This window comes from Pseudomonas sp. 31-12 (genome assembly GCF_003151075.1).
Lineage (GTDB): Bacteria > Pseudomonadota > Gammaproteobacteria > Pseudomonadales > Pseudomonadaceae > Aquipseudomonas.
Genome location: NZ_CP029482.1, coordinates 6,002,915 through 6,058,955 on the forward strand (window position 1 = coordinate 6,002,915; position 56,041 = coordinate 6,058,955).

The 56,041-nt window shown below is 59.8% G+C and carries 57 protein-coding genes and 1 pseudogene (2 of these 58 cut by a window edge); 22 read left to right on the forward strand and 36 right to left on the reverse strand.

Annotated features, from left to right (window positions below; translation table 11 throughout):
• Positions 1-878, reverse strand: the 5' portion of a protein-coding gene (gene katB, locus DJ564_RS28335; protein ID WP_109635012.1) for a catalase KatB. The gene continues 664 nt to the left of window position 1, outside the view; only the first 878 of its 1,542 coding nucleotides appear in the window; it begins with the start codon at positions 876-878; its stop codon lies beyond the left edge, outside the window.
• A 285-nt stretch (positions 879-1,163) separates the two neighbouring features.
• On the opposite strand from katB, the gene mscL reads away from it, so the two are divergent.
• The gene (mscL, locus tag DJ564_RS28340; protein ID WP_010467482.1) at positions 1,164-1,577 is read left to right on the forward strand and encodes a large-conductance mechanosensitive channel protein MscL; all 414 of its coding nucleotides are present in this window, start codon (positions 1,164-1,166) and stop codon (positions 1,575-1,577) included.
• A gap of 47 nt (positions 1,578-1,624) precedes the next feature.
• On the opposite strand, the gene DJ564_RS28345 is transcribed toward mscL, so the two are convergent.
• Positions 1,625-2,401, reverse strand: a complete 777-nt coding sequence (locus DJ564_RS28345; protein WP_109635014.1) for a ferredoxin--NADP reductase — start codon at positions 2,399-2,401, stop codon at positions 1,625-1,627.
• Positions 2,402-2,738: 337 nt separating this feature from the next.
• Here DJ564_RS28345 and DJ564_RS28350 point away from each other — a divergent pair, with 337 nt between their 5' ends.
• Together DJ564_RS28350 and DJ564_RS28355 are read left to right on the forward strand one after the other, a co-directional pair.
• Complete coding sequence (locus DJ564_RS28350) at positions 2,739-3,446, forward strand: LuxR family transcriptional regulator (protein ID WP_109635016.1); 708 nt, start codon at positions 2,739-2,741, stop codon at positions 3,444-3,446.
• Between the two features lie 191 nt (positions 3,447-3,637).
• Complete coding sequence (locus tag DJ564_RS28355) at positions 3,638-4,762, forward strand: class I SAM-dependent methyltransferase (protein WP_109635017.1); 1,125 nt, start codon at positions 3,638-3,640, stop codon at positions 4,760-4,762.
• Between the two features lie 78 nt (positions 4,763-4,840).
• Here the strand turns inward: DJ564_RS28355 and DJ564_RS28360 are convergent, their stop codons facing one another.
• Genes DJ564_RS28360 through DJ564_RS28370 form a run of 3 tightly spaced genes read right to left on the reverse strand, consistent with a single transcriptional unit; the run spans position 4,841 to position 7,516 of the window.
• Positions 4,841-5,008 carry a DUF2474 domain-containing protein gene (locus DJ564_RS28360; protein WP_109636226.1) on the reverse strand — a complete coding sequence of 56 codons (168 nt, stop codon included), beginning with the start codon at positions 5,006-5,008 and terminating at the stop codon, positions 4,841-4,843.
• Positions 5,009-5,065: 57 nt separating this feature from the next.
• Positions 5,066-6,073 (reverse strand): cytochrome d ubiquinol oxidase subunit II, encoded by a 1,008-nt coding sequence (cydB, locus tag DJ564_RS28365; protein WP_109635019.1) that lies wholly within the window; start codon positions 6,071-6,073, stop codon positions 5,066-5,068.
• 3 nt (positions 6,074-6,076) lie between these two features.
• Positions 6,077-7,516 carry a cytochrome ubiquinol oxidase subunit I gene (locus DJ564_RS28370; RefSeq protein WP_109635020.1) on the reverse strand — a complete coding sequence of 480 codons (1,440 nt, stop codon included), beginning with the start codon at positions 7,514-7,516 and terminating at the stop codon, positions 6,077-6,079.
• 548 nt (positions 7,517-8,064) lie between these two features.
• Between DJ564_RS28370 and DJ564_RS28375 the strand changes: the two genes are divergently transcribed.
• Complete coding sequence (locus DJ564_RS28375) at positions 8,065-9,303, forward strand: MFS transporter (protein ID WP_109635022.1); 1,239 nt, start codon at positions 8,065-8,067, stop codon at positions 9,301-9,303.
• On the opposite strand, the gene DJ564_RS28380 is transcribed toward DJ564_RS28375, so the two are convergent.
• Genes DJ564_RS28380 through DJ564_RS28390 form a run of 3 tightly spaced genes read right to left on the reverse strand, consistent with a single transcriptional unit; the run spans position 9,300 to position 13,014 of the window.
• Positions 9,300-11,501 (reverse strand): xanthine dehydrogenase family protein molybdopterin-binding subunit, encoded by a 2,202-nt coding sequence (locus DJ564_RS28380; RefSeq protein ID WP_109635023.1) that lies wholly within the window; start codon positions 11,499-11,501, stop codon positions 9,300-9,302. The genes DJ564_RS28375 and DJ564_RS28380 overlap by 4 nt on opposite strands.
• Positions 11,498-12,487 carry a xanthine dehydrogenase family protein subunit M gene (locus DJ564_RS28385; protein WP_109635025.1) on the reverse strand — a complete coding sequence of 330 codons (990 nt, stop codon included), beginning with the start codon at positions 12,485-12,487 and terminating at the stop codon, positions 11,498-11,500. Before DJ564_RS28385 ends, DJ564_RS28380 begins: the two co-directional genes overlap by 4 nt.
• Positions 12,484-13,014 carry a (2Fe-2S)-binding protein gene (locus DJ564_RS28390; RefSeq protein WP_109635026.1) on the reverse strand — a complete coding sequence of 177 codons (531 nt, stop codon included), beginning with the start codon at positions 13,012-13,014 and terminating at the stop codon, positions 12,484-12,486. The genes DJ564_RS28385 and DJ564_RS28390 overlap by 4 nt, the downstream gene beginning before the upstream one ends.
• A gap of 96 nt (positions 13,015-13,110) precedes the next feature.
• On the opposite strand from DJ564_RS28390, the gene DJ564_RS33005 reads away from it, so the two are divergent.
• The gene (locus DJ564_RS33005; protein ID WP_371922004.1) at positions 13,111-13,350 is read left to right on the forward strand and encodes a hypothetical protein; all 240 of its coding nucleotides are present in this window, start codon (positions 13,111-13,113) and stop codon (positions 13,348-13,350) included.
• 6 nt (positions 13,351-13,356) lie between these two features.
• Here DJ564_RS33005 and DJ564_RS28400 read toward each other — a convergent pair whose 3' ends face one another.
• Together DJ564_RS28400 and DJ564_RS28405 are read right to left on the reverse strand one after the other, a co-directional pair.
• Positions 13,357-13,908 (reverse strand): DJ-1 family glyoxalase III, encoded by a 552-nt coding sequence (locus DJ564_RS28400; RefSeq protein WP_109635028.1) that lies wholly within the window; start codon positions 13,906-13,908, stop codon positions 13,357-13,359.
• 67 nt (positions 13,909-13,975) lie between these two features.
• Positions 13,976-14,434, reverse strand: a complete 459-nt coding sequence (locus DJ564_RS28405) for a DUF4879 domain-containing protein (protein ID WP_109635030.1) — start codon at positions 14,432-14,434, stop codon at positions 13,976-13,978.
• A gap of 214 nt (positions 14,435-14,648) precedes the next feature.
• On the opposite strand from DJ564_RS28405, the gene DJ564_RS28410 reads away from it, so the two are divergent.
• Positions 14,649-15,944, forward strand: a complete 1,296-nt coding sequence (locus tag DJ564_RS28410) for an NCS2 family permease (protein WP_109635031.1) — start codon at positions 14,649-14,651, stop codon at positions 15,942-15,944.
• A complete protein-coding gene (trmA, locus tag DJ564_RS28415) occupies positions 15,941-17,020 on the forward strand; it encodes a tRNA (uridine(54)-C5)-methyltransferase TrmA (protein WP_109635033.1) in 1,080 nt (359 codons plus the stop codon). Before DJ564_RS28410 ends, trmA begins: the two co-directional genes overlap by 4 nt.
• Before the next feature lie 54 nt (positions 17,021-17,074).
• On the opposite strand, the gene DJ564_RS28420 is transcribed toward trmA, so the two are convergent.
• The 3 genes from DJ564_RS28420 to DJ564_RS28430 all read right to left on the reverse strand — a co-directional run bounded on the left by DJ564_RS28420 (position 17,075) and on the right by DJ564_RS28430 (position 18,365).
• Positions 17,075-17,521, reverse strand: a complete 447-nt coding sequence (locus DJ564_RS28420) for a DUF2442 domain-containing protein (RefSeq protein WP_109635035.1) — start codon at positions 17,519-17,521, stop codon at positions 17,075-17,077.
• On the reverse strand, positions 17,518-17,946 hold the full coding sequence (locus DJ564_RS28425) for a DUF4160 domain-containing protein (protein WP_109635037.1): 429 nt from the start codon (positions 17,944-17,946) through the stop codon (positions 17,518-17,520). Before DJ564_RS28425 ends, DJ564_RS28420 begins: the two co-directional genes overlap by 4 nt.
• Positions 17,947-18,158: 212 nt before the next feature.
• Entirely contained in the window at positions 18,159-18,365 is a 207-nt protein-coding gene (locus DJ564_RS28430; protein ID WP_059402046.1) for a 4-oxalocrotonate tautomerase family protein, read from the reverse strand.
• 111 nt (positions 18,366-18,476) lie between these two features.
• Here DJ564_RS28430 and DJ564_RS28435 point away from each other — a divergent pair, with 111 nt between their 5' ends.
• The 3 genes from DJ564_RS28435 to DJ564_RS28445 all read left to right on the forward strand — a co-directional run bounded on the left by DJ564_RS28435 (position 18,477) and on the right by DJ564_RS28445 (position 20,830).
• Positions 18,477-19,388, forward strand: a complete 912-nt coding sequence (locus DJ564_RS28435) for a LysR family transcriptional regulator (RefSeq protein ID WP_109635038.1) — start codon at positions 18,477-18,479, stop codon at positions 19,386-19,388.
• 141 nt (positions 19,389-19,529) lie between these two features.
• Positions 19,530-19,970, forward strand: coding sequence for a type II 3-dehydroquinate dehydratase (gene aroQ, locus DJ564_RS28440; protein ID WP_109635040.1), 441 nt, complete (start codon positions 19,530-19,532; stop codon positions 19,968-19,970).
• A 5-nt stretch (positions 19,971-19,975) separates the two neighbouring features.
• On the forward strand, positions 19,976-20,830 hold the full coding sequence (locus DJ564_RS28445; RefSeq protein ID WP_109636227.1) for a shikimate dehydrogenase: 855 nt from the start codon (positions 19,976-19,978) through the stop codon (positions 20,828-20,830).
• Between the two features lie 57 nt (positions 20,831-20,887).
• Here DJ564_RS28445 and DJ564_RS28450 read toward each other — a convergent pair whose 3' ends face one another.
• Both DJ564_RS28450 and quiC read right to left on the reverse strand, forming a co-directional pair.
• Positions 20,888-21,565, reverse strand: a complete 678-nt coding sequence (locus DJ564_RS28450; RefSeq protein WP_109635041.1) for a TetR/AcrR family transcriptional regulator — start codon at positions 21,563-21,565, stop codon at positions 20,888-20,890.
• Positions 21,566-21,667: 102 nt separating this feature from the next.
• Positions 21,668-23,569, reverse strand: coding sequence for a 3-dehydroshikimate dehydratase QuiC (gene quiC / locus DJ564_RS28455; RefSeq protein ID WP_109635043.1), 1,902 nt, complete (start codon positions 23,567-23,569; stop codon positions 21,668-21,670).
• A gap of 307 nt (positions 23,570-23,876) precedes the next feature.
• On the opposite strand from quiC, the gene DJ564_RS28460 reads away from it, so the two are divergent.
• Positions 23,877-25,178 carry an MFS transporter gene (locus tag DJ564_RS28460; RefSeq protein WP_256597460.1) on the forward strand — a complete coding sequence of 434 codons (1,302 nt, stop codon included), beginning with the start codon at positions 23,877-23,879 and terminating at the stop codon, positions 25,176-25,178.
• Between the two features lie 198 nt (positions 25,179-25,376).
• On the opposite strand, the gene DJ564_RS28465 is transcribed toward DJ564_RS28460, so the two are convergent.
• Positions 25,377-26,255, reverse strand: coding sequence for a DMT family transporter (locus DJ564_RS28465; RefSeq protein WP_010467437.1), 879 nt, complete (start codon positions 26,253-26,255; stop codon positions 25,377-25,379).
• Positions 26,256-26,500: 245 nt separating this feature from the next.
• On the reverse strand, positions 26,501-27,277 hold the full coding sequence (locus DJ564_RS28470; RefSeq protein WP_109635047.1) for an IclR family transcriptional regulator: 777 nt from the start codon (positions 27,275-27,277) through the stop codon (positions 26,501-26,503).
• Between the two features lie 253 nt (positions 27,278-27,530).
• Here DJ564_RS28470 and DJ564_RS28475 point away from each other — a divergent pair, with 253 nt between their 5' ends.
• Both DJ564_RS28475 and DJ564_RS28480 read left to right on the forward strand, forming a co-directional pair.
• Positions 27,531-28,424, forward strand: a complete 894-nt coding sequence (locus tag DJ564_RS28475) for a neutral zinc metallopeptidase (protein WP_109635048.1) — start codon at positions 27,531-27,533, stop codon at positions 28,422-28,424.
• Entirely contained in the window at positions 28,425-29,390 is a 966-nt protein-coding gene (locus DJ564_RS28480; protein WP_109635050.1) for an alpha/beta fold hydrolase, read from the forward strand. It begins immediately after the preceding gene.
• Positions 29,391-29,510: 120 nt separating this feature from the next.
• On the opposite strand, the gene DJ564_RS28485 is transcribed toward DJ564_RS28480, so the two are convergent.
• The 3 genes from DJ564_RS28485 to DJ564_RS28495 form a co-directional block, all read right to left on the reverse strand.
• A complete protein-coding gene (locus DJ564_RS28485; protein ID WP_109635052.1) occupies positions 29,511-30,104 on the reverse strand; it encodes an HAD family hydrolase in 594 nt (197 codons plus the stop codon).
• The gene (gene tesB, locus DJ564_RS28490) at positions 30,101-30,970 is read right to left on the reverse strand and encodes an acyl-CoA thioesterase II (RefSeq protein ID WP_109635054.1); all 870 of its coding nucleotides are present in this window, start codon (positions 30,968-30,970) and stop codon (positions 30,101-30,103) included. Before tesB ends, DJ564_RS28485 begins: the two co-directional genes overlap by 4 nt.
• Before the next feature lie 103 nt (positions 30,971-31,073).
• Entirely contained in the window at positions 31,074-31,643 is a 570-nt protein-coding gene (locus DJ564_RS28495; protein WP_109635055.1) for a GNAT family N-acetyltransferase, read from the reverse strand.
• Between the two features lie 74 nt (positions 31,644-31,717).
• Here DJ564_RS28495 and DJ564_RS28500 point away from each other — a divergent pair, with 74 nt between their 5' ends.
• Entirely contained in the window at positions 31,718-32,638 is a 921-nt protein-coding gene (locus tag DJ564_RS28500; protein WP_109635057.1) for a histone deacetylase, read from the forward strand.
• A 280-nt stretch (positions 32,639-32,918) separates the two neighbouring features.
• Entirely contained in the window at positions 32,919-34,160 is a 1,242-nt protein-coding gene (locus DJ564_RS28510; protein WP_178082328.1) for a TIGR03862 family flavoprotein, read from the forward strand.
• A 225-nt stretch (positions 34,161-34,385) separates the two neighbouring features.
• On the opposite strand, the gene DJ564_RS28515 is transcribed toward DJ564_RS28510, so the two are convergent.
• On the reverse strand, positions 34,386-35,720 hold the full coding sequence (locus DJ564_RS28515; protein WP_109635060.1) for a DEAD/DEAH box helicase: 1,335 nt from the start codon (positions 35,718-35,720) through the stop codon (positions 34,386-34,388).
• Between the two features lie 78 nt (positions 35,721-35,798).
• On the reverse strand, positions 35,799-36,722 hold the full coding sequence (gene yedA, locus DJ564_RS28520; RefSeq protein WP_109635062.1) for a drug/metabolite exporter YedA: 924 nt from the start codon (positions 36,720-36,722) through the stop codon (positions 35,799-35,801).
• Positions 36,723-36,879: 157 nt separating this feature from the next.
• On the opposite strand from yedA, the gene DJ564_RS28525 reads away from it, so the two are divergent.
• Positions 36,880-37,335, forward strand: a complete 456-nt coding sequence (locus tag DJ564_RS28525) for an Lrp/AsnC family transcriptional regulator (protein WP_109635064.1) — start codon at positions 36,880-36,882, stop codon at positions 37,333-37,335.
• A 273-nt stretch (positions 37,336-37,608) separates the two neighbouring features.
• On the opposite strand, the gene DJ564_RS28535 is transcribed toward DJ564_RS28525, so the two are convergent.
• From DJ564_RS28535 to DJ564_RS28555, 4 genes are all read right to left on the reverse strand, one after another.
• Positions 37,609-38,124 (reverse strand): Bro-N domain-containing protein, encoded by a 516-nt coding sequence (locus tag DJ564_RS28535; RefSeq protein WP_109635066.1) that lies wholly within the window; start codon positions 38,122-38,124, stop codon positions 37,609-37,611.
• A 367-nt stretch (positions 38,125-38,491) separates the two neighbouring features.
• A complete protein-coding gene (locus DJ564_RS28540) occupies positions 38,492-39,103 on the reverse strand; it encodes a PolC-type DNA polymerase III (RefSeq protein ID WP_109635068.1) in 612 nt (203 codons plus the stop codon).
• Between the two features lie 22 nt (positions 39,104-39,125).
• Positions 39,126-39,605 carry an NYN domain-containing protein gene (locus tag DJ564_RS28545; protein WP_008149222.1) on the reverse strand — a complete coding sequence of 160 codons (480 nt, stop codon included), beginning with the start codon at positions 39,603-39,605 and terminating at the stop codon, positions 39,126-39,128.
• 256 nt (positions 39,606-39,861) lie between these two features.
• The gene (locus DJ564_RS28555) at positions 39,862-40,620 is read right to left on the reverse strand and encodes a DUF2076 domain-containing protein (protein ID WP_109635072.1); all 759 of its coding nucleotides are present in this window, start codon (positions 40,618-40,620) and stop codon (positions 39,862-39,864) included.
• 177 nt (positions 40,621-40,797) lie between these two features.
• On the opposite strand from DJ564_RS28555, the gene DJ564_RS28560 reads away from it, so the two are divergent.
• A complete protein-coding gene (locus DJ564_RS28560) occupies positions 40,798-41,472 on the forward strand; it encodes a YciC family protein (RefSeq protein ID WP_109636229.1) in 675 nt (224 codons plus the stop codon).
• 67 nt (positions 41,473-41,539) lie between these two features.
• The gene (locus DJ564_RS28565) at positions 41,540-42,619 is read left to right on the forward strand and encodes an endonuclease/exonuclease/phosphatase family protein (protein WP_109635073.1); all 1,080 of its coding nucleotides are present in this window, start codon (positions 41,540-41,542) and stop codon (positions 42,617-42,619) included.
• A gap of 138 nt (positions 42,620-42,757) precedes the next feature.
• Here DJ564_RS28565 and DJ564_RS28575 read toward each other — a convergent pair whose 3' ends face one another.
• The 3 genes from DJ564_RS28575 to DJ564_RS28585 are packed head-to-tail and all read right to left on the reverse strand — an operon-like array spanning position 42,758 to position 45,381.
• Positions 42,758-43,594, reverse strand: a complete 837-nt coding sequence (locus tag DJ564_RS28575) for an ABC transporter ATP-binding protein (RefSeq protein ID WP_109635075.1) — start codon at positions 43,592-43,594, stop codon at positions 42,758-42,760.
• Positions 43,582-44,385 carry an ABC transporter permease gene (locus DJ564_RS28580; RefSeq protein ID WP_109635077.1) on the reverse strand — a complete coding sequence of 268 codons (804 nt, stop codon included), beginning with the start codon at positions 44,383-44,385 and terminating at the stop codon, positions 43,582-43,584. Before DJ564_RS28580 ends, DJ564_RS28575 begins: the two co-directional genes overlap by 13 nt.
• 9 nt (positions 44,386-44,394) lie before the next feature.
• Positions 44,395-45,381, reverse strand: coding sequence for an ABC transporter substrate-binding protein (locus tag DJ564_RS28585; RefSeq protein WP_109635078.1), 987 nt, complete (start codon positions 45,379-45,381; stop codon positions 44,395-44,397).
• A gap of 96 nt (positions 45,382-45,477) precedes the next feature.
• Between DJ564_RS28585 and DJ564_RS28590 the strand changes: the two genes are divergently transcribed.
• Entirely contained in the window at positions 45,478-45,753 is a 276-nt protein-coding gene (locus DJ564_RS28590; RefSeq protein ID WP_162556249.1) for a hypothetical protein, read from the forward strand.
• A gap of 24 nt (positions 45,754-45,777) precedes the next feature.
• Here the strand turns inward: DJ564_RS28590 and DJ564_RS28595 are convergent, their stop codons facing one another.
• Together DJ564_RS28595 and DJ564_RS28600 are read right to left on the reverse strand one after the other, a co-directional pair.
• Positions 45,778-47,148, reverse strand: coding sequence for an aspartate aminotransferase family protein (locus DJ564_RS28595; RefSeq protein ID WP_109635081.1), 1,371 nt, complete (start codon positions 47,146-47,148; stop codon positions 45,778-45,780).
• Positions 47,149-47,179: 31 nt separating this feature from the next.
• Positions 47,180-48,673: an aldehyde dehydrogenase gene (locus tag DJ564_RS28600; RefSeq protein ID WP_109636231.1), complete on the reverse strand. Its 1,494-nt coding sequence runs from the start codon at positions 48,671-48,673 to the stop codon at positions 47,180-47,182.
• Between the two features lie 226 nt (positions 48,674-48,899).
• Here DJ564_RS28600 and DJ564_RS28605 point away from each other — a divergent pair, with 226 nt between their 5' ends.
• Positions 48,900-49,814: a LysR substrate-binding domain-containing protein gene (locus DJ564_RS28605; protein ID WP_109635083.1), complete on the forward strand. Its 915-nt coding sequence runs from the start codon at positions 48,900-48,902 to the stop codon at positions 49,812-49,814.
• A 187-nt stretch (positions 49,815-50,001) separates the two neighbouring features.
• Here the strand turns inward: DJ564_RS28605 and hrpB are convergent, their stop codons facing one another.
• From hrpB to DJ564_RS33010, 4 genes and pseudogenes are all read right to left on the reverse strand, one after another.
• A complete protein-coding gene (gene hrpB, locus DJ564_RS28610; protein WP_109635084.1) occupies positions 50,002-52,518 on the reverse strand; it encodes an ATP-dependent helicase HrpB in 2,517 nt (838 codons plus the stop codon).
• Positions 52,519-52,588: 70 nt separating this feature from the next.
• A complete protein-coding gene (locus DJ564_RS28615; RefSeq protein ID WP_109635086.1) occupies positions 52,589-53,023 on the reverse strand; it encodes a hypothetical protein in 435 nt (144 codons plus the stop codon).
• A gap of 84 nt (positions 53,024-53,107) precedes the next feature.
• A complete protein-coding gene (locus DJ564_RS28620; protein WP_109635088.1) occupies positions 53,108-54,109 on the reverse strand; it encodes a hypothetical protein in 1,002 nt (333 codons plus the stop codon).
• A gap of 89 nt (positions 54,110-54,198) precedes the next feature.
• Positions 54,199-54,276: pseudogene (locus DJ564_RS33010) on the reverse strand (ATP-dependent helicase); the annotation flags it as partial.
• Positions 54,277-54,386: 110 nt separating this feature from the next.
• Here DJ564_RS33010 and DJ564_RS28630 point away from each other — a divergent pair.
• Positions 54,387-54,806: a polyribonucleotide nucleotidyltransferase gene (locus tag DJ564_RS28630; protein ID WP_109635090.1), complete on the forward strand. Its 420-nt coding sequence runs from the start codon at positions 54,387-54,389 to the stop codon at positions 54,804-54,806.
• Between the two features lie 29 nt (positions 54,807-54,835).
• Positions 54,836-55,741, forward strand: a complete 906-nt coding sequence (locus DJ564_RS28635) for a cation diffusion facilitator family transporter (RefSeq protein ID WP_109635091.1) — start codon at positions 54,836-54,838, stop codon at positions 55,739-55,741.
• Here the strand turns inward: DJ564_RS28635 and DJ564_RS28640 are convergent.
• Positions 55,726-56,041, reverse strand: partial view of a DUF6515 family protein gene (locus DJ564_RS28640; RefSeq protein WP_109635093.1) — the 3' end only. 701 nt of this gene lie beyond the right edge of the window; the window shows 316 of its 1,017 coding nt (coding positions 702-1,017); the start codon falls outside the window, past its right edge — the gene reads right to left on this strand; the stop codon is at positions 55,726-55,728. The two genes, DJ564_RS28635 and DJ564_RS28640, sit on opposite strands and share 16 nt — an antisense overlap.

A 56,041-nucleotide genomic window follows, 5' to 3' on the forward strand; every position in this document is an offset into this window, starting at 1 on the left:
TCTTGAGGATTTAATACCTGGACGTACAAGTCCCATTTCGGAAACTTACCCTTGTTAATATGAGACACCAAATCATTAGTCATATGACTGTAGTCTTGACCTTGAACATTGGTAACTGCTTTTGGATCGAGGTTATTAATCCCCTGCAGACTTTTCCAGTGAAACTTCACGTAGTGAACTTCACCCTTGGCATTCACCAACTTGTAAGCATGAACACCGTTACCGTCCATTTCCCGATAACTGGCCGGTGTACCGGCATTGGAATACAACTCGGTCAGGGTGCGGGTGGCCTCTGGGACATGAGAGAAGAAATCGAAGCGGCGGGCATCATCGTCCAGGTTGGTACGCGGGTCCGGCTTGAAGGCGTGGACCATGTCCGGGAATTTGATGGCATCACGAATGAAGAAGGTCGGGAAATTGTTGCCGACCAGGTCCCAGTTGCCGTCCGCCGTGTAGAACTTGGTGGCAAAGCCACGGGGATCACGCAGGGTTTCTGGCGAATGGTTGCCATGGACGACCGCCGAGAAACGCACAAACACCGGGGTGCTTTGACCGCCAGAGAACACCTTGGCTTTGGTCAGGTCACTCAGGTCGTCCGTCACCGTGAAGGTGCCGTTGGCTCCGGTGCCGCGGGCATGCACGACGCGCTCGGGAATTCGTTCGCGGTCAAAGCGTTGGAGTTTCTGGATCAGTTGCACGTCCTGAAGCAGCACCGGGCCGTTGGCACCGGCGGTTTGCGAATTCTGGTTGTCGCCGACGGCAGCACCGTTATCGCGGGTCAGGGTCGCTGCGTGGACGGAGAAGGACAGCAGGCTGGCGGTTAACACGCCAAGGGTACGCCGATGGGGAAAAGCCCCGAGGCCAATGGTCGAAGTCATATCAGGTTCCTCTGTTTTCAAGGCGCACTCCAAGTGCGCTACCCAGAGGCTAGAGGCCCTGGCCGCAGAACATAAATAGAAAGAACGCAATGCGATGATTCAGAAAATTGTGTGGCTAATCAGCTTGTTAGCGCGTAGTTCCCGCGCGATTGGTGGCACTTTGAAAACTAAATGCCTGCAAATGTGTCGATAAACACGGGCATTGTAAGAAGGCGTTTCGAGCATGAGCGGATTTGCTGATTTACACTGCGTTCACCAACCTCATCTGTAACAAGGAAATAACCTATGGGCGTGATAAGTGAGTTCAAGGCCTTCGCGGTCAAAGGTAACGTGGTCGACATGGCCGTCGGTATCATCATTGGCGCTGCATTCGGCAAGATCGTTTCATCGTTTGTCGGCGACGTGGTAATGCCGCCAATCGGCCTGTTGATCGGTGGGGTGGACTTCAGTGACCTGGCCGTTACCCTCAAGGCAGCCAACGGCGATATCCCGGCGGTGGTGCTGGCTTACGGCAAGTTCATCCAGAGCCTGATCGACTTCATCATCGTCGCTTTTGCGATCTTCATGGGCGTCAAAGCCATCAACCGTCTGAAACGCGAAGAGGCCGTCGCGCCAACCTTGCCGCCGGTTCCAACCAAGGAAGAAGAGCTGTTGAGCGAGATCCGTGACCTGCTCAAAGCCCAGAACAATCAGCCCTGAAGGCTGGTTGCATGCAGAAAAACGGCGCCTGCAGGGCGCCGTTTTTTTTACCAGAAGTTTTCCACCGCCACCTGGCCGGGTCGTCGACTGAGGCTCAGGTGCATGTCGCGCTGTTTGAGCAGCTTGCGTGTGTCATCGATCATCTGTGGATTGCCGCAGAGCATGACCCGCGAGTGCTCGGACGTAAGCTCGACGCCTGCCACCCGCTCCAGTTCGCCATTTTCGATCAGCGTGGTGATTCGCCCGTTCAGGGCGCCGGGGTGCTGTTCACGCGTGACGGTCGCAATGAACTGCAACTTGTGCGCGTATTCCGCCAGATAGTCGCGTTGCGTCAGCCCTGCGATCAGCTCCTGATAAGCCAGCTCGCGGGCCTCACGTACGCTGTAGACGAGGATGATCCGCTCAAATTTCTCCCACACCTCGAAGTCCTGCAGGATCGACAGAAACGGCGCCACGCCAGTGCCTGTGGATAACAGCCAGAGATCACGTCCATCGACGAAACGATCCAGCGTCAGGTAACCGAAAGCCTGACGGTCGACCAGCAGCGTATCGCCGACCTCCAGTCGACTCAGTTCACTGGTGAACTCACCGCCCGGCACGACAATGGAAAAGAACTCAAGGAATTCGTCATAGGGCGAAGAGACCATTGAATAGGCGCGCCACACGGTGCTGCCGTCGGCTCTCGTCACGCCCAGCCGGGCGAATTGCCCCGCCCGAAAACGAAAGCCAGGGTCTCTGGTGGCCCGCAACGTGAACAGGTTGGGGGTCAATGGCTGAACATCGGTCAGGGTCTGGCGAGTGAATTTTTCTGCACTGGCAGTCATGAGGTGCTCCATTCAACAGATGACCCAGTGTCCCGCAAATCGAGCGCTGGAAACACCGGTGATTTGTAGTGGCTTTAGATAAAAGGCCATTATTTCGCCTGCACTCTCTGCATTTTAAAATGGCTACTAACCAGTAACTACATAACTAAATTGTAATGATTGAAGGATGAACCCCATATAACTTCGCCTTTGCGGGCTAAGAACCAGTTATGTATTTTCCGGACTTTTCAAGAGCAAAAAAATTGCAGCGTAAGTGTAGGAATGGTCCTACACTCGGAGCGTGCTGGATTTCGGATCCAATGTGCACCCCCTGAGAAACCCACATGGAGTTCAACCGATGGAAATGTGGAAGGATTCACAATTAAGGCAGATATCGAACGCACGGAATGTTGAGTCTGCATACGGGATGTCACTTAATCTCGTTCAAGATCTTGGCTTTAAATTCTGTGCCTTTTCAATAACCTCACATTCGCGAGGACCGCACTTCGAGAGGGTAAATCTCAACAATTACCCAAGCGAGTGGAACGTGAAATATGCACAAAGTCATTTCAGCGATGAAGATCCGATACTGGCTCATTGCAAACGTTCAACGCTGCCAATTCTATGGGAAGAGAAGATCTACTCGAAAGCACCAGGACTGTGGCAAGCACAAAAAAAACTGGGTTTGCAGCATGGCTGGTCACAATCGTTTCACGACGACAAAGGGCTCTGCAGCATGTTGAGCCTGGCCAGAAGCGACAGCCCCATCACGCCCTATGAGCTATATGAAAACCTGGGCTATGCGATGTTTATCAGCCAACAACTGCATGGACTTGTCGCTCAAAATCTGCCTTCGCGCATACCCCATTCGTGCCCTGTTTTGTCGACACGCGAACTCGAGATATTGAAGCTGTCAGCCGACGGAAAGACGGCATACGAAATATCCAGGATCCTGTACCTCTCTGAACGCACCGTAAATTTCCACATACACAATGCGATTCAGAAACTGGGCGTCAACAACAAGATCGCGGCGGTCATCGCGGCAGCCAGGGCCTGCATGATCTGAGCAGTACGTCCGAATAAACGAAGGGGAAAAACCCGCGAGTATTCCGAAAGAAAAAAACGTACCATTTGCGGCTCCTCCAGAGTGATGACGAGTGAAACATCACGTCGTAGTCCACTCGGACGGCCCCGCCCGCTACAACGCTTCAGGCAGCGGGACACCACACCTGTTGACTACCCAGAGCCCCCAGCCTCATGCCCCTGCTCGAAACGCCCTTCGCCCAACTCGATCTGATCCGTCAGCCAGAACAGCAGAACGAACCGCTGCAAGCTTTCGATGCAGCAGACGAATACCTGCTCAATCATCTGTCCGAGCAGCAGCCGGCCGCGGACACCCGAGTGCTGGTGCTCAACGATAGCTTCGGCGCATTGGCCGCGAGCCTGGCAGGAAAAGTATTCGTGACCAGCAGCGGCGACTCGTTCCTGGCTTTTCAGGGTCTGGAAAAAAACCTGATCCGCAACGGCCAGGCCTTCGACACCGTACCCATCGTACCGGCCAACGAAAAATTTACAGGCCCGTTCGACCGTGTGTTGATCCGCGTGCCGAAAACCCTGGCCTTGCTGGAAGAGCAACTGATTCGCCTGCAAAACCACTTGGCCCCGGGCGCCCAGGTGATTGCAGCAGCCATGGTCAAGCATCTGCCTCGCGCGGCGGGTGATCTGCTGGAGCGCTACATCGGCCCGGTACAAGCCTCATTGGCAGTGAAGAAAGCCCGGCTGCTGATCGCAACACCTGAAACCAAATCCCCGGCCGTGTCCCCCTACCCTTCACGCTATCAACTCGACACACCGGCGATCGAGCTGCTGAACCACGCCAATGTGTTCTGCCGCGAAGGGCTGGACATCGGTACGCGAGCCTTTCTCCCACATTTGCCCAACAACCTCGGCACAGCGCGAGTCGCCGACCTTGGTTGTGGAAATGGCGTACTGGCAATCGCCAGCGCTCTGCAAAACCCTGAGGCCCGGTACACGCTGGTGGACGAGTCGTTCATGGCGGTGCAATCGGCCAGCGAAAACTGGCGCGCTGCGCTGGGTGACCGTGAGGTGATCGTGCGTGCGGACGACGGCCTGGCCGGGCAAGAGCCGCAATCGCTGGACGTGGTGCTGTGCAATCCGCCGTTTCACCAGCAACAGGTCGTTGGCGACTTTCTCGCCTGGCGGATGTTCCAGCAGGCGCGCGAAGCCCTGGTGGTTGGCGGTGCGCTGTACATCGTCGGCAACCGTCACCTGGGTTACCACAGCAAGCTCGCACGGCTGTTCCGCGGTGTTGAACAAGTAGCGGCTACGCCGAAATTCGTCATTCTCAAAGCCCGCAAGTAATCGCAGGTAAAAAAACCCTCCGTGACAGGAGGGTTTGAATCCGTGCCGCAAGGCAACGGGATGGGAATGTCGAGTGTCTCAGTGCGTGGACAGACCTGCGGCGTTCATGAACATGCGCATCAGGCTGGCCACGATAAACAAGGCCCCCACGCTACCGACCCAGATCAAGGCCAACCAACCGAGCCGCTGCCAAAGCGGTTTTTTCTCTGCTTCCTTGATTTCCTCAAGGGAATGTTTGCCAGCCATCATCGTGACCTCCTCTGAAACGGCGCAGGAATCGGCCCTGCGCCGTTGTCGTGTGCGCTAGTGATAACCGTCTTCGTGGGTCACCTTGCCGCGGAACACGTAGTAGCTCCAGAAGGTATAACCCAGGATGAACGGGATGATAAACAGCGTACCGACCAGCATGAAGCCCTGGCTTTGCGGCGGTGCAGCGGCGTCCCAGATCGAGATCGACGGCGGCACGATGTTGGGCCACAGGCTGATGCCCAGACCGCTGTAGCCAAGGAAGATCAGCACAAGGGTCAGCAGGAACGGCGTGTAATTCGCATTGCGGGCCACCGCGCGAATCAGACCGTACATGGTCACCAACACCAGAATCGGCACCGGCAGGAACCAGAAAAGATTCGGCAGCGTGAACCAGCGAGCGGCGATTTCAGCGTGAGTCAGCGGGGTCCAGATACTGACGATACCGATCACCGCCAACACCACGAATGCCAATGGCCGTGCCAGATCGTGCATCTGCTCCTGCAACTTGCCTTCGGTCTTCATAATCAGCCAGGTGCAACCCAGCAGCGCATAAGCCACCACCAACGCGAGGCCGCAGAACAGGGTGAACGGTGTCAGCCAGTCCAGTGAACCACCGGCAAACTGGCGATTGACCACCGGCAGCCCATCGATGAATGCGCCCAGCGCCACCCCCTGAAAGAAGGTTGCAGCAATCGATCCACCGATAAACGCCTTGTCCCACAGGTGACGCTTGTCGTCCTTGGCCTTGAAGCGGAACTCGAAGGCCACGCCACGGAAAATCAGCCCGATCAGCATGAAAATCAGCGGCAGGTACAGCGCCGAGAGCACCACCGAATAGGCCAGCGGGAACGCGCCGAACAACGCCGCGCCGCCCAGTACCAGCCAGGTTTCGTTGCCGTCCCAGACGGGAGCGACGGTGTTCATCATCACGTCACGGTCGGTCTTGCCCGGGATGAACGGGAAGAGAATCCCGATCCCCAGGTCGAAGCCATCCATGACCACGTACATCATGATGCCGAAGATGATGATCACGGCCCAGATCAGCGGAAGATCAATACCCATGACTCAAATCTCCTTGGTCAGGCTGGGGCTGCTATCAGCGTCGGCGTCATCGTCGGCGGCGGACAGCGGACGAGCCGGCGTGCGTTTCTTGCCTGGACCACCTTCGGGCGTTTCCTTGCCTTCGTCGATCTTCGGCCCTTTGCGCACCAGGCGCATCATGTAGCCCAGACCGGCACCGAACAGCGCGAAATACACCACCACGAACAGGATCAGCGTGATGCTCATCTGCAAGAAGCTGTGATTGGAGGACGCATCTGCCGTGCGCATCAGGCCGTAGACCACCCACGGCTGACGGCCGATTTCAGTGGTGAACCAACCGGCGAGGATCGCGATCAGGCCGGATGGCCCCATCCACAACGCCAGATAGAGGAACGGTCGCGAGGTGTACAGCTTGTCGCTCTTGCGCAGCCACAGGCTCCACAGTCCGGTGAAGATCATCAGCATGCCCAGCCCCACCATGATCCGGAACGACCAGAACACGATAGTCGAATTCGGCCGGTCTTCAGGCGGGAAGTCCTTGAGCGCCGGCACTTGCTTGTCCAGGGAGTGCGTGAGGATCAGGCTGCCAAGGTACGGAATTTCCACCGCGAATTTGGTCCGTTCTTCTTTCATGTCCGGCCAACCGAACAGGATCAGCGGGGTTGGCTCATCGCCATGATTTTCCCAGTGACCTTCGATCGCGGCGATTTTTGCCGGCTGGTGCTTGAGTGTGTTGAGCCCGTGGAAGTCACCGATGACGGCCTGGATCGGCGCCACGATCAAGGCCATCCACATCGCCATCGAGAGCATGGTGCGGATCGCCGGATTGTCCTTGCCGCGCAGCAAATGCCAGGCCGCCGAGGAGCCGACGAAGAAAGCGGTGGCGACGAACGCGGCCGTGGCCATGTGCATCAGGCGGTAGGGGAATGACGGGTTGAAGATCACGGCGAACCAGTCGGTGGGAATGACCTGGCCATTGATGATTTCGAAACCTTGCGGGGTCTGCATCCAGCTGTTTGAAGCAAGAATCCAGAAGGTCGAGATCAGCGTGCCGATGGCGACCATAACCGTGGCGAAGAAGTGCAGGTTGCGCCCGACCTTGTTCCAGCCGAACAGCATGACGCCAAGGAAACCGGCCTCAAGGAAGAACGCTGTCAGTACCTCGTACGTCAGCAACGGCCCTGTCACGGAACCGGCGAAATCCGAGAAGCGGCTCCAGTTGGTGCCGAACTGATAGGCCATGACCAACCCGGACACCACGCCCATGCCGAAGTTGACGGCAAAGATCTTCGACCAGAAATGGTAAAGATCGCGGTAAGTGTCGTTGTTCGTCTTCAGCCACAGACCTTCGAGCACCGCCAGGTAACTCGCCAGGCCAATGGTGATGGCCGGGAACAGGATGTGGAATGAGATGGTGAACGCGAACTGAATTCGGGCGAGATCAAGCGCCTCCAAACCGAACATAAGTCTTCCTCTGTCAGGTAATACCGGCTGAAGGCTTGCGGCCTGCACCCACTGCCCCCACGGATATGGAGTGTGGCGAATTAGCATTCGTTCTTTTTTTACAAACATCACAACGTAGGGAGTCTGGCCATCTGGCCGCCGGATCATTTCCACAAGGGTCTTGATCTGGATCAAGCAATGGTTGAAAGAGTAGTCCGATTTTTGACGATGGACGGTGTGGTCTTTTGACGCGTGACAGGTTGCCTCATAGCTCTGCTCATGAACTGAAACACATTACCCGTGGGAGCGAACATCCTGTGGCGAGGGGGCTTGCCCCCGTTGGGCCGCGCAGCGGCCGCAAGATCGGCTGATGCGGTCTACCAGTTGCCATGAGATGCCAGAAAATGGGGCCGCTTCGCAGCCCAACGGGGGCAAGCCCCCTCGCCACAATAGGTCCGAGGCAATTTTATGAGATCGGTGTCTAGCTAACTAAATTTGCCCATCCTGCAACTTCTGGTTACAGGTTGGTGATAATCTCGACCCTCCCCTCGCTCAAGAACTGCCTTCAGATGCCCAGCCACGCGCCCTTGCTGCTACGTCATCACCGCCCTTTTATCGCGTTCTGGCTGGCTCGGGTGTTTACCGCCAGTGGTTTTCAGATGCTCACCGTGGCTATCGGCTGGAATCTGTATCAACTGACCGGCAATGTGCTGGACCTGGGCTTGGTGGGGCTGGTGGAATTTGCCCCGCGGGTGCTGTTCATGCTGCATACCGGACATGTCGCGGACCGCTATGACCGGCGCAAGGTTGCGGCGATCTGTCAGTCCCTGCAGGCGTTGATCGCTCTTTCACTGGCCATTGGCAGCGCGACCGACCATGTCACCCGGGAAATGATCTTCATCCTCGCGTTCCTGCTGGGTGCTGCGCGCTCTTTCGAGATGCCGACCACCCAAGCCTTGCTACCGAGCATCGTGCCCAGCGCGCTGTTTCCCCGCGCAGTCGCCGCCGCGCAGTCGGCCCAGCAATCGGCCACCATCGTCGCCCCGGCCCTGGGCGGTTTGCTCTATGCCTTCGGTAGTGTCTGGGTGTATGGCCCGACGGTGATCCTCTACATCATTGCCTGCCTGTTGATGCTCAATCTGCCCGCCCGACAAACGCCGCTGAACAAGGGCAAAGCGACCCTGGACTCGTTGCTCGCGGGCATCCGCTTCATTCGCAGCCGCCCGGACATTCTCGGGGCGATCTCCCTGGATCTGTTCGCGGTATTGCTCGGCGGTGCGACAGCGTTGCTGCCGGTGTTCGCCAAGGACATCCTGTTGACCGGCCCATGGGGCTTGGGCCTGTTGCGTTCCGCCCCGGCAGTCGGTGCGCTGTTGATGTCCCTGTACCTGGCGCGATTTGCCGTGGAGCGCAAAGTCGGGCGGGTGATGTTCACCGCCGTCGGTGTGTTCGGCGTCGCGACCATCGCGTTTGGCCTCTCGACTTCGTTCTGGTTTTCCCTGGCCGTGCTGGTGGTGTTGGGCGCGGCGGACATGATCAGCATGGTGATCCGCGCCTCCTTCGTGCAATTGGAAACCCCGGACGAAATGCGCGGCAGGGTCAGCGCCGTCAACGGTCTGTTTATCGGCGCGTCGAACCAGTTGGGCGAGTTTGAATCCGGCCTCACCGCCCATTGGTTCGGCACCGTGCCGGCGGTGGTCATGGGCGGTATTGGCACATTGGTGGTGACCGGGGCGTGGATCAAACTGTTCCCGACCCTGGCCAACCGCGACCGCATGCATGTACCGTTGGAAGAAGCCAAGGTCTAAAGCAGCTTGTCGAGGGTGATGGGAAAGTCCCGCACCCGCTTGCCGGTGGCGTGGTAGATGGCATTGGCCACGGCCGCCGCGACCCCGACAATGCCGATTTCGCCAACACCCTTTGAGCCGAGAGCGTTGACGATCTCGTCGTGTTCTTCGACAAAAAGCACGTCTATTTCGCCGATATCGGCATTGACCGGGATGTGGTACTCGGCCAGGCTGTGGTTCATGTGACGCCCCAGCGCATGGTCGGTTTGCGTCTCCTCATGCAATGCCATCCCAATACCCCACACCACGCCCCCGAGAATCTGGCTGCGAGCCATTTTCGGATTAACCACTCGACCCGCCGCAATCGCGCTGACGACACGGTTAACCTTCACCGTGCCCAGCGCCTCATCGACCAGCACTTCGACGAACACGGCTGAATGGGTAGCGGTGGCGTAGGCTTCGCGCTTCTTCTCCGGTTCGGCGTCGACCTGGGCCTCGATCGTTTCTTCGCCACAGTTCCGAACCAGGTCGGCCAGTTTTAGTCGTGCATCATCAAACGAAAGATGTCCGTCTTCAAAAACAGCTTGTTCCGCGGTCACGCCTGCGAACGCAGGCGAAGTCTGCCGCGCCACGGCGAGCAATTTTTCCTTTAACGCCTCACAGGCCTGCTGAACGGCAGTGCCGACTGATGACACGGTGAATGATCCGCCCTGCAACGGCGCAGTCGGCAATGAAGAATCACCGAGGACAAAAGTGACATGATCTACAGAAACGCCTGATGCCTGCGCAGCGATTTGCGTCATGACCGTGTAAGTCCCGGTACCGATGTCGGTGGTGGCGCTGCTGACGGTCAACTGGCCATTGTGATCGAGCGAAGCCTTGGCACTGGCCTTCTGTTGCATCGCCTCCCACACTCCACCGGCCATGCCCCAGCCCACCAACTGCCGCCCCTGGCGCATGCTGCGCGGTTCGGGATCGCGCCTATCCCAGCCAAAACGCCTGGCCCCCTGGGCATAACATTCGCGCAACTCTTTACTGGAGTACGGCTTGTCTTCGTTCTGATTGCGCTCGGCGTAGTTGATCAAACGCAACTGCACCGGATCGATTGCCAACGCACAGGCCAGTTCGTCCATCGCGCATTCAAGGCCAATCAGCCCCAACGCCGCGCCCGGCGCTCGCATGTCGAGCGGCGTGAACACATCCAGCGGCACCAGTTTGTAGGCCAATTGCACGTTGTCGCAGTGATAGAGCATGCCGCTCCACTCCACCACATGCTCGGTGAAATCCTCAAAACGCGAAGTCTGGCCAATGGCGGTGTGGGCGACGGCAAGCAGACGGCCATTGGCAGCGGCGCCTAATTGCAAACGCTGCAGGGTGCGGGGGCGATAGCCGAAGGTGAACATCTGCTGCCGAGTCAACGTCACCCGCACCGAGCGCTTGAGTTGCAGCGCCGCCATGACTGCCAAAGGCAGTTGATACTGCGGACGCAAGCCCGAACCGAATGCACCGCCGACATACGCGGCGAAGATTCTGACCTGCTCTTTCTCAAGCCCGAACACCTTTTGCACATACGACTGACAGTTCTGCGGGCCTTGGGTCTTGTCATGGACGTGCAAGCTGCCGTCGGCCTGATAGAGCACCGTGCTGGCGTGCGGCTCCATAGGATTGTGATGCTCGATCGGGGTACTGTAGTTCAGGTCCAGGCTCATGGCTGCGCCGGCGAACTCAGCCTGAAAGTTCCCACGCGACTTGGGCAATTCTGCGGGTGCCGGATGGGCTTCGCCTTGCAGCGATAACAGATCGGTCTGATGGTCGTCGGTTTCGTATTCAATCCTGATCAATGAACCGGCATGGCGCGCCAGCTCAAGGTTGTCCGCGACAACCAGTGCCAGCGGTTGCCCGCTGTACAGGACCTGATCGTTATACAAAGGCCGGAACGGTGAACCGTCGGCCGAGTCGGCGTCGTCATAGTCTTTGTCGTAGCTGGCGATCTTCGGGCGGTTGCTGTGATCGATCACTGCTACGACCCCGGGCAACGCCAAGGCCTTCGATGCATCAATACGAATCACCCGTCCGCAAGCGATGGTGCTGGAAACAACACTGCCGTGAAGCAGGCCGTCCTCGGGAAACTCGCCGGCGTAGCGCGCCTGTCCCGTCACTTTGAGCTGGCCGTCGACCCGGTCAAGCGGCTGCCCCATGGGTTGAGTGTAAGTGTTCATCGGGCTTGCCCTCCCTGCGCGGCATCGCTCAGTGCGCGCACGATTGCCCGGCGCGCCAGTTTCACTTTGAACGCGTTGTGTTCGAGCGGCTCGGCGTTTTGCAGCAAAGCATCGGCGGCGGCGGCGAAGGTTTCGCGGCTGACCTCTTTGCCAACCAGCCAGTCTTCCACGGCCCTGTCACGCCAGGGTTTATGCGCCACGCCGCCAAGGGCCAATCGCGCCTTGCGAATGATCGGTCCGGACAAATCGAGCGCTGCGGCGACCGAAACCAATGCAAAGGCATATGACGCGCGATCACGAATTTTCAGGTAATGGCTGTGTTCGGCAAAACCGGTGGCGGGTAATTCGATAGCGGTGATCAGTTCATCGTCGGCGAGTTGGTTGTCACGTTCGGGAGCATCGCCCGGCAGACGGTGGAAATCAGCGAACTCGATGGTTCGCGCGCCGCTGGGGCCTTGCACGTGAACCACGGCCTCCAGTGCGGCCAAGGCCACACACATGTCTGAGGGGTGGGTAGCGACGCACGATTCACTGGCGCCGAAGATCGCATGAATCCGGTTCAGCCCGTCCCGCGCCGGACAACCGCTACCGGGTTCCCGCTTGTTGCATGGCACGCCAGCGTCATAGAAGTAATAGCAGCGCGTGCGTTGCAGCAGGTTGCCGCCGGTGCTGGCCATATTGCGCAGTTGTGGTGACGCGCCGGCCAGAATCGCCTGGGACAACAGCGGGTAGCGCTGTTCGATCAACGGGTGCCACGCCAGTTCGGCATTGCTGACCAGTGCACCGATCATCAGCGTCCCTTGGGCCGTTTCAGTGACATCGCGCAAGGGCAGCCCGGTAATGTCGATCAAGTGTTCTGGACGGGTGACATTTTCCTTCATCAAATCCAGCAGGTTCGTACCGCCGGCGATGAAATGCGATGCCGGGCCGGCCAGATGCACGGCAGCCTGTACCGAATCGGGTTTGCTGTAGTGGAAAGGATTCATTGATCTTCCCCCTGCTCAGGTTGGCGGCAGGCGGGAAGCACCTCTTTGATGGCGTCGCGAATATTATTGTAGGCACCGCAACGGCAGAGGTTGCCGCTCATCAGTTCTTGAATGTCTGCCGTGGTTTGCGCCCGCCCTTCATTGACCAGGCCGACCGCCGAGCAGATCTGCCCCGGTGTGCAATAGCCACACTGAAAGGCATCGTGTTTGATGAAGGCTTGCTGCATGGGGTGCAATTCGTCGCCAGTCGCCAACCCCTCAATGGTGATCAGCTCTGCACCGTTGCACATCACCGCCAGCGTCAGGCAAGCGTTCACCCGTTTGCCGTTGAGCAACACCGTGCAGGCGCCGCACTGTCCGTGATCGCAGCCTTTTTTTGTGCCGATCAGGTCCAACTGCTCACGCAGCAGATCCAGCAACGTGGTCCACGGCAAGACGTCGAGCTGTCGCTCCTGACCGTTGAGCGTCAGGCGTAACGGATGACGGACGAAGGACGGCTGCGCTGCCTCGGGAGTGGTCGCACTCATAAACACCTCACGGTTGGTCGTACGTTCGCGGCGTTTTGGCAAACCGCCGTCATAAGGGGTACGACTTCGGGGTGGGATGAGCGTTCAAGGGAATTGATGGGCGTGGAAAAGGGTAAACAAAGGTCAATGCACACTCGCACAGAACAGGCAAAACGTCTGTCTCGCATGCTTCAGTTCATGGACCGCGCAGCGCTGCCGGATTTGGCAGCGCGTCTGGAGCGAGGAGCCGGGATTGGCAAGGCGCGGATGTGGTTAGGTGTTCAGACCGATTACGATCTCTGGCAAGCGGAGCACCGTGAGCAACCGTTTATCCAACCCATCGCCATTCACGCCTGACGTTTTTCAAACAACCAACTCCGCCGCCACGGCAGCTCGCGTGGCTTTACCGCAGAGTTGCTCCACCAGCGTCAGGGCAAACTGCAGGGCCGCACCCGATCCCTGCGCGGTGATGCAGTTGCCGTCGACCACCACGGGCTGGTCAATGAAATTACAACCCGACAGTTGATGGCTGGCCGATGGCAGGCAGGTCATGCGCCGCTGTCGCAAGACGCCGAAGGCTTGCAAGGCCAGCGCGGGGGATTCACCGATGCCGGCGAACAGACGCCCGGCGGCGGCCTGGTCCTTGATCAACTGTTGCAGGGGCTGATGCGCGGCGAGGTGCTGTGAACCCACCTCTCCTCCAGGCAATACGAGAAGGTCGAACGGCTGAGCCAGCAAATCCACCAGCATCGCATCGGCGGTCAGGCGGGTACCGCGAGAACAAGTGATCATGCGTCGCCCCTCAATGCTTGCCACCACCACTTCAACCTTGGCGCGGCGCAGTACATCGATCAGGGTGACGGTTTGCAGGTCGTCGATGCCCTCGGCGAGGGTAATCAAAGCTCTAAAGGTCATGGGCGCGGTCCACAGAATGATCTTTAAAGCGTAGTCAGCTTTCCTGCCCCTTGTTCGAGCGCTGCCGTTACTTGATGTAAAGCTGTGTCGACATCGTGTTGCGGGGCGCGTTGATGGAGGTGTTGCTGAAGGTAAAGATGCCGTCCTGCTTGCCTGCAAGATTGAAGATATACAGATTGCCGACGGTTTTTTCTCCGGGCGCGCACTCCTTCAGGTTGCCGGTTTGATAGGCACACACCGACGTCCGGTTGCCGTCCACTTCAAAACCATCCAGCGCAACGTGCGGACTAAGGCTACCGTAGCCAATCTCCAGAACGTAGACCTTGATGCTTGGACCACTGTGGTCGCAGCTCGTCTGCTCCTGTTTCTCGACAATATTTTCAAGACCACAGCCCTGCGATTCGACCTTGATCACTTTCACCTGAGTCAACGCAGACGCCATCGCCGCCGAGGCCGTTTGCGCCCCGAGCCACAACGCCATCGCGACGCCAATCACCGCAACCCCACACTTTTTAATGCAATACATATCGCCCCCCAGAACCAGCGCGCAGTATGGCGCACTTCGCTTTAGCGCAAAACATCGGCGACGATCGCAGCCATAAGCAGCCACAGCCCCACGCTGCTGGTATGATGCGCGGCTTTTTCCGACCCGCAGAAAATTACCAGGCGCCTTCAACGGTCTGTGCTTTGCTGTTGAGGTCGATACATTCACGGCGCCGGGCGCGCCACGGGGAGCAGACATGCTGGAAAGGCTGTTTCAACTCAAGGCACACAACACCAACGTGCGGACCGAGATTCTGGCGGGCGTCACGACCTTCTTGGCCATGGCCTACATCCTGTTCGTCAACCCGAGCATCCTCGGCGAGACCGGCATGGACAAGGGCGCGGTGTTTGTCGCGACCTGTCTGGCAGCCGCCATCGGCTCGACGACCATGGGCCTGATCGCCAACTACCCGATCGCGCTTGCGCCGGGCATGGGCCTGAACGCCTTCTTCACCTACACCGTGGTCCTGCACATGGGCCACACCTGGCAAGTGGCGCTGGGGGCGGTGTTCATCTCGGCGGTGCTGTTTTTCCTGCTGTCGATCTTCCGCATCCGCGAATGGATCATCAACAGCATCCCGCTGCCGCTGCGCTCGGCCATCGCGGCCGGTATCGGCCTGTTCCTGGCACTGATCGCCCTGCATAACGCTGGCATCGTGGTCAGCAACCCGGCGACCATGGTCGGCCTCGGTGACCTCAAGCAGCCGGCACCGATTCTCGCGACCCTCGGTTTTGCCCTGATCGTCGCCCTCGAAGCGCTGGCCATACGCGGCGCGGTGCTGATCGGTATTCTGGTCGTGACTATCGCGTCCATCGCATTGGGCTTCACGCCGTTTGGCGGCGTGATGTCGATGCCACCGTCCCTGGCCCCGACCTTCCTGCAACTGGACATCAAGGGTGCGCTGGACATCGGTCTGGTCAGCGTGATTTTCGCTTTCCTGTTCGTCGACCTGTTCGACAACTCCGGCACACTGATCGGCGTCGCCAAGCGCGCCGGCCTGATGGGCAAGGACGGCCACATGCCGAAAATGGGCCGCGCCCTGATCGCCGACAGTACCGCGGCCATGGCCGGTTCATTGCTCGGTACATCGACCACCACCAGCTACATCGAATCCGCCGCCGGCGTGAGTGCCGGTGGCCGCACCGGCCTGACCGCCGTCGTGGTGGCGATTCTGTTCCTGCTGGCGCTGTTCTTCTCGCCATTGGCCGCCAGCGTTCCGGCATTCGCCACCGCCCCGGCGCTGCTGTTCGTCGCGGTGTTGATGACATCCGGCCTGGCCGAAATAGACTGGGACGACATCACCGTTGCCGCACCGGTCGTGGTCACTACGCTGGCCATGCCATTCACGTATTCCATCGCCAACGGCATCGCCTTCGGTTTCATCTCCTGGACCGCGATCAAGTTGCTGTCCGGCCGCGGCCGTGAGCTGAACCCGGCGCTGGTGATTCTTTCGATTCTGTTCGTGATCAAGTTGGGTTGGTTCAACGCATGACTTTTGATTCCCAGGCTTACGCCGTCCAGCTCGAAGAAAAGGTCACGCGCCTGCGCGACCTGCTGGCCCCGTTCGATGCACCGGAACCTGCGGTGTTTGACTCGCCGCTGAAAAATTTCCGCCTGCGTGCCGAGTTCCGCCTGTGGCGCGAAGGCGGCGATCGGCATTACGCGATGTTTTCCCAGGAAGACAAACGCACACCGATCCTGATCGAAGAGTTCCCGATCGCCAGCCTGCGCATCAATGAACTAATGCCGCAGCTCAAGGCGGCGTGGAAGGCCAGTGCGGCACTGAGCCACAAGCTGTTTCAGGTGGAGTTCCTCACCACCCTGGCCGGCGATGCGATGATCACGCTCTGCTATCACCGCCCGCTGGACGAACACTGGCACGCGGCGGCGACGAAACTGGCCGCCGACCTGAACGTCAGCGTTATCGGTCGCTCGAAAGGCAAACGCGAAGTGATTGGCCAGGATTACGTGGTCGAGAAACTGGACGTCGGTGGTCGCACGTTCAGCTATCGCCAGCCTGAAGGCGCCTTCACCCAGCCCAACGGCACCGTGAACCAGAAGATGCTCAACTGGGCTTACGACGCACTCGGCGATCGCCCGGACGATTTGCTGGAGCTGTATTGCGGCAACGGCAACTTCACCCTGCCGCTGGCGACCCGCGTACGCAAAGTGCTCGCCACCGAAATCAGCAAGACGTCGGTCAACGCCGCACTGAGCAACCTCAGCGAAAACGCTGTGGATAACGTCACCCTGGTGCGTTTATCCGCGGAAGAGCTGACCGAAGCCTTGAACGAAGTTCGTCCGTTCCGTCGCCTGCACGGCATCGACCTGAAGAGCTACGAGTTCGGTAGCGTCTTCGTCGATCCGCCTCGCGCCGGCATGGACCCGGACACCTGCGAGCTGACCCGGCGCTTCGACAACATCCTCTACATCTCCTGCAACCCGGAAACCCTGGCAGCCAACATCGCCCAGTTGCACGACACCCATCGCATCACCCAGTGCGCGATGTTCGACCAGTTTCCGTGGACACATCACATGGAATCCGGGGTGTTGCTGACGCGTCGTTAATTGCAGCCCTCCCCTACAAAACAGCCGTCTGTACGACGGCTTTTTTGTGGGTGCTCATTCGGTGACCTCTGCCTTGCGCGGACGCCCGCCTTTACGGCCATTAGCCCGCGCAGCCTCGGCTTTGGCGGAGCTGCTTTGGCGACCATTGCGCGAGGCGATGACCGAGGCTGCCATGTCCATCAAAGGCTTGCTCGCCGAAATCATCCCGGCGATGGACACGTGCAGATCCTTGCCAACATGGCACAGGGCGGTTCCGGAAAAGCCGACTTTCAGATCTACGAAATCCTCGATGTCGAAATCATCAAATTCCGGGTAGTGCTGCACAGGCAGCAGCACGCCACTGCCATCAGTAAAGCTGACCGCCAGACAAGGTTCCATAAACCTCACCGAAATCGCCTGCAATCCGCTTTTTTGGCGCACTTGCCCGCGCTGGATGGCTTCATCCAGCACGGCCTCGGTGACGGGCCGATCGGCCAGCATTCCTGCCTGTATCGTTTTCATAGTTGGATCTCCACCCCCTCCGGAACACCGATCAGCGCCAGCAGGGTCTTGTTCGTCTCGGGTTCATAGCAAGCCGAGCCAATCATCCAGGTCGTACTCGCAATCCTTTTTACCACCACGACTTCGCTGGTCTGCCAGTCCCATTTCTGATGATCGAGACAGACCGTTTGTAGCTTGTCCCACCAGATGGCCCGGGCGCGTCGCAGGTGGGCGGGCTGTCCAAGTGCGTGCCGCAACCCTTCCAGCACTGCCACAGGTGGCCGGTTTAAATGAGGAACCACATCCCACAGCTCGACACTGTTGTGCCAAAAGCAGAATTTGAAGCGTGCACTCCAGCTTCCGGCGTCTACATGCGCGTGCGGCGGACAGTGTTCATCGCGCAGCATGATCACCATTGAAAATCCTTTGTAGCTGAATAATCGCATGCTAACCCATCCGTTAGGTTAATGAGTCCACAGACTCGACACTCCCTGGAAAATCCGACAATTGGCTCTGCGCCAAATTGCCTTTATGCCTCTGAGACTAGCGCCAAGCCTCGCCTTGAGCCGGTGGATAACTGCGCAAAATAGTAAGCAATCCTTTCCTCGTGCCCACAAAAAAGCCGTCACGAGAACGGCTTTCCTGGCTTGGCACACAATCATCCCGGCTGGTTTTTTCGATACTCGGTGGTGGTGATGCCCGCGTACCCCCAGTTATCAGTATCGACTTCCTCGATCACGATGTGGGTCAGCTCCGGCGGCTTGCCGAGGACGCGTTTCAGGGTGTCGGTAATTTCGGCGATGACCTGGGCTTTCTGCTCCCGGGTGACGCCGTCACGGGTGATGCGTACGCTGACGAAAGGCATGATGCTGCTCCTGTCCGGTAATCAATTGAGACGCCGGTCAAGTAAAGCACCGCTTCGTCGATTTCATCTACAGTGGCGCAGTCCCTCATTTGATCCGTGGTGTCATCAATCATGCAGCGAGTATTCGACGATCTTCAGCTGGGCAGCATCGAACTGTTTTGCCTCGCGGCCGAGGCCGGCAGCTTTACAGCGGCCGCGTTGGTGGCCGGCGTAACACCGGCCGCCGTGAGCCGTTCGGTGTCGCGCATGGAAGAACGCCTCGGCGTGCGGCTGTTTGCGCGCACCACCCGCAGCGTCAAGCTGACCGACAGTGGCCGGCGCTATTACGAGGAATGCCGTCAGGCGCTGGCTCAGCTGGTGGAGGCTCAGCGCGAGGTCATGGGCCAGCAGCAGCAACCGTCCGGCACACTGCGTATCAGTATTCCCACGACGTATGCGCACCACCGGATCTTGCCGTTGTTGCCGGCATTCCGGGCGCGGTTTCCAGACGTGAAAGTCGAGTCGCACATCAGCAATCGCAACATCGATTTCGTCGGCGAAGGCTATGACATGGCGATCCGCGTGCGGGCGATTCCGGATTCCGGTCTCATTGCCCGGCACCTTGAGGACGCCGAGCTGGTGATGATTGCCAGTCCCGAGTACCTGAAGCGCGCAGGTGTCCCGCAAAGCCTGGACGATCTTGCGCAGCACGAATGCATTCAGTACGAACTGCCCAGCAGCGGCCGGCGCATTGCCTGGCTGTTCAACGACAACGGCGCACCGCAGGAGATTCTTGCCGAGGGCAGCTTCAGTTGTTCTGACGATGTGCTCGGCGGCGTGACTTTGGCCAAACACGGCGCGGGGCTGTTTCAAACCTACCGCTTCATCGTCGAAAACGAGCTGGCCAATGGTTCGTTGGTCGAAGTGCTCAAACCTTATGGCGGACGCTCCCGGCCGTTTACCCTGCTCTATCCACAGAGTCGCCATATGCCGCTGAGACTGCGGGCATTCATCGATTTTCTGGTTGAACATTTGCCGCGTTAAAGCATTGGGACTGTCCGATCACCGCACACAAAACCTGAATGAAAGCGCTCTTCAATTGACCGAACTAACCAGCTAGTACAATTTATCTCCACAGGCTGAATACCCCAGCCCATTCCAAAAATAATAAGTGGAGAGACTTCGATGTCCCCTATCGTTCTGGTGCTCAACGGCCCGAATCTGAACCTGCTCGGCACTCGCGAACCGGCGACGTACGGCCACGAAACCCTGGCCGACATTTCGGCGCTGTGCGGACGCGCCGCCGAAGAGTTCGGCCTGGCCGTGGAGTTTCGCCAGACCAATCACGAAGGCGAATTGCTCGACTGGATTCACACAGCCCGCGGCCGTTGCGCCGGGATCGTGATCAACCCGGCGGCCTGGACACACACGTCAGTGGCGATCCGCGATGCCTTGATCGCCAGCGAATTGCCGGTGGTCGAAGTCCACTTGTCCAACGTCCACGCCCGCGAGCCCTTCCGGCATCACTCCTTCGTTTCAGCCATTGCCACTGCGGTGATGGCCGGTTTCGGCAGCCACGGTTATCGCCTGGCGCTGGATTATTTCAGCCAACGTTTGAAGGGGTGAACGCCGTGACTCAGAACAACGCGGTATTGGCCGGGCTGATCGGCGCCGGCATCCAGGCTTCCCGTACCCCGGCGCTGCACGAGCATGAAGGTCATGCCCAGGGTTTGCGTTATCTCTATCGCTTGATCGACCTCGATCAGCTGAAACTCGATAGCAGCGCCCTGCCCGACCTGCTGATGGCCGCCGAGCGAATGAACTTCACCGGTTTGAACATCACCTTCCCGTGCAAGCAAGCGATCATCCCGCTGCTCGACGAATTGTCGCCGGAAGCTCGCGGCATCGGGGCGGTGAATACGGTGGTGCTGAAGGACGGTAAACGCATCGGCCACAACACCGATTGTTTGGGATTTGCCGAGGGTTTTCGCCGTGGATTGAAGGACGTTGCCCGCGAGCGTGTGGTCCAGATGGGCGCTGGCGGCGCAGGTGCAGCGGTGGCCCACGCGCTGCTGAGCGAAGGCGTACAGCTGCTGAGTATTTTTGATGTGGAGATCAGCCGCGCTCAAGCCTTGGCGGACAACCTCAATCAACACTTCGGCGCTGGCCGGGCCGTGGCGGGGCATGATTTGCCGAGCACGTTGGGCCAAGCGAATGGGTTAGTGAACACCACGCCCATGGGCATGAAAAAACTGCCGGGCATGCCGGTGCCGGTGGAGTTGCTTCGGGCTGAATTGTGGGTGGCGGAGATTGTTTATTTTCCGCTGGAAACCGAGTTGCTACGCAACGCCCGCGCCTTGGGTTGTCGTACGCTGGATGGCGGCAACATGGCGGTGTTTCAGGCGGTGAAGGCGTTTGAATTGTTCAGTGGCGTGGTGCCGGATGCGCAGCGGATGTTGGCGCATTTTCAGAGCATGAATGGCTAAGGTAGAAAGTATGAGGGCTGCGTCGCAGCCCAACGGGGCGATCCCCCTCGCCACAGGTCAGGCCTGCAGGTATCGCAAGACCGACTCGCAGATCATCTCCCGATGCCGCTGCTTGATGCTTTCATCCGGCAAGTCGATCTGAAAGATCTCACCGAAGGTGTGGCGGTTCGACACGCGATAAAAGCAGAACGAGCTGATCAGCAAATGCACATCCAGCGGCTCAAGCCCTGAACGGAACACGCCCTCTTCGGCCCCGCGACGCAAAATCACGCCCAGTGAGTCAAGGATGGTGTTGTTCATCGCCTTGATCGCGTCGGAGCGCTTCACGTATTCAGCGTTGTGAATGTTCTCGATGCTGACGATGCGCACGAAATCGACATTGCGATCATGGTGATCGAAGGTGAACTCCACCAACCGCCGGATCGCCTCCACCGGGGCCAGTTCGGCCAGGTGCAGGTGGTTTTCCGTATTGCGGATATCGCCGTAGAGTTTCTCCAGCACCTCGACGTAGAGCTGCTCCTTACTGCCGAAGTAGTAATAGATCATGCGTTTGGAGGTGTGGATGCGCTCGGCGATCGCGTCGACGCGAGCACCGGAAAGCCCTTGCTGGACGAACTCGACAATTGCCTCTTGAAGAATGTTCTCGCGGGTCTTTTCCGGGTTGTTCTTGCGACTCTTGCGCGGCTCGGCAATGGGTTCGGCGGGCGCTGCGGAGAGTTCTGAAGTTATCGTCATTGCGGGCTCACGGCCATCACTGCACAGGCTGGCGATTATGGGCCGCGCCGCACAGTGAAGGAAGCCGCGCGGCGACGGTTTGTCGCCGTGTTTACGATTTTCCTACAACTTTGCCTGACGTACGGCACCGCTTCGGGATTTGGCCATGGCCGCCAGGCGCACCGCCACGTTAGCCGCGCCGTAACCGGCGTAGCCATTTTTGCGCTGGATGATTTCGAAGAAGAACCGCCCTTCAAACGGCTCGGTATAAACGTGGAACAGCTCACCGCCCTGGGCATCACGGTCATAAAGAACGTTGAAATACGCCAGTTCGCTGAGGAATTCGTCATCGAAGTCGAATCGTGCAGCAAGGTCGTCGTAGTAATTGAGCGGGATATCCAGCAGCGGCACGCCCGCCTCTTTCGCACGACTGACTTCGGCAAAGATGTCATCGCAATCAAACGCAATGTGATGCACACCGGAGCCGCGATAACTCGACAGCGCGTGTGAGATCGCGGTGTTGCGGTTCTCGGAAATGTTCAGCGGCAAGCGAATCGAACTGTCGCGACTGCGCAACGCCCGGCTCTTCACCAGACCGTACGGATCGGGCAGCACCACTTCGTCGTCGGCTTCGAAATCCAGCAGGCTCTTGTAGAACAGCACCCAACTGTCGAGGCTGTCGGCCGGCAGCGCCATCGCCATGTGGTCGATGCGCTTGAGGCCGCCACCGGTCACCGTGGCTGGTTGCAGATTGAAGTCGGTGCCGTAGACATCAGCTTCCTGATCCACCAGATAGATCAGGCTGCCGTCCGGAGCGCGCACGGCGGCCAGCTCAAGTTCATTGGGGCCGACCAATCCGCGATACGGTTGACCTTTATAGGCCACGGCTCGAGCCAGCGCACTCGCGCTGTCCTTGACCCGCACGGCGGTGGCGCACAGCGAAGGGCCGTGGGCTTCGAAAAAGCTGTGGGCAAACGAGTAAGGCTCGCAATTGAGGACCAGGTTGATATCGCCCTGGCGCAGCAGGCTCACGCTCTTGGAGCGATGTTGCCCGGCCTTGACGAAACCCAGGCGCTCCAGCCAATGGGTGAGCTTGGCGCCAAGGCTTTCGTCCACTGCAAATTCGAGAAACTCGATGCCGTTGTATCCGCTGGCTTTGGGCGTCTCGAACAGAATGTCGGGATGGGTCGACGGTGCCGCTTCCTGCGCCAGACGCTGACGGGTTTTCTCCTCCAGATACAGCAACGAGCGCAAACCGTCGGCGGCATTGGCCCGAGGCGGTGCGGCGCGGAAACCATCATTGAAGATTTCCAGCGACAGCGGCCCGGTGTAACCACTCTTGATGATGGGTGCCAGGAAGCCCGGCAAATCGAATTCGCCCTGGCCCGGGAAGCAGCGGAAATGCCGACTCCATTCCAGCACATCCATCGCCAGGATCGGCGCGTCGGCCATCTGCACGAAGAAGATCTTGTCACCGGGAATCTCGGCGATCGCACTCGGATCACCCTTGAGCGACAGCGTGTGAAAGCTGTCCAGCAGCACACCGAGGCTTGGATGATCGGCCTGACGGACGATGTTCCACACCTGTTGCCAAGTGTTCACATGCCGGCCCCAGGCCAATGCTTCGTAGCCGATCCGCAACCCGCGTGCGCCGGCGTGTTCGGCCAACAGGCGCAGGTCATCGATGAGGATGTGTTCATCACCGACGGAGTCGGCGGACGCGTTGCTGCACACCAGCACCAGGTCGGTGCCCAGCTCCTGCATCAGGTCGAACTTGCGCTCGGCCCGTTCCAGATTGCGAGACAAACGGTCGCGGCGGCAGCCTTCGAAGTCGCGGAACGGCTGGAACAGCGTGATCGCGATCCCGAGATCGGCGCACATCTGTTTAATTTCCCGCGGGCTGCCGTCGTAGTAGAGAAGGTCGTTTTCGAAAATCTCCACCCCGTCGAAACCGGCGGCGGCAATGGCTTCGAGTTTTTCCGGCAGGGTACCGCTCAAGGAAACGGTGGCAATGGAACGCTGCATATTTCGGCTCCCGGTGGAGGCTTCGGCTACAGGGAATTTGCGCCGCTTTTAAAAGAGTGAGCGAATTATTGGTCGGGGTTGTTTAATGAGCAATTCAAAGTGTACTACCCAGTTAGTTTTGCGTGCGATTATCGAACACAATGCCCTTTGGCGAATTGACGATTTTTCGTCCACTGCCCAACATCGACGACACATTGAGCCCGGTCACACACATCGGTCTCGGTAACCAAAGACTCAGAACACCACATAAAAATAATCGGTGGCCTACATGACTCCTTCTCAAAGCTCTCCCGTGGAGCGTTCCTCCATGACTCCTGCCAGCGGCGGCATCGGCGACAAGATTCGCGGCGCCATGGCGGTCGGCAAAACCCGTTGGGGCATGCTGGCGCTGGTGTTTTTCGCCACCACGCTCAACTACATCGACCGCGCGGCACTGGGCGTCATGCAGCCCATCCTCGCCAAGGAAATGAGCTGGACGGCGATGGACTACGCCAACATCAACTTCTGGTTTCAGGTCGGCTACGCCATCGGTTTCGTGCTGCAAGGCCGGCTGATCGACCGGGTCGGCGTGAAACGCGTGTTCTTCTGCGCGGTGTTGCTCTGGAGCCTGGCGACCGGCGCCCACGGCCTGGCCACTTCGGCGGTCGGCTTCATGGTTTGCCGATTTATCCTCGGGCTGACGGAAGCCGCCAACTACCCGGCTTGCGTGAAAACCACGCGTTTGTGGTTCCCGGCCGGCGAACGCGCCGTGGCCACCGGCATCTTCAACGCCGGCACCAACGTCGGCGCGATGTTCACACCGATGCTGCTGCCGCTGATCCTGCACGTATGGGGCTGGCAAGCCGCGTTCCTGTGCATGGCGTCACTGGGCGGGATCTGGTTGCTGTTCTGGGGTTTGAAGTACTTCAACCCGGAAGATCATCCGAGCGTCAAACAATCGGAACTGGACTACATCCAAAAAGAAGTCGAGCCGGAACAGGCCCGCGTCCCGTTCTCGAAAATCCTGCGCATGCGGGGCACCTGGGCCTTTGCCCTCGCCTACTCCATGACTGCGCCGGTGTTCTGGTTCTACCTGTACTGGCTGCCGCCGTTTCTCAATCAGCAATACAACCTGGGGATCAACGTGACCCAGATGGGCATCCCACTGATCATCATCTACCTGACCGCCGACTTCGGCAGCGTTGGCGGCGGGATCCTCTCTTCGTTCATGATCGGCCGCGGCATGAACCCGATCAAGGCGCGACTGTTGTCCATGTTCCTGTTCGCCTGCTGCATCGTCGGCGTGATCATGGCGGCGGGTTCGAGCAGTCTGTGGGTCGCGGTGTTCGCCATTTCCCTGGCCATCGGCGCGCACCAGGCCTGGACCGCGAACATCTGGAGCCTGGTGATGGACTACACGCCTAAACACATGATGAGTACGGTATTCGGCTTCGGCGGCATGTGCGCCGCCATCGGCGGGATGTTCATGACCCAGTTGGTCGGCCACATCCTGACCGTCACTAACAACAACTACACCGTGCTGTTCACCCTGATTCCGGCGATGTACTTCATTGCCCTGATCTGGATGTACTTCATGTCGCCGCGCAAGATTCCTACCGTCACCGAGTAAAACTCCGACGCAATTCCCCTGTGGGAGCGAGTCTTTGTGGCGAGGGGACTTGTCCCCGTTGGACTGCGCAGCAGTCCCAAAATCTGAATTCTCGGTGTATCAGATACAACTTGAATTCAGAAATTGGGGCCGCTTCGCGACCCAACGGGGACAAGTCCCCTCGCCACAAAGGCCCGCTCCCACCGCTCGTTCACCGTTTTACCGACGACTCTGCTGCCACGCCGCCGCCAACCCGCTGCAGCAAATCACCGCGATCCCGATCACCGTGGTCAGGGTCGGTGTGTGGGAGAACAGCAGCCAACCCAGCAGACCGGCAAACACAATCTGGCAATAACCGAACGGCGCCAACAACGCGGGCGCGGCGTGGCGGAAGGCCTGGGTCAGAAACAGATGCGCGGTCATCCCGCAGGTCCCCAGCGCCACCATCATGAAGCCATGCCCAAGGGTCGGCACTTGCCAGAAGAACGGCACCAGCGCGCTCATCACCAGGGTGTTGCACAGGCCGGCGAAAAAGTTGCTGGTGGTCGGGCTGTCGATGTTGCTGAGCTTGCGGGTGAGCAGTTGATAGAAGCAGAAAAACAGCGCCGAACAGAGCGGCAGCAACACCGCTGGCGTGAACAGGTCGCCGCCGGGATGAACGATGATCAACACGCCGACAAACCCGCAAATCACCGCAATCCATTGGCCACGGGTGACACGCTCACCCAGCAGCGGCACCGACAACGCGGTCACCAGCACCGGTGCAAGAAAGTTGACCGCCGTCGCTTCGGCCAAGGGGATGTACTGCAGGCCGGTGGTAAAAAACAGACTGGTGCCCAACAGGCACAACGCCCTCACCAACTGCAGCATCGGCCGTTTGGTCCGTAGGACGCGCAGCCCGGATTGCGGCAGAAAAATCCCGGCCATCAGTAGGGTGTGAACCACATAACGAGCCCAGACCACCATCACGATCGGATAGAAGCCCGAGAGGTATTTCGAAAAAGCGTCATGGCTGGAGAACAGGAACGTCGCAACGACAATCAGCAGGATCCCTTTGAAGGGCTGGTTTACGCCGGAGAGCGGAGTGCTGGCTGTCATGGTTATCCCTTGCGAAGTGAAACGTGTCGCGGACGGCGAGTTCAAACAATTTAGAACCTGGTTCCAGATTCCAACACAAGCATAGGCCGAAAGTGTTCGAACATCGCACGGTTTTGCGACCTACAAAAGTCCACTGTGGGAGCGGGCTTGCTCGCGAAAGCGGTATGCCAGACAAATCCAAGTTGACTGACCCACCGCTTTCGCGAGCAAGCCCGCTCCCACAATAGGCTGGCGGCGCACCGAGGTTAACTGAACAACTCCGACGCCAGACTCGCCGCCGCCAATTCCTCGGTATACCTCACCAGCAGCGGCGCCAACTCATGCAACCGCGCCCCCGGCATCCGCGCACTCGGCCCGGCGATACTCAGCACGCCGATCACTCGCCCCTCGCTCGGGTGCCGCACCACCGCCGCAATCGCCGAGGTGCCCACCGCCGAGCTTTCCTCGACCCAGGCGTAGCCCTGCTCCCGCGCCAGACGCAAGCGTTCGAGCAATTCAATGTTGGAACGCGGCGCATTCGGCCCGAGGTCTTTTGGCCGCTCGCCGCCCTGGCGTTCCACCAGTGACAACGCCTCGGCATCGCTCATGCACGCCAGCCACGCATGGCCCGACGCGGTATAGAACAACGGCGCATCGCGGCCCATTTCCGGGTCATAACGCAGGCCGGAACGGGCGCCCTGAGACTTGGCGATCCAGACCTGCCGCTCACCTTCAATCACCCCAAGACGCACCAGCTCCCCGGTTTCCTGGGCTAGGCGATCCAGTACGGGCTGAACGATATCTGCACCGCTGCCTGACAGGTAACGAAACCCCATAGCCACCAGTTTGGTGGACAAGTGATACCGCAAGTTTTCCGGATTTTGCCGCACATACCCCAGCCGGATCAGCTCGGCGAGCAGACGGTGAGTGGCGCTTTTAGGGATGTCGAGCTGCTCCGCTAGTAGCTGCATCGGTAGACCGCGAGGATCACTGGTGAGACTTTCGAGCACGTTGAAGACACGTTCGATCTGACTGCCGGCCATGGGAGGTTCCACCTACAATTTGCCTGATTCTAGAAGATGAACCGTGTAATGCGAAATCTGGAACCCGATGCTCGATAGACGCAGCGACTCGCCTGCTCGATAAAAACCCGCCCCCTGACGGAATTCGATGGGTGATCCATGTTCCTACAGTCTGCAAGAATAACGGCCAGTGCGAAAAAGCCGGACAGCCGGACTGGCGCTGCCCCGACACTCCAGCAACACTCATCACCACGGACAATCAGAGGATTCCCACATGCTATGGAAAAAAGGCCGACGCAGCGACAACGTGGTCGACGCCCGTGGTGATAGTGTCGGCGGCGGTGGCGGCGGGATGCGTTTCGGTGGCGGCAAAGGCCTGAGCCTGACCGCGATCGTCCTGATTGTGGGAATCGGCTGGCTCACCGGCCAGGATCCGATGCAAATCCTCGGCGAACTGACCGGGCAAATGACCGAACAATCGGCCCCGGCCACCAACCAGAGCCGTAAGGCGCCGCCGGCCAATGATGAAGGCGCCGAATTCGTGCGCTCGATTCTCGGCGATACCGAAGATACCTGGGGCCAGATTTTCCAGCAGGCCGGTCGGCAGTATAAAAACCCGACGCTGGTGCTGTTCAGCAACCGGGTGAATTCGGCATGCGGCCTGGCGACATCGGCGACCGGGCCGTTCTATTGCCCGGCCGACCAGAAGGTCTACCTGGACATGGCTTTTTTCCAGGAAATGTCGCAACGCTTTTCAGCGGCCGGTGACTTCGCTCAGGCCTACGTGATCGCTCACGAAGTCGGACACCATGTTCAGACATTGCTCGGCGTCTCCGCGAAAATTCAGACGGCCCGCCAGCAAGGCCGGCAGATGGAAGGTGATGGCGGTTTGTTGGTGCGCCAGGAGTTGCAGGCCGATTGCCTGGCCGGTGTCTGGGCCAACAACGCGCAGCAGCGTCTGAACTGGCTGGAACCGGGTGACATCGAAGAAGCCTTGAATGCGGCCAACGCCATCGGCGATGACCGTCTGCAGCAACAGGGTCAGGGCCGCGTGGTACCCGACTCGTTTACCCATGGCACATCAGCGCAAAGGGTGCGCTGGTTCAAAACCGGATTTGCGCAAGGCCAGGTGGGCCAGTGCGATACCTTTGCGGCGAAAAACCTGTAAATGAAAAATTGGCTGTTGATTGTGTTGTTCACGTGCGCAAGCACCCAGGCTGCGGAGCATGGCGTCAAGGAACTCAGCCCCGGGCGATTGTTGTTGAAAGAAGGCGAGATGGCGGTGAGCCTCGGCCCGGCGCCGGCGCCGGCGAAAATCGAACGCGTGCTGATCATCATCCATGGTCGGCTGCGCAACGCTGAAACCTATCGCCAGAGCGCCGAGCACGCGGCGGAACTGGCCGGGCAAAGTGCAAGCACCCTGGTGATTGCCCCGCAATTTCTCAACGAAACCGACATCGCGCTGCATCCGGTGGCTGACACGGTATTGCGCTGGCAGGGCAATGACTGGATGGCCGGAGGTTTATCCACCGCTCCTTTTGCGCTGAGTTCCTTCGCGGCCCTCGATCAAATCATCGAGAGGGTCGGCGACCGCCGGCAATTTCCGGATGTGAAGCAAATCATCATCGCCGGGCACTCCGGTGGCGGTCAGGTGGTCCAGCGCTATGCGCTGCTGGCGCGTGAGCAACCGGCCCTGACGGCCGCCGGCGTGAAGCTTCGCTACGTCGTCGCCAATCCTTCGTCCTATGCGTACTTCAACGAGCAGCGGCCGGTGGCGTTCAACCATGCGGCATGTCCCGGTTTCAATCGCTGGAAGTACGGGCTGACGGATTTACCCGTTTATGCCAGTGGGCAAACGGCACCACAAATTGAAGGCAATTACGTCAAACGGGACGTGACTTATCTGCTTGGGCAACAAGACACCGACCCGCAGCATCCGGCGCTGGACAAGGGTTGTGAGGCTGAAGCGCAAGGTGCTAATCGTCTGGTTCGCGGGCGGAATTTTTTCAATTACGTGCTGCGCCGCAACCCGAAAGGGGTCAATCAGCGGCTGATTGAAGTGCCCGGAGTCGGGCATAACGGGGATGAGATGTTGACGTCGCCGGAGGGGCAGAAGGTGTTGTTTGGTCAGTGAGCTTGTGGTGTCTGGCCTGACGCCATCGCGGGCAAGCCCGCTCCCACAGGTAGGTGTCGTACCTGAATTATCCTGTCGACACACAATCCTGTGGGAGCGGGCTTGCCCGCGAAGGGGCCCTCAAGCCGAGAGCATTTCCCGCAACACCCCACAATCCACCGCATGCCAATCCGTCAATTCAGGCCAGGGATTATCCGGCAAATTCACCAACACCGTGCGCGCCCCTGCCGCCCGACCGCAATCCAGATCAAAGCGGTAATCACCGACCATCACCATCTCGCTCGCCGGCACCTTCCAGGCCTCGGCCAGTTTCAGCAAACCACCGGGATGTGGTTTAGGCGGCGCTTCATCACGCCCCAGCACATCCTCCACCGCAAAGCAGTCCGCCAGGCCGATCGCCTCCAGTGTCACGTGCGCCAGTTCTCGGGCATTGCGCGTCAGGATGCCCAGGCGATAACCGCGCCCGGCCAACTCACGCACCAGCTCCACCGCACCCGGCGCCGCTTTCGAGCCCAACGCCAAATCGCGTTCGTGCTCCAGCAACCAGGCATGTTTGGCGGCCGCTTCATCGGCCGGCAGCGCGGCGAGGTGGGTCAGGATGTCGTCTTCGGCCGGGATCGCCAAGGCCACGCGGATCGCCGCGAAGTCATGCACGGCCACCGTCAGGGTGCCGTCCATGTCGAACACCCAGTGCCGCACCTCGGCCAGGCTCATGCCCAATCCTTGCGGTGACGGATCAAGCCTTCCTGCGTCACCGACGCCACCAGTTGCCCGGCACGGTTGAACACGCTGCCTCGGGTGAAGCCGCGAGAGTTGCCGGCCCATGGGCTGTCCATTGCGTACAGCAACCAGTCATCGGCGCGCAGGTCCGCATGGAACCACAGCGAGTGGTCGAGGCTGGCGACTTGCATGTCTTTCTGCCAGACCGATTTGCCATGGGGCTGCATCGAGGTGGTCAGCAGACCGAAGTCCGAGGCGTAGGCCAGCAGGTATTTGTGCAGCGCCGGAGAGTCCGCCAAGGCACCGTCGGCGCGAAACCAGACGTACTTCACCGGATCGGACGGTTGCGGGTTGTAGGGATCTTTCTCGGTGATCGGTCGGAATTCGATCGGTTTGGGGCACAGAAATTTTTCGCGCATGTGCTCGGGAATCAGGTGCGCGCGCTGTTGGGTGAGTTCCAGTTCCGAGGGCAGGTTTTCCGGGCCGACCACGGTCGGCATTTCGGCCTGGTGCTCGAAGCCTTTTTCGTCGTACTGGAACGAGGCACTGCAGGTGAAGATCGGGTTGCCCTTCTGAATCGCCGTCACCCGGCGCGTGCTGAAACTGCCGCCATCACGCACCCGGTCAACCTGATACACCACGGGCAATGCGGAATCGCCCGGACGCAGAAAATAACCGTGCATCGAATGCACATGGCGCGTCTCTTCGACCGTCTGACTGGCCGCCGACAAGGACTGACCGATCACCTGACCGCCGAACAACTGGCGAAAACCCAGGTCCTGACTGCGGCCACGGAACAGGTTTTCTTCGATCGGTTCCAGGGTCAGCAAGTCGACCAGATCATCCAACACTTGGCTCATTCAGACTCTCCTCACACAAAGCATGCCGCGCAGTCTTGGCTGCGGCGGTCGATTCAGTTTATGGCCAGGGCCCATGGGGGCCATTGTAAACGTCCGTGCCTGCTTATCCATGCAAGGTTTGCAGCCATTGTTCACGGGTGATGCGGTACAGCACATGGTGACGCAGGGGATGATCGGCCGCGAGCTTGGGGTGTTCGAAATCATCGGCTGAATCATGGTGCATGCCGATGGCCTGCATGACTTTTTCCGAAGGCAGGTTGTCTTTGGCGGTAAACGACACGACTTCTTGCAGCGCCAACCGATCAAAGCCGCAGCGCAGAGCGGTCCAAGCCGCTTCACTGGCATAACCCAGGCCCCAATGCTCGCGCGACAGGCGCCAGCCGATTTCGGTCGCCGGGGTGAACGGCGCGTCGAAACCGACCACACCGAGGCCGGTGAAACCGATGAATGCCCCGGTGTCCTTGCGCTCCAGCGCCCAGAGGCCAAAGCCATGCTCGGCAAAATGCCCGCGAATCCGTCCGATCAGCGAAGCACTTTCCAGGCGACTCAACGGCGCCGGAAAATAACGCATGACCTGTGGATCGGCACACATCGCCGCAAACTCCGGCAAATCCTCATCGCGCCACTGCCGCAACAACAGTCGCGCGCTCTCGAGTTCCAGTATCGGCTCCATCGTCTCTTCCCCTTTCCATGCCGCAAGTCTACAACGCTGGTAGGATCCTTCACTCATTCCTACCTGAATTCGTTATGCCGCTGCCGCTGATCTACCACGAAGACTACAGCCCTGAATTCCCGGCCGATCACCGCTTCCCCATGGACAAGTTTCGCCTGCTGCGCGATCACCTGGTGGACAGCGGCCTGACCCGGGACGTTGACCTGCTGCGTCCGGAACTCTGCCCCCCGGAGATTCTCGCCCTCGCCCATGACGCTGCCTATATCGAACGCTACATGAGCGGCGAGTTGTCCCGCGAAGACCAGCGGCGCCTCGGCCTGCCCTGGAGCGAAGCGCTGGCCCGGCGCACCGTGCGCGCAGTCGGCGGTTCGTTGCTGGCGGCGGAACAGGCGCTGGAACACGGGCTGGCCTGTCATCTGGCCGGCGGCACCCATCACGCGCATTACGACTATCCGGCGGGTTTCTGCATCTTCAATGACCTGGCGGTGATCAGCCATTTTCTGTTGGAAAGCGGCCGTGTGAATCGGGTGCTGATCTTCGATTGCGACGTGCACCAGGGCGACGGGACTGCACGGATTCTGCACAACACCCCGGACGCGGTGACCGTTTCCCTGCACTGCGAAAAGAATTTTCCTGCACGCAAGGCCGAAAGCGACTGGGACATCCCGCTGCCCAAAGGCATGGGCGATGCCGATTACCTGAAAGTGGTGGACGACGCGCTGAATTATTTGCTGCCGCTCTACCAACCGGACCTGGTGTTGTACGACGCCGGGGTCGATGTGCATAAGGACGACGTACTCGGTTACCTGAAGCTGACCGATGAAGGCGTTGCCGCTCGCGATGAAAGCGTGATGCGCCATTGCCTGGGGCGGGATATTCCGGTGGTCGGGGTGATTGGCGGCGGCTACAGCAAGGACCGCAAGGCTTTGGCGCGCCGCCACGGCATCCTCCATCACAGCGCGCAACGGGTCTGGCAGTCATCAGGTTGTCATTGAGGTGTGAGTCTTTACCCACAATGCCTGTGGAACTGCCTGTGGATAACCTGAGTGAAAGGGTCTGCAGGCCATGCGGTACTTAGCCTGCAACTCGGTGATTGTTTTTTAACCACCTTCGAAAATACCGACAACCCCTTGTGGGAGCGGGCTTGCTCGCGAAAGCGGCGTGTCAGCCGACATCAATGTTGATCGTTAAATTGCATTCGCGAGCAAGCCCGCTCCCACATGAATCTGTGCTGATAGAATGCGCGGCTTATTCCGCCATACCGCAGCGCATTCCATGACCCAGCCCTCGACCTCCTCCCCTTCCCACGTCGCCATCATCGGCGGCGGCCCCGCCGGCCTGATGGCGGCCGAAGTGTTGAGCCAGGCCGGGATCAAAGTCGACCTGTACGACGGCATGCCTTCGGTGGGGCGAAAATTCCTGCTGGCCGGTGTCGGCGGCATGAACATCACCCACTCCGAAACCTATCCGGCGTTTCTCTCGCGCTACGCCGAACGTGCCCCGCAAATTGCCCCGCTGCTCCGCTCATTCGGCGCGGATGCGTTGTGCCAATGGATTCATGACCTGGGTATCGAAACCTTTGTCGGCAGCTCCGGCCGGGTGTTTCCGACCGACATGAAAGCCGCGCCCCTGTTGCGCGCCTGGCTCAAACGCCTGCGAGACGCCGGCGTTGTTATCCACACCCGCCACCGCTGGCTCGGCTGGGATGACACCGGTGGATTGCGCATCGACAGCCCTGAGGGCGAAAAAACCATCAAGTCCGACGCCACCTTGCTGGCCCTCGGCGGCGGCAGCTGGTCACGCCTCGGTTCGGACGGTGCCTGGATGCTGCCACTGGAACAGCGCGGCGTAGGATTGATGCCGCTGCAACCGAGTAATTGCGGTTTCGAGGTGCAGGCCTGGAGCGACCTGATGGTCAGCAAATTCGCCGGTGCGCCGCTGAAAAACATCGCCATCGGCCTCAATGACGACGTGCCTCGCTTGGGCGAATGCGTGATCACCGCGACCGGGATTGAAGGCAGTTTGATCTACGCCCTCTCGGCGCCGATCCGTGAAGCTATCAACGCGCACGGCTCGGCGACCATTCATCTCGACCTGCTGCCGGGCCGGCCTGTGGATAAAGTCCAGGCTGCGCTGAGCAAACCGCGCGGCTCCCGTTCCATGTCCAAACACCTGCACAGTCAGCTCGGGATTGATGGGGTGAAAGCGGCGCTGTTGCGCGAACTCACACCGGCCGAAAGCTTTGCTGATCCGGCATTGCTGGCCCGGGCGATCAAGGCACTGCCCCTGACGCTGGTCAAAACCCGTCCACTGGATGAAGCCATCAGCAGCGCCGGTGGTGTGATGTTCGAGTCGATGGATGAACGGCTGATGCTCAAGCAATTGCCTGGCGTGTTCTGCGCGGGGGAAATGCTCGATTGGGAAGCGCCGACCGGCGGCTATCTGCTGACCGCGTGTTTCGCCAGTGGGCGCGCGGCGGGGTTGGGGATGGTGGAGTGGTTGAAGCGAGGGGCGTGATTTGTTGGCCATACGTACTTCGACAGCCTTCAAGATCCACCCCTCACCCCAGCCCTCTCCCCACAGGGGAGAGGGGGAAAGGGAGCAGATCTCCAAGCCTTTCAAATCATGAGTTCGACTCGATATCTCAGGTCGCAGAATATTCAAAGAAACCCACGGTTAGTCCCCTCGCCCCTCTGGCGAGAGGGTTAGGGTGAGGGGACGGTTCTCAAGCCAATCCCACCATCAAGGCTTCTTCTTACGCGGCCCAGTGTTAAACACCGGCACCTTGCGCACAGGCTTGATCGAAGGCTCCGGCGCCGAAGCATCCCCGCTCTCAACCCATTTGCCCAGGTTGCGTTTACCGCCTCCGGAGGTCTTCGGCTTCTTCGGTTTTTTCGGCTTCTTCACCACCTGACCGCTGGCATCGGTATCCGGCACCCGGTGCTCAGGTTCGAAATCATGTTCCATCTGCCGCGGCAATGTCTGACGGGTCAACGTCTCGATGGCCGACAGCAGATTCACTTCATCGGCACAGACCAGCGAAATGGCCTGCCCGGTAGCGCCCGCACGGCCGGTACGACCGATACGGTGAATGTAGTCCTCCGCCACGATCGGCAGGTCGAAGTTGACTACCAACGGCAGGTCTTCGATATCCAGACCACGGGCGGCAACGTCAGTGGCCACAAGAATCTGCACTTCACTGGCCTTGAACCGGTCCAGCGCACGCTGGCGGGTGGCTTGAGGCTTGTCGCCGTGGATGCCGTCGGCGTTGATGCCCAGGCCCTGAAGTTTTTCCACCAGCGCGTCCACGCCATTGCGGGTCTTGGCGAACACCAGCACCTGCTTCCACTTGCCCTTGCGCAGCAAGTGAATGAACAGCTCCGGCTTGCGCTTCTTGTCCACCGTCACCACCCACTGTTTAACGGTGTTGGCGGCGACGTTGCGCGGGCTGACTTCGATGCTCAGCGGATCGTTGAGCATTTGCCCGGCGAGGGTGCGGATCGCGTCGGAGAAGGTCGCGGAGAACAACAGCGTCTGACGTTTCTTCGGCAGCGCCTTGTAAATGTTCCCCAGCTCCTCGGAAAATCCCAGGTCGAGCATGCGATCGGCTTCGTCCAGTACCAGGGTTTGCAGCTGGTTGAACTTGAGGGCGTTCTGACGGAATAGGTCGAGCAAACGACCCGGCGTCGCCACCAACAGATCGACGCCTTTGCGCAGCTTCATCATTTGCGGGTTGATGCTGACACCGCCGTACACCGCATAAGTGCTCAGCGGCAGGTTCTCGGCGTACTGACGCACGGCTTCGTGAACCTGTTCGGCCAGTTCGCGGGTCGGCACCAGGATCAGCGCGCGGACCGAGTTGGCGGTGACTTTCGGCCCTTCCATGGCCAGCAATTGCAGGAGCGGCAGCGCGAAACCGGCGGTCTTGCCGGTGCCGGTCTGGGCGGCGGCCATCAGGTCGCGACCGGCCAGCACCGCCGGAATGGCTTGCGCCTGAACCGGCGTCGGGGTCTGGTAGCCGAGCGTCTCGAGAGAGCGCAGCAAGGGTTCGATCAGGCCAAGGGTGGCGAAAGTCATGGGATTACCGTAGGAAAATTCAGCGCGGGTTTTTCAAAACAAGTGTGCAAAACAAGATGCAATGGCGCGCAGTTTACCCTAATTCACGCTCGATTCTGTCTGCACCACGGCAGCCGGTCTTTGCGGAGCCCGGCGCCACTGCGGCAGACCGATCAGCACCACCGCACTAATGATCACCATCATCGCCAACCCTTCTTCGATGCCGATGGTCTCACCGACAAACACAATCCCCAGCAACACCGCGACCGCCGGGTTGACGTAGGCATAACTGGTCGCCGCTGCCGGACGTACGTTTTTCAACAGGTACATGTAGGCGTTGAAGGCGATGATCGAACCGAAGAAGGTCAAATAGGCCAAGGCTGCCCAGCCTTCGATTGGCGGCATGGCTTGCAGATGCTCGCCGCTCAGCGCACTGCCGATCAGCAGCACCACGCCGCCGACCAGCATTTCCACGGCACTGGCCATGGCGCCCTGAGGCAGCGGCAAGTGTTTGCTCCACACTGAACCAAAGGCCCAGGAAGCCGCCGCGAACACCAACAACAGCGCACCCAACGGGCTCGATTGCAGGTTGGACCCGAGGTTGAGCATGGCAATGCCGATCAGCCCGAGCACAATCCCGGCCCATTCGAGACGGGTATTTCGCGCGCCCCAGAAATAGCCGCAAAGCAAGGTAAACAGCGGCACCGTCGCCACCGCCAATGCCGCCACACCGGACGCCACACCCATGTGCTCGGCCACGCTGACCCCGCCGTTACCGCAAGCGAGCAGCAAAATCCCGATGATCCCGGCGGCTTTCCACTGCGCCCAGGTCGGTGCCGGTGCCCCGCGCCAGCGCAGGAAAGCGTACATCAGCGTCCCGGCGATCACGAAACGGATACCGGCGAGCAGCAACGGCGGCCAGTACTCCACACCGATGCGAATCACCAGATAGGTCGAGCCCCAGATTACGTACAGGGCGAAGAAAGCGGCGATCAACGGTAACGGGAAACGGCGCATGGGCAGCTCGACGACAGGAAAATGTGAACAGCTATTCTAGAAAGGCCAGCGGCGTAAAATAAGTTACAAAACCTGTTTATAGCGCCGGTACACTTTTCAAATCACGGAGATCGGCGCTATAAACCGTGATTTCGAAAGTCAGCCAATTTTCAGGAATTCGACGATGGATAAATACGACCGCATGCTCCTCAGCGCCCTGCTGGAAAACGGTCGTGCGTCCTACGCCGACCTGGCGCGCAAGGTCAACCTGTCCGCCCCGGCCGTGGCCGAGCGCGTGGCCAAGCTCGAAGCCAGCGGGGTGATTACCGGTTACCAGGCGAAAGTCGACATGGCCAAGCTGGGGTTGCCGATCCAGTGCGTGATCGAACTGCGTTTGAACCAGCACGGCAACCAGAAGGCCTACGACGATCTGATCAAAATCCCACAGCTAACTGAATGCCACAGAGTCACGGGTGATCCGTGCCTGATCATGCAAGCGGCGGTAGGTTCGATGCCGGAGCTGGAAGAGTTGATCAACCGGATCGCAAAGTTCGGGTTCAGCAAGACCTCGATTGTGCTGTCGAGCGCCATCGAGAAGCGCGTGCCGTTGGGGCAGCTGGAAGGGAATGGCAAAGCCTGAAACACCGCAAATCCCCTGTGGGAGCGAGCCTGCTCGCGATAGCGGAGTACCAGTCGACATCGATGCTGAATGATTAATCGCTATCGCGAGCAGGCTCACTCCCACAAGGGATTTGCAGTGTTTTCAGAACCCGCGATGGCGCTTGAGGCCAAATGTGCCGTCAGTTGGCCGCCAGTTCGGCATCGGCCATAGCCCGGCGAGCCTGACCAAAAACCCGTTCCCACAGGTGTTACCTAATCCCTGTGGGAGCGGGCTTGCCCGCGAAGCGATCTGTCAGACGCCGCTGTAACTTGCAGGCAACAAACCCGGCATATCCCGTAGACGCACCCAAGGTTCCTTGCGCCAATGCAGCAGTCGCAGCGTTCCGCCCGCCCATTCCATCGCCCGCATATGCGGCGCTTGATTCGAAATGGACCCCGCATCTTCCCGCAGCATCGGAACCACGTCGTGTGTCAGCCAACGTCGTAAATGGCGGTTTTCCGGGCAATAGTGATACACCAACATCGCGTATACGCCCGACTCACTCAGCATCAAGGTCTCTTGCAGGTCATCATTTCCGGACAAACACATCAGTTGCTTCTGATCCTCATCAAGCTTGAGTACTTGTCTTCCATTTATGTCCACACCCATCAATCGTCCGATATCGCGGGCACAGAACCAGGGCTCTGCGTGCAGCAACAGTGCGCGCAGCTGGATGTGGTGACGGATGAATGTTTTGGGGATGAAGTGAGCTGCGCTCGTAGCTGATTGCGCAGAGTCTTCGGGGGGATTGGGGGTAACTTTAATCATGGCGAATTTCCTACTGAAAGTTGGAGCCGCCAGCATCACTTGCAGATGATGGGTGGCAGCTATGTGCGGGTCTGCAAGACCGAGTCAGTAGACAACCCCGGCAGACCCGAAGGTCTCCCGCACACAGCTACCATAAATCGATGGTCGCAAATAAAGCGACGCGATTATAGGTGTGCCGTTAGGCGTCTACCAAACTATCGGCGGGCTTGCAGTCCCGGTCGCTGAATTGGCAGCGACGTCCCAGAGGTTATCGATGCCGCAGGTACGGGGCAAGACGGACAAATTCCTAATATTTGGTAGGAGCAATCATCGAATTTGAGGCGTGGTTAAACACAAGACAACATCCCACAGGGGATTTTCGGTGTTTTCAGAACCCGCGATGGCGCTTGAGGTGTTCGTTGATCTTCGCCGCCGGCACTTTCTGCAGGCTGACCAGCAGATCATGGGACAACTCGCGCAACCCATGCTTCTGCTGCAGTTCCTGAAGCAGATGCCCCGTCAGGTTGGCCGCCATCTCCGCATCGGCCATGGCCCGGTGAGCCTTGCCGGTGTTGGGCAGGCTGGCGAAGGTGGTGAGGGTGCCGAGTTTGTGGTTCGGCGCGGCGGGCATCAGGCGGCGGGCGAGCAGCAGCGAGCAGGCGAAGTTCTGCAAGCGGGTGCGCTTGATGCGGCTGAGTTCGAAGTCCCAGAACTTCTGGTCGAACGCGGCGTTGTGCGCCAGCAGCGGCGTGATGCCGACGAATTCGTTGACCTCGTTCATCACCTGCTCGGCCGATGGTGCGGTGCGCAGCATGGCGTTGCTGATGCCAGTGAGTTGTTCGATGAAAGCAGGGACGCGCACGCCGGCGTTCATCAGGCTCTGGTAACGCTCGACGATGCGCCCCTGTTCAAGGATCACCACGGCAATTTCCGTGGCCCGGCAGCTGCTGCTCGGGGAGATCCCGGTGGTTTCAAAGTCGATGACTGCTATGCGTTCCAAACCTGTTTCAACTCCGTAAAAATCAATTCTTGAGCAACAACGCGCCTTCGATCGGCACGTAGCGGCTGGCGGCGCGGATCAGCGAGTTGGCCGTCAGGCCCGGCACGCCGTAGGCCACGGCTTGCACGCCGTGCTTGGTGATGATGCGCTCCAGCAGCATGTCGAAGTCACCGTCGCCGGAGGCCAGCACCACTTCGTCGACGTGATCGGCGGCGTCCATGATGTCGAGGGTGATGCCCACGTCCCAGTCGCCCTTGGCTGAGCCGTCGCTGCGCTGGATGTAGGGCTTGAGCTTCACGACGAAGCCGAGGTTGCGCAGGATCTGCTGGAATTGCTGCTGCTTGCTGTCGCCGCGATCGATCGCGTAGGCATAGGCCTCTACGATTTCGCCCTGTTTGCTGATATCAGCCCACAACGCGGCGTAGTTGAAGTGGCAACCATAGGCCTGACGCACGGTGTAATAGAGGTTCTGGACATCGGCGAACACTGCGATTTTTTTCACCGTGCATCCTCTTTGGCGCCGTTGCGCGCAGGCTGGGTCAGGCACCAGGCCCGAAAAGTGGCCCAGTATGCCAGCCTGAAGGATTGTTCCGCGAATAATCGGCCCGAAGCATCTTGGAGCCTCGGACGAATGGCAACCTGTGGCGAGGGAGCTTGCTCCCGCTGGGTCGCGCAGCGGCCCCAAGAAGGACTGCTGCGCAGCCCAGCGGGAGCAAGCTCCCTCGCCACGGGTTCAGTGTTACACCTGTAACGTTGAATCAGACGAAGGAATCGTCGTCGCCGCCAAAGAACGACGAGCTGTCATCGCTGTAGTCGGCGTCGGTAAAGCCGCCCTGATCACTGGAGTTGTCAGCCACACGCTGATCGTCGCCCGAGCCGTTGTCACCGCTCTGATCGTTGACCTGGGCCGGCTCTTCCTTGATGACTTCGACAATTTCCTGAGGTTGCTGATTGCTGTGGAACAGGCTGCTGATGCCTTGCGCCAGCATCACGCCACCGGCCACGCCAGCCGCGGTTTTCAGGGCGCCGCCAAGGAAACCACTGCCAATCCCAGGGGCTTGCTGCTGCGGCGCGTAATTCTGCTGCGGCGGTGCAGCGCCGAAGTTCTGTTGCGGTGGCTGCGAGTTGAACGACGGCCGCCCCGGCTCACGCCATCCACCATTGGAGGACGGCGCGCTTTGCGTCGATGCAGGCTGCGGATCACGGGAACCGCCACCAAAGATGCTCGACAGAAAACCACCGCTGGCGGGCGCCGACGGCTGAGTCTTGGCCGATTGCAGCTCGGCCTGCAATTGCTGGACTTGCTGAGTGAGTTGCTTGTTCTGTGCGTCGAGGCTTTTGAGGGCGGCCTCTTGAACCAGAATTGCCTGGGTCATGAAATAACCTGCCGCCGGTTGGCGAGTCAGGTGTTCCTTGATCCGCGCCTCGGCCTGGGCGTCGCGCGGGGCTGAGTCCGTTTCGGCCTGTTGCAGCCGGGAAAACAGTCCATCGATCAGGGTTTGTTCTTCGCTGTTCATGGCGACCTCGTAGATTGCCGGGAATATCGTTGCCCTCGTCCACTGTGGATAAGGTGCTCTCCAGTAATGGGGCTGATACAGGATGTTTCAATGACCTTTACCGAACGTTTACGTTTGCGCCCCAAAGGGCTTCATCGGTTAAAGTGGGCCACTGCTTTCAACCTGCGATACCGACTGATGAATTCGTTCGATGTACTGCGTGACTCTCTGTATTTCTTCAAGCGCAATCTGGGCCAGATTGTGCGGTTGTGCCTGCCGCTGGTGATCTTCGAAGCGCTGCTGCAACAAGTGGTTGATCGCTCCACCGAGCCGGACAGTTTCCCCGGCATCAGCGTGATGGTCGGCTTGCTGGTCTATCCGCTGTACACCGCCGCATTGATCCTGTTTCTGGATGCCCGCAGCCGTGGCGAATCGCCAAGCACCCGCGAGCTGCTGTCGAGGTCGGCGTACCTGTGGCCGCGCTTCGCCCTGCTCACCGCCCTCAACACCTTGCTGATCCTGATCGGCCTGTCGCTGTATTTCCTGCCGGGCATCTGGCTGATGGTGACCCTGGCGTTTGGCGAATACTTGCTGGTGCTGCGCGGCCTGGCCCCGTTGGCGGCGATGAAGGAAAGCTTGCGCCTGACCCGCGGCCATTTCCTGCGCATCCTGGTGTGCATCCTGTGTGTGATGGGCCCGTTGTGGGTGCTCAGGGGCGCAACCCTCGCGATTTACCCGGAGCCGCAGAACCCGGTCATTTCGCTGCTGATCGACAGCGCGCACAGCTTCTTGCAACTGTTCACCAGCGTGGTGGTGTTCCGGTTGTTCATGCTGATTGCCGATGCGCCCGAGAAAATTGATCGACCGCTCTGACCCATGGGCTTAAGCCCGACGCTCGGTTATGCTCGGGCTCATCTTTTGTAACGCTATAAGCCGAGCCATGACCCGTCTACTGCGCTACACCCTGCTGGGCCTGCTGATCGCGGCAGGCCTGATTGCCTTACTCATCTACAACCTGACCTGGCGTCCCGAAGCCAAGGAAGCGTTACCGGTCAGCTGCAGCACTCAGGCGCCCACGCTGGTACCCGGCCAAGCGCTGAAAGTGATGACCTGGAACGTCCAGTACCTGGCGGGTAAACGCTACGTGTTCTGGAATGACCTGGCGCAAGGCGACGACGAAAGCCCCACCGCCGAAGACATGGCCTTCAGCCTCGATGAAGTGGCGCGGGTGATTCGCGACGAGCAACCGGACGTGGTGCTGTTGCAGGAACTGGATGACAACGCCAAGGCCACCGATTACCAGAACCAGTTCAAACTGCTTCAGGAACGGGTCGCCGACCTTTATCCGTGCAGCGCTCACGCCTTCGATTGGAAAGCCGACTTCGTACCACAGCCGCACATCTTCGGCAGCGTCGGCCGGCAACTGGCAACCCTCAGCCGTTTCCAGATCGAACACGCCGAGCGCCTGCAATTGCCGGTCGCGCCGGCCAACATCATCAGCCGCCAGTTCAAACCGAAAAACGCCTTGCTGGTGACTTACCTGCGGTTGAACGACGGCGGGCAGATCGCGGTGCTCAATACCCATCTGGACCGCGTCATCCAGCCTGATGAAACCCTGCAAGCCCAGGTAACCGCCGTAACCAAGGTGCTCGACAAGTTTGAAAGCCGGGGCACCCCGTGGCTGATCGGCGGCGACTTCAACCTGTTGCCCCTGGGCCAGTATCGACGCCTGCCCGAAGAACAACGCACGCCCTACTCCGCCGACAGCGCGCTGCATGTGCTGTGGGACAAATACCCGATGATCCCGACCAACAACGAAGCGAGCGGTGTTGATCGGGCACGGTGGCTGACCCACTACCCGAACGATCCAGGCTTGAACGGCCCGGACCGGACGGTGGATTACCTTTTCTACAGCCCGCGGATCAAACGGGTCGAGGCCATGGTGAGGCAGGACGATACCTTGCGGATCTCCGATCATTTGCCGGTGATTGCGCGGTTCCTACTGCCTGCGGTCCCCTAGAGCCGGGTCAACGCAGAACCTGTGGGAGCGAGCCTGCTCGCGATGGCGTAGTGTCAGTCGACATCATTGTTGAATGATCAATCGCAATCGCGAGCAGGCTCGCTCCCACAGGGGATTTGGGCATGACGGGAAATCGGCTCAATGAACCTCCTCCAGATCGTCATGCAATAGCCCGAAGATTTTGCGCTTCATCTCGATAAACGAACGTTCCATGACCATGTCCAAGGTCCGTGGGCGTTCGATCGGCACGTCCAGAATCTGCTTGATCCGCCCAGGCCTGGCGCCCATCACGTAGACCCGATCCCCCAGCAAAATCGCCTCGTCGATATCGTGAGTCACGAACAACACGGTCTTCTTGCTGTTGCCCCAGACCCGTAACAACAGCTGCTGCATTTGCAGGCGCGTCTGGCTGTCGAGCGCGCCGAACGGCTCATCCATCAGCAGGATCTGCGGGTCGTTGGCCAGCGCCCGAGCGATGGCGACGCGCTGCATCATGCCGCCGGACAACTGCTTGGCGTAGTTGTCGGCGAACCCGGTCAGGCCCACTTCATTGACGTAGTAATCGACGATCTCCTTGCGCTGAGCCGCCGCCATGCCGCGCCGCTTGAGGCCGAACTCGACGTTCTGCCGCACGGTCAGCCACGGGAACAACGTATAGCTCTGGAACACCATGCCGCGATCTGCGCCGGGCCCTTGCACTTGCTGGCCGCCGACGTAGATTTCGCCTTCGGTTGGCTCATTCAGACCCGCCGTGAGGTACAGCAAACTCGACTTGCCGCAGCCCGACGGCCCGACCAGCACGGCAAATTGTTGATCCGGCACTTCGAACGACACCTGCTCCAGCGCGGTGAACATGCCGCCGTCAGGCTTCTGATAGCGCAGGCTGACCTTGTCCACTTGCAGCCGTGGCGCGGCCTGCACCGGGGCGGCCGTGGGTGTGACGAAACGCGGGTTGACGGCGCTTACTGAGCCCATGCGGCAATCCTCAGACGTAGGAAACGGAACAGTTGATCGGTGACCAGGCCCAGCAGGCCGATGATCGCGATGGCCAGGAAAATCACATCCACTTGAAAACCGCGCATGGCTTTCAGGCTCAAGTAACCCAAACCACTGGACGCGGCGACCAGCTCGGCGACCACCAGATAGGTCCACGCCCAGCCCATGGTCACGCGCAAGGTATCGAGCACACCCGGCAACGACGCCGGGGCGATCACGTGCAGCACCGCATCGCGGCGGGTCGAACCCAAGGTGTAGGACGCGTTGATCAGGTCCTTGGAGATGCCCTTGGACACGTCCGCAATCATCACCAGTTGCTGGAAAAACACGCCGAAGATGATCACCGACACCCGCTGTTCCAGACCGATGCCGATCCACAGAATGAACAGCGGCACGAACGAGGTCACCGGCAGGTAGCGGATGAAATTGACCATCGGCTCAAGGAACGCCTGGACGATACGGAAGCTGCCCATCAGCAACCCCAACGGCACGGCCACCAGCGACGAGACAATGAAACCGACCATCACCACTTCGAGACTGGCCCACACATGCAGGCCAAGGGTGCCGTCGCGGCTCAGGCGCACGGCGGCCTCGGCCACCGCGCCCGGTGTCGGCAGGAACATGCCCGGCACCACGCCGCCGTAAGACAACCCGGCCCACAGGCCGATCAACAACACCCAGGCCAGGCCGCTCGCGCCCCAGATCACCTGCACCGGCAATCCGGTCTTGGGCGTGATGCAGCGGCTCAACCATGAATTGCGCTTGAACATGCGGACCTCCTACAGCGGGCTGACGAAGCGGTTGTCGATCAGGTCGTCATTGCTGACGTTGTAGGGTTTGCCCTGCAATTCGCTGGCGGTCTCATTGGCCAGTTTGATCAGCGGTTCGCTGTCGCCCGGCTTGCCCGGTGAACCGAGGAGTTTCTCGCTCATGGCCTGATCGTAGAAACGCACGCCCTTCGCGGCGGCGGCCAGCTCCTTCGGATCGGCAAGGTAACCGCCGACGCCTTTGGCCATGATTTTGTAGGCCTCTTCCGGATGGTCCTTGGTGTACTGCACCGCTTTGTACAGACCGGCGACCAACGCCTTGACGTCTTCCGGTTGTTTTTCGATGACGGTGCAGTTGAGCGCGACCACATCGACAATCACGCCAGGCGTGCTGCTGCTGTCGATCAGCACCTTGCCTTGTTGCTTGTTGCGGACCATCGACAGGTGCGGCTCCCAGGTCACGGCGGCCGGTACACGACCGGCGATGAACGCGGTGGCGGCATCGTCAGCCGTCATGTTCTGCACGGTAATGTCGCTCATGCTCATGCCGTGTTTTTTCAGCAAGTACGACAGCCAGAACTGCGAGGTCGACCCTTCGTTCACCGCCACCGCCTTGCCTTTCAGCTCTTGCAGACTCTTGATGTCCTTGCCCACCAGAACACCGTCGCCACCATGGCTGTCATCGAGTGCGGCTACGGCTTTGAAGCAGAATTGCGGGCGGTACTTGAGCACTTCGTCGATGGTCGACGCCGAGCCCGACAACTCGCCAGACGCCTGCGCAGCCATGTACATCGAAGCTTCCTCGACGACGGGCAATTCGACGGTCAAACCGCCTTCCTTGAAGTAGCCAAGGTCCCGAGCGAGATAGAGGGTGCCGTAGCCGACCCACGTGGTGTGGCCGATGGACAGGGTGCCGGCCTGGGCGCTGGTGGCGACCGTCGCGGCGATGGCGGTGACCGCCAGTGGATGAGCGACGCGGTTAAGCAAGGACTTGATCATGGAGCACTCCCAAAGCTGTTGATTTAGTTTTGTCATGGGCAGTACGGCCAGCGGCCTCGGATTAGCTGTCACCTGCGGTCTCTGGTGGACCTCTTGATGGGCAGCATTCGGCGGACTGGCGAGGTCGATGTTGGACCAGGGGCGGGAATAGGAAAATCAGGAAATATGTCGTTGGGAATGATGAAAAAACTGGGTAGCGTGCGCCGTAAAAGGGCGGGATTTGCGGGGGTGCACGGCGTGGGTGCAAAAGCTGAAATGAGTGTCGAATGGGAGAAAGCAATCGCGGGCAAGCCCGCTCCCACAGGTTATGTGTCATGCCTGAATCTTGAGGCCGACACAAATCCCTGTGGGAGCGGGCTTGCCCGCGATTAAGGTCCGAAGGACCTTCCGGTAATGTCAGAGCCGGCCGTATTCCTGAGCCGTACGATCAACCGCTTTCAGGGTCTTGCCGACCAGCTCATCGATTTCTTCCCGACTGGCAATCAATGCCGGCGCCATGATCATCCGCCCCAACGTCGAGCGAATAATCACGCCCTCTTCAAAGCCGATCGTGCGGCAACGCCAGGCGATGTCGTTCTCATTGGCAAAGCGCTTGCGACTGGTTTTGTCCTCGGCCAATTGCAACGCCGCGACCATGCCGACACCCTGAATATCGCCCACCAACGGGTGATTGCCGAACACCTCGCGCAGGCACTGTTGCAAGTACGGCCCGATGTCATCCTTCACCCGCGTTACCACGCCTTCATCACGCAACGCCGTGAGGTTGGCAATCGCCACGGCCGCTGCCACCGGGTGCCCGGAATAGGTCAGGCCGTGGGCAAATACCCCGCCCTGCTCCACCAGCACCTGAGCCATTTTCTTCGACAGAATCAACCCGCCCATCGGGATGTAACCCGAGGTCAAACCCTTGGCGATGGACAAGGTATCCGGCTCGAAACCGAAGTGTTCGTGGGCAAACCATTCGCCGGTACGACCGAAGCCACCGATCACTTCATCCGCGCACAACAGCACATCGTACTTACGGCAGATCCGCTGGATCTCCGGCCAGTAACTTTCGGGTGGAAAGATCATCCCGCCCGCGCCCTGGAACGGTTCGGCGATAAACCCGGCGACCTTGTCCGCGCCCAGTTCGAGAATCTTCGCTTCCAGTTGCTGCGCCGCCCGCAGGCCGAATTCGACCGGCGTCAGGTTGCCCTCGTGGGCGAAAAAGTACGGTTCATCGATGTGTTCGATGTCGGGGAGCATGCCGCCCATTTCGTGCATGAACTTCATGCCACCGAGCGCCGTCGCCGCCAGCGTCGAGCCGTGGTAACCGTTCCAGCGACCGATCATGATTTTCTTCTCGGGCTTGCCGAGGATCGTCCAATAACGCCGCACAGTACGGATCAACACCTCGTTGGCTTCGGAGCCGGAGTTGGTGTAGATCGCGTGGCTGTAGTGCCCCGGCAACAGGCTGAACAGCAGCTCCGAAAGCTCGATCACCTGCGGGTGGGTGGTGTGGAAAAACATGTTGTAGTACGGCAATTGCTCGAGCTGCCGGGTCGCCGCAGCGGCCAGGTCCTTGCGCCCGTAACCGAGGTTGGTGCACCACAACCCGGACATGCCGTCGAGGTAACGCCGCCCATCGTTGTCCCACAGGTGCAGGCGCTCGCCGCGGACCATCACCCGCGGCCCTTCGTCGTTGAGCGCTTTTTGATCGACGAATGCGTGGATGTGGTGCGCAGCGTCGGCGGCCTGGTAGTCGCGGGTTTCACGTGGTGTGGTCATCGCCAGTTCTCCGTTTTGTTATGAGCGGCTGTTATGCGCGCAGCTGAAACCAGGTGGTCTTCAACTGGGTGTATTTATCGAACGAGTGCAGCGACAGGTCGCGCCCGAAACCGGACTGTTTGCCGCCGCCGAAAGGCACGGTCACGTCGAGCGCATCAACGCAGTTGACCGACACCGTGCCCGCTCGCAATTGCCGCGCCACACGGTGGGCGCGGTTGAGGTCGTCGGTCCACAGCGAAGCCGCCAAGCCGTAGACGCTGTCGTTGGCCAGTTGCAACGCATGGGCCTCGTCATCGAACGCCGTAACCGCCAGCACTGGGCCGAACACTTCCTCGCGAAACAGCGGCATGTCCGGGCTGACGCCGGTAAAAATCGTCGGCTGAATGAAGTTGTCGGAGCCGTTGAAAATCGACTGCCGGCCGCCGCACACCTTGGTTGCGCCGAGGCGTTCGGCCTGCTGGATGAACTTCATGATGCGCGCGGTCTGGCGGCTGTCGACAATCGCCCCGGCGCTGCTCGACGGGTCCAGTGGATCACCCGGTTGCCAGCGTTCGGCCTGCACTTTGAGCCGCTCGACGAACTCATCATGAATCGAACGTTGCACCAGCAACCGCGAGTTGGCCGAACACACTTCGCCCTGATTGAAGAAGATCCCGAACGCGGCTTTCTCGGCAGCCAAGTCAAGGTCCTGGCAATCGGCGAACACCAGATTGGCGCTCTTGCCGCCGCACTCCAGCCACACCTGTTTCAGGTTCGACTGCGCGGAATACTGCATGAAATATTTGCCGACTTCGGTGGAGCCGGTGAACACCAGGCAATCGACGTCCGGGTGCAAACCGAGGGCTTTGCCGGTCTGCTCGCCGAGGCCCGGCAGCACGTTCAGCACGCCGGGCGGCAGACCGGCTTCCAGCGCCAGCTCGGCCAGACGCAACGCGGAGAACGGTGACTGCTCGGCGGGTTTGAGGATCACGGAATTGCCCGCCGCCAGCGCGGGTGCGAGTTTCCACGCGGCCATGTCCAGCGGGAAGTTCCACGGCACCACGGCGGCGACCACGCCCAGCGCTTCGCGGGTGATGGTCGCCAGCACGTTTTGCGCGCTGGGGGCGATCTGGTCGTAGAGTTTGTCGAGGCTTTCGGCGTACCAGCGAAACACCCCGGCGGCGCCTGGCACGTCGATGTTGTAGGCGTCCATCACCGGTTTGCCCATGTTCAGCGAGTCGAGCAGCGCCAGCTCTTCGCGGTGGGTCATGATCAGCTCAGCCAGGCGCAGCAACACTTGTTTGCGCTCACTGGGCGAACGTGCTGACCAGATGCCGGCCTCGAACACTCGCCGCGCATTGCGTACCGCCGCGTCCACCTCTTCATCACCGCAAGCGGTCACGTTAGCCAAGCGCTGGCCAGTGGCGGGGTTGATCGCCGCAAAGGTCTGCCCCGACTGTGCCGAACGGGGTTTGCCGTCGATCACGGCCAGATCGGGAAACCGCAGCGCAGCGGCTTTGTTTTGCCAGTATGCAAGCTCGAACACGTTCAGATGCTCCATGGGCTTTTCTTGTGTCTGGATGGTGGCCCAGGCCCGAGTCCAGTAAAAATAGTAAAAATGTCTTCGCAGACCATGAAAAAACTGGGCAGCCAATCTCCCCGGTTGTGCGGGATGTGGTTATTGTTCAAGCACAACAACACCGTCGTCAGAACGGATGCAGTCGGCGCAAAAATTGCCTGGATGTCAGAGTCCATCCACCCCGAGGTTTGCCGTGGCTGCCTACAACCTGCGTCAATTGAAGTACTTCATCACCACCGTCGAATGCGGCAGCGTCGCCGAAGCTTCGCGCAAGCTGTACATCGCCCAACCGGCGATCTCCACGGCGATCAAAGGCCTGGAAGACAGCTTCGGCGTGCAATTGCTGATCCGCCATCACGCCCAGGGCGTGTCGCTGACACCGAGCGGTGCGCGCTTTTATCGCAAGGCCCAGGAACTGCTGCGCATGGCCAAGGAGTTCGAACAGAACGCCCTGGCCGACAACGACGTGGTGGCCGGGCAAATCGATATCGGCTGTTTCGAAACGGTCGCGCCGCTGTACCTGCCGCAGTTGATTGCCGGGTTCTCGGCGCTATACCCGGGGGTGAAAATCCGCATTCGCGACGGCGAGCAGCAAGAGCTGGTGCAAGGCCTGACCTCCGGTACTTTCGACCTGGCGATCCTCTATGAACACGAACTCGACGCCACGATTCAGACCGAACCGCTGATGCCGGCGCAGCGGCCTTATGCGTTGCTGCCGGCGGATCATCGCTTTGCCCAACTCAAGCAAGTGTCGCTGCGCGATCTGTGCCTGGAGCCGATGATTCTGCTGGACGTGCAACCGAGCCGGACCTACTTCGTCAGCCTGTTCGAAGAACTGAACCTGTCGCCGAACATTGCCTTCAGCTCACCGTCGATCGAGATGGTCCGGGGCATGGTCGGGCAAGGGTTCGGCTTCTCGATCCTGGTGACGCGGCCGCATTCGGAATGCACCTACGACGGGAAGAAGGTGGTGTGCGTGGACATTGTCGAAGACGTCACCGGCTCAGGATTGGTGGCGGCGTGGCTCAAACGCGGGCAACTGACCAAACCGGCGCAGTTGTTTGCGGATTACTGCCGGGAGCAGCTGACTGCCAAAGCCGGAACCTGAGCCTGGTGGAATCCTGTGGCGAGGGGGCTTGCCCCCGTTGGGTGGCGAAGCCACCCCAAGATCTGCAACCGAAGTGTGTCAGTTACACCGCATGCAATGGTTTACGACTGCTGCGCAGCCGAACGGGGGCAAGCCCCCTCACCACAGGCAAGCTCCCTCACACAGGGTTTGTGTTCAGCCCCTGGAGTTACTTGCGGGGTTTGATCCGCGCGGTCGCTTCGGCCACCAGCGGATCATCCGGCCAGTAATGCTTCGGATACCGCCCCTTCAAATCCTTCTTCACCTCCGCATACGTGCTGCGCCAGAAGTTCGCCAGATCCTGCGTCACCTGCACCGGCCGCCGTGCCGGGGACAGCAGGTGCAGCTTCACCACTTGCCGGCCACCGGCAATACGCGGGGTGTCGGACAGGCCGAACAGTTCCTGTAGACGCACCGCCAGAATCGGCGGCTGCTCGCTGTAATCCAGTCGAATCGACGAACCCGACGGCACGCTCAGATGATGCGGTGCCAGCTCATCCAGGCGTTGCGGCAGCGGCCATGGCAGCAGGTTGTGGACGATGCTCGACAGGTCGAGGTTGGCAAAATGGCTGAGGCGCGAGACCTTGCCCAGATACGGCATCAACCAGTGCTCAAGGTTTTTCAGCAGTGCGGCGTCGCTGACATCCGGCCACTCACTCTCGCTCTTGCTGCCAAGGTCCAGCTGGCGCAACAACGCCACCCGCGCTTGCCACTGACGAAGCTCCGGGGTCCACGGCAACAGTTCCAGCCCCTTGCTCCGAACCAGATTCACCAGCGCCTGGCTGCGAGCGGTTTCGTCGAGGCCCGTCAGCGGTTCACGGCTGAGAATCAATTCACCGACCTTGCGCTGACGCTCGGCGCGTAACACGCCTTCGCGTTCATCCCAATCAAGTTGATCGACCACGCGCACTTGCTCGGCCAGCACCGAATCGAACAACGCCGGATCAAAATCCGCCGCCAGATAAATCCGCTCCTCACGCTGGCCCTGGCGACTGCCAAGATCGGCGATCACCAACCACGCTTGCTTCATCAAACTGTCCGCTTCAGCGAACAACGCCGCACGGCCGTTCGCCAAGCGATATTCCGCGCCACCGGCACGTCGCTGCTGGGCGACACGGTCGGGATAGGCCAACGCGAGCAGGGCGCCGAGCCAGCGCGGATGATCCGGATCGCTGACCGGCTCCGACGCTTTGCCGCGCAGGTAACCGCGATACTGCCGCGCCAGTTGCCGGGCGCGTTGCACGCCGCCCTGAGCACCGCGAGCAGCACGCTCTTCGCCGGACAACAGCACCAATCGGCTGTGCAGATCCGCTCCGGCGCCACGCAAGATGTCCCGCTCGCCGAGTAGTGCCGCGACATCGCAAGCCATGTCGGCCAAACCAAGCGCCTGCCCACGCAACAACAAATGGGCGATGCGCGGATGGGCCGGCAGTTCGGCCATAGCCTGACCGTGACGAGTGAGTGCTTCGCCGTCCAAGGCACCCAGGCGACCAAGCAGATCCTGCGCCTGTGCATAAGCGGCAGCAGGCGGCACGTCGAGCCACACCAATTGCGTCGGGGTCACGCCCCAGCGACCGAGTTGCAAAGCCAGGCCGGCGAGGTCCGCCGAGAGAATTTCCGCGCTGGCATAGGCCGCCAGTTGCTCGTGCTGATCCTGCGACCACAAGCGATAACACACGCCCGGTTCCAGGCGCCCGGCCCGGCCGGCGCGTTGGGTGGCGCTGGCCTTGGAAATACGCTGGGTGTCGAGGCGGGTCATGCCGCTGCCGGGATCGAAACGCGGCACCCGCGCCAACCCGGCATCGATCACCACGCGCACGCCGTCGATGGTCAGGCTGGTTTCGGCGATGTTGGTGGCCAGCACCACTTTGCGCTTGCCCGCCGGGGCCGGATCGATCGCGGCGCGTTGAGCGGCGAGGTCCAGTTCACCGTGCAACGGGCAGAGCAACACCTGTGTGCTCTCACCCAGCGCATCAGCCAATTGCTGATGCACACGACGGATTTCCGCCTGCCCCGGCAGGAACACCAGCACGCTGCCGGTCTCGTCATTCAAGGCTTCAAGAATCGTCTGCACCAGACGCGGCTCGATGAATTCGCCGGGCTGGAACGGCCGGCCCCAGCGCATCGCCACCGGGTACATGCGGCCTTCACTGCGCAAAATCGGCGCATCATCGAGCAGCCCGGCCAGGCGTTCGCCTTCGAGCGTTGCAGACATCAAAAGGATTTTCAGCGGTTGATCGTCGCGAAACAGCTCCCGGCCATTCAGGCTCAGGGCCAGTGCCAGATCCGCGTCGAGACTGCGCTCGTGGAATTCATCGAAGATCAGCAGGCCAACGCCTTCGAGTGCAGGGTCATCCTGCAAGCGTCGGGTGAGAATGCCTTCTGTGACCACTTCGATACGGGTCTTGGGGCCGACTTTGCTGTCGAGGCGAATGCGATAACCAACGGTTTCACCGACCTTCTCGCCCAGCTCACTGGCCAGGCGCTCCGCCGCCGCCCGCGCCGCCAGACGGCGCGGTTCAAGCATCAGAATGGTCTGCCCGGCCAGCCACGGCTCGTTGAGCAAGGCCAGCGGAACACGGGTGGTCTTACCGGCACCGGGCGGTGCTTCGAGCACGGCTTCGTGGCGTGTCGCCAAGGCTTCACGCAGGGCGGGTAAAACTTCATCAATCGGCAGAGAAATCATGCTGGCTCCCAGACAAGCCGGGAAGTATAACGGCGAAGCTTCCAGACCACTGCAACCGGACGATCAGAATCTAGATTTTGAAGGCTGTCCGTACACGCTCAGCGACTTCAGCCATAGTCACTGCGCGAAGTCCGATGGCTTTCATGTCCACATCCAGTGAGGGCATGACGTCCAGAAACTGCCGCAAATCCTCTGCGATGCTTTCGGGCAGATCAAACGCCGAATCCGCAGAAAGAAGGCGGGACAGCACAACGATGTCCTTCAGGTGTTTACTGCTCTTGCGGCCAGCATTTGGCTCTGTGCACTCAGGGCGACTGAGGTTGGTCCATGCCTGTGCTTTCAGCGGGATCAGTCGATCGACGCCGATATAGGAAAGGTCTGCAGTGTCGTTGCGACCTTCGACTATGAACGTGTAGTAAGCCTCATCGAGCAGAATCGCAGACAGATCGGAAACTTCACCGTCTACAGGAACAGGTGGCCCGGAACGTGATGCCCGCGTCTTCAAGTGTCAGGCTGGCTGCAACGCCGCCGATGAGTACATAACGATCCGTATAGCCGGCGAAGGCTCCACGAAAGGTATCCAGTCCTTTTACCATTCGATCTTCTCCATCATTTCATCAAGGCTGATCTGGACTCTGTCATCAACGTCATCCCTTAAGCTGAGGTAGAGAGACAGGGGGTCCACACTTTCTCCCGACACTGGAACACAGGTTTTGCCAAAAATGTGATCCGGAGAGTAACTCCAGATTTCGACCTCAAACGCGGGATCATCGAATCGACCAACTTCCTTGCGGCCAGCCCTCCTGCCCTCCAGGTCCCACTCTTCTTTGGAAAACGCGATGATCGGTATCGGGGGCTCCCCGAGCATCGACGTTTTACTGAGCGCAGACAGACCAGCCGATCTCTGCACCAAAGGGGCCCAATCAGCGTACGTCACCCGTTTCACCGGGTTTTGCAACGCTGGAAGGGCCTTTTTCCAGATGACCTCCGGCGCCGCAACAAAGCGCCAGCGAGGGGGTTTGTCATTCGAGGCAGGCTCTATCAATCCGAACGATTGAAATTCTTTCATCGCCCTGGACATTGTCATTTTCGAGTACGCCTCCCCTACCATCAGGTCTGCGCCTCGAAAGGCAAAGTCCTTGCCCCACCCTTGAGTGATGGCCGCGATAAGCAAAGCCTGGCTCGCCGGGCCCATGACTTGTTTATCGACTTGCCTGCTGCGATAAAACTCTCGCAGATCAATTCCAAGCTGTGGAGCGAAGAGTTGATTGCCGGGTACTACAAACTGCACCCCAGACTCGATGAGGCGTTTTCTTTCATATGATTTGAGTGCGCCGGTCGCATAGAGGATCGGATGATCCACCATTTTTTGCAGAACTTCGATGTGCTTGCGGATCGTCGCAACGTTTTCGAAAGGCTCGTGAGCCAGCAATACGAGGCATTGCCGGTCGTAGAGCGTCACGATGTCGAAGGTGTATTCGTCCAAGAGATAGAAGGGTAAACCCTTGGTTTTCCCCCAGCGCTTAATCTCGGGTTTAATCCCGAAAATCGATTCGAAGTAGTCTTGAATCTCTTGCCTGCTGGTTTTCACTTTGGCGCCTCACAACACGTTTTCAGCACAGTAACAGCCTGACTGTTACTGTTCATTAATCGTGTTACTAGCATCTAAGTTCAGCGCGTTTCGAGCACGGCTTCATCGCGTGTCGCCAAGGCTTCACGCAGCGCGGGTAAAACTTCATCAATCGGCAGAGAAATCATGCTGGCTCCCAAACAGAGGGCCGAGTATAACGGCGAACTGTCCGGGGTTTATCACGGTCCTAATTCATATAGACGCCCTTTCGTTTACCAGATGATCCAGGAGATTTCCCATGCGTGTTCCCTTTCGCCTGATTGGCGGTGTTTTGGTCGCCACCCTGCTCACCCAGGTGACCGCTTGCGGATCGATTTTCTACCCTGACCGCCGTGGGCAGATTGACGGCAAGATCGACCCGGCCATCGCCGCGCTGGATGCCGTGGGGCTGCTGTTCTACATCATCCCCGGCCTGATCGCGTTTGCCGTGGACTTCGCCACTGGCGCGATCTATTTCGAGCCTGGCCACACGGCCCAGGTGGCTCCTGAAAAACTCAAGGAAGCGATCGGTGCCGACGGCAAGGTTGATAACCTCAAGTTGCAGACCATTCTCGAAACCGAGCTGGGCCGCAGCTTTCCGCTGGACGACCCGCGTCTGATCCAACACAAGGGCAGCCCCCAGCAACTGGCCATGTTCGGCCTGCAACCTGCCGCGTAACTCGTGCATTTAAAGGAATAGCCGCACCTATGATCTCCAGCTCCGAACACGCCCGCCTGCTGCGGCTGGCGACCCGCGCCTCGGTGGCGGTGGCGTGTACGCTGATCGTCGCCAAAGCCATCGCCTGGTGGTTGAGCGGTTCGATGAGCATGCTCGCCGGGTTGACCGATTCGACGCTCGACGGCGTCACCTCCTTGCTCAACTTGCTGGCGGTGCATTACGCCTTGCGCCCGGCCGATGACGATCACCGTTACGGGCATGGCAAGGCCGAGTCGCTGGCGGGCATGGCTCAGGCGTTGTTCATTGGCGGCAGTGCGGTGCTGATTTCTTTGCAGGCGATCGAGCGGCTGAAACATCCGGAACCGGTGGGCGCGCCGTGGATCAGCATCGGGGTGATTGTGTTTTCCCTGGCGCTCACCTTGGCGTTGCTGATGTTGCAACATCGGGTGGTCAAGGCCACCGGATCAAATGCGGTGCGCGCCGACTCCCTGCACTACCGCTCGGACATGTTGCTCAATGGCAGCATTCTGCTGGCGCTGGTGTTGGCCGGGTTTGGCTGGCATCAGGTCGACCCCTGGTTCGGCTTGGGAATCGCTGCGTATATTTTCTGGAGCGCGATTCAGATCGCCCGGGAAAGTTTTACGGTGCTGATGGATGAGGAGCTGCCGCCGGATGTCAGCCAGCACATGCTTGAGCTGGCCTGTGGCGTACCGGGGGTGTTGGGCGCGCATGACCTGCGCACGCGGATTTCCGGCAATCAGTGGTTCGTGCAGTTGCATCTGGAGTTGCCGGGGGACTTAACCCTGTCAGTCGCTCACGGCATCAGCGATCAGGCCGCCGATGCAATTCACGCAGCCTACCCGCGAGCCGAAGTGCTGGTGCACGCCGACCCGCAGGAAGTGGTGCTGGAAGCCAGGACTCAGAAGGAAACCTGATAGCCGCGACTGCTCAGGCAATTGCCTTGAGCCTGGCGGTAGGCTTGCACCACCGACGGATCAGGCTGGTAGGTGGCCGTCCGCGGATTAAAGCCGCTCTGCTGGACCGCGTATTGATAGCACTCATAACCGTCCTGATTGACCTGCTCCGGCGACTGGCCGTTGGCCGGATAGGCTTCTACGTCGTAACTGTTGCTGACCGGCTGCGGCTGCATTTGCACCGGCGGCTCGACCACCACGTAGTCCTGAGTGTTTTCCTGATAGGCGTAATACGAGCCCGCCGCCAGGAACAGCAGCGCC

Coding starts and splice junctions, on each gene's coding strand:
- DJ564_RS28480 (WP_109635050.1), top strand. CDS start 28,425: ATGAAAAATTGGCTGTTGATTGTGTTGTTCACGTGCGCAAGCACCCAG.
- DJ564_RS28590 (WP_162556249.1), top strand. CDS start 45,478: ATGGGCAGCATTCGGCGGACTGGCGAGGTCGATGTTGGACCAGGGGCG.
- DJ564_RS28580 (WP_109635077.1), bottom strand. CDS start 44,385: ATGTTCAAGCGCAATTCATGGTTGAGCCGCTGCATCACGCCCAAGACC.
- DJ564_RS28575 (WP_109635075.1), bottom strand. CDS start 43,594: ATGGGCTCAGTAAGCGCCGTCAACCCGCGTTTCGTCACACCCACGGCC.
- DJ564_RS28405 (WP_109635030.1), bottom strand. CDS start 14,434: ATGTATTGCATTAAAAAGTGTGGGGTTGCGGTGATTGGCGTCGCGATG.
- DJ564_RS28420 (WP_109635035.1), bottom strand. CDS start 17,521: ATGAAAACGATACAGGCAGGAATGCTGGCCGATCGGCCCGTCACCGAG.
- DJ564_RS28410 (WP_109635031.1), top strand. CDS start 14,649: ATGCTGGAAAGGCTGTTTCAACTCAAGGCACACAACACCAACGTGCGG.
- DJ564_RS28555 (WP_109635072.1), bottom strand. CDS start 40,620: ATGAACAGCGAAGAACAAACCCTGATCGATGGACTGTTTTCCCGGCTG.
- DJ564_RS28515 (WP_109635060.1), bottom strand. CDS start 35,720: ATGACTTTCGCCACCCTTGGCCTGATCGAACCCTTGCTGCGCTCTCTC.
- DJ564_RS28595 (WP_109635081.1), bottom strand. CDS start 47,148: ATGACCACACCACGTGAAACCCGCGACTACCAGGCCGCCGACGCTGCG.
- tesB (WP_109635054.1), bottom strand. CDS start 30,970: ATGAGCCAAGTGTTGGATGATCTGGTCGACTTGCTGACCCTGGAACCG.
- DJ564_RS28345 (WP_109635014.1), bottom strand. CDS start 2,401: ATGACTGCCAGTGCAGAAAAATTCACTCGCCAGACCCTGACCGATGTT.
- DJ564_RS28560 (WP_109636229.1), top strand. CDS start 40,798: ATGAATTCGTTCGATGTACTGCGTGACTCTCTGTATTTCTTCAAGCGC.
- DJ564_RS28435 (WP_109635038.1), top strand. CDS start 18,477: ATGCAGCGAGTATTCGACGATCTTCAGCTGGGCAGCATCGAACTGTTT.
- DJ564_RS28585 (WP_109635078.1), bottom strand. CDS start 45,381: ATGATCAAGTCCTTGCTTAACCGCGTCGCTCATCCACTGGCGGTCACC.
- DJ564_RS33005 (WP_371922004.1), top strand. CDS start 13,111: ATGGGCGTGGAAAAGGGTAAACAAAGGTCAATGCACACTCGCACAGAA.
- DJ564_RS28495 (WP_109635055.1), bottom strand. CDS start 31,643: ATGGAGCCGATACTGGAACTCGAGAGCGCGCGACTGTTGTTGCGGCAG.
- DJ564_RS28385 (WP_109635025.1), bottom strand. CDS start 12,487: ATGAATCCTTTCCACTACAGCAAACCCGATTCGGTACAGGCTGCCGTG.
- DJ564_RS28360 (WP_109636226.1), bottom strand. CDS start 5,008: ATGGCTGGCAAACATTCCCTTGAGGAAATCAAGGAAGCAGAGAAAAAA.
- DJ564_RS28460 (WP_256597460.1), top strand. CDS start 23,877: ATGACTCCTGCCAGCGGCGGCATCGGCGACAAGATTCGCGGCGCCATG.
- DJ564_RS28465 (WP_010467437.1), bottom strand. CDS start 26,255: ATGACAGCCAGCACTCCGCTCTCCGGCGTAAACCAGCCCTTCAAAGGG.
- DJ564_RS28370 (WP_109635020.1), bottom strand. CDS start 7,516: ATGTTCGGTTTGGAGGCGCTTGATCTCGCCCGAATTCAGTTCGCGTTC.
- DJ564_RS28485 (WP_109635052.1), bottom strand. CDS start 30,104: ATGAGCCTGGCCGAGGTGCGGCACTGGGTGTTCGACATGGACGGCACC.
- DJ564_RS28430 (WP_059402046.1), bottom strand. CDS start 18,365: ATGCCTTTCGTCAGCGTACGCATCACCCGTGACGGCGTCACCCGGGAG.
- DJ564_RS28500 (WP_109635057.1), top strand. CDS start 31,718: ATGCCGCTGCCGCTGATCTACCACGAAGACTACAGCCCTGAATTCCCG.
- cydB (WP_109635019.1), bottom strand. CDS start 6,073: ATGGGTATTGATCTTCCGCTGATCTGGGCCGTGATCATCATCTTCGGC.
- mscL (WP_010467482.1), top strand. CDS start 1,164: ATGGGCGTGATAAGTGAGTTCAAGGCCTTCGCGGTCAAAGGTAACGTG.
- trmA (WP_109635033.1), top strand. CDS start 15,941: ATGACTTTTGATTCCCAGGCTTACGCCGTCCAGCTCGAAGAAAAGGTC.
- DJ564_RS28475 (WP_109635048.1), top strand. CDS start 27,531: ATGCTATGGAAAAAAGGCCGACGCAGCGACAACGTGGTCGACGCCCGT.
- DJ564_RS28635 (WP_109635091.1), top strand. CDS start 54,836: ATGATCTCCAGCTCCGAACACGCCCGCCTGCTGCGGCTGGCGACCCGC.
- DJ564_RS28355 (WP_109635017.1), top strand. CDS start 3,638: ATGCCCCTGCTCGAAACGCCCTTCGCCCAACTCGATCTGATCCGTCAG.
- DJ564_RS28380 (WP_109635023.1), bottom strand. CDS start 11,501: ATGAACACTTACACTCAACCCATGGGGCAGCCGCTTGACCGGGTCGAC.
- aroQ (WP_109635040.1), top strand. CDS start 19,530: ATGTCCCCTATCGTTCTGGTGCTCAACGGCCCGAATCTGAACCTGCTC.
- DJ564_RS28525 (WP_109635064.1), top strand. CDS start 36,880: ATGGATAAATACGACCGCATGCTCCTCAGCGCCCTGCTGGAAAACGGT.
- DJ564_RS28470 (WP_109635047.1), bottom strand. CDS start 27,277: ATGGCCGGCAGTCAGATCGAACGTGTCTTCAACGTGCTCGAAAGTCTC.
- quiC (WP_109635043.1), bottom strand. CDS start 23,569: ATGCAGCGTTCCATTGCCACCGTTTCCTTGAGCGGTACCCTGCCGGAA.
- hrpB (WP_109635084.1), bottom strand. CDS start 52,518: ATGATTTCTCTGCCGATTGATGAAGTTTTACCCGCCCTGCGTGAAGCC.
- DJ564_RS28400 (WP_109635028.1), bottom strand. CDS start 13,908: ATGACCTTTAGAGCTTTGATTACCCTCGCCGAGGGCATCGACGACCTG.
- DJ564_RS28630 (WP_109635090.1), top strand. CDS start 54,387: ATGCGTGTTCCCTTTCGCCTGATTGGCGGTGTTTTGGTCGCCACCCTG.
- DJ564_RS28425 (WP_109635037.1), bottom strand. CDS start 17,946: ATGCGATTATTCAGCTACAAAGGATTTTCAATGGTGATCATGCTGCGC.
- DJ564_RS28390 (WP_109635026.1), bottom strand. CDS start 13,014: ATGAGTGCGACCACTCCCGAGGCAGCGCAGCCGTCCTTCGTCCGTCAT.
- DJ564_RS28510 (WP_178082328.1), top strand. CDS start 32,919: ATGACCCAGCCCTCGACCTCCTCCCCTTCCCACGTCGCCATCATCGGC.
- DJ564_RS28535 (WP_109635066.1), bottom strand. CDS start 38,124: ATGATTAAAGTTACCCCCAATCCCCCCGAAGACTCTGCGCAATCAGCT.
- DJ564_RS28450 (WP_109635041.1), bottom strand. CDS start 21,565: ATGACGATAACTTCAGAACTCTCCGCAGCGCCCGCCGAACCCATTGCC.
- DJ564_RS28565 (WP_109635073.1), top strand. CDS start 41,540: ATGACCCGTCTACTGCGCTACACCCTGCTGGGCCTGCTGATCGCGGCA.
- DJ564_RS28350 (WP_109635016.1), top strand. CDS start 2,739: ATGGAAATGTGGAAGGATTCACAATTAAGGCAGATATCGAACGCACGG.
- DJ564_RS28375 (WP_109635022.1), top strand. CDS start 8,065: ATGCCCAGCCACGCGCCCTTGCTGCTACGTCATCACCGCCCTTTTATC.